The sequence below is a fragment of the Streptomyces sp. CY-1 genome (assembly GCF_047218265.1).
GTDB lineage: Bacteria > Actinomycetota > Actinomycetes > Streptomycetales > Streptomycetaceae > Streptomyces > Streptomyces niphimycinicus.
The window spans coordinates 9,424,292-9,481,962 of sequence record NZ_CP178393.1 but is presented as its reverse complement, the minus strand read 5'-3'; the positions used below and the strand labels follow the sequence as shown (position 1 = coordinate 9,481,962).

General features: G+C 72.3%; 43 protein-coding genes (2 of these 43 running past the window's edge). 24 read left to right on the top strand and 19 right to left on the bottom strand.

Going from position 1 to position 57,671, the window contains the following annotated elements; genetic code table 11:
• Window positions 1-1,379, top strand: the 3' portion of a protein-coding gene (locus ACK1X7_RS40730; protein WP_385146403.1) for an MFS transporter. It extends 94 nt beyond the left edge of the window; only the last 1,379 of its 1,473 coding nucleotides appear in the window; the start codon falls outside the window, past its left edge; it ends in the stop codon at window positions 1,377-1,379.
• Between the two features lie 143 nt (window positions 1,380-1,522).
• On the opposite strand, the gene ACK1X7_RS40725 is transcribed toward ACK1X7_RS40730, so the two are convergent.
• On the bottom strand, window positions 1,523-2,950 hold the full coding sequence (locus tag ACK1X7_RS40725) for a GntP family permease (protein WP_390793404.1): 1,428 nt from the start codon (window positions 2,948-2,950) through the stop codon (window positions 1,523-1,525).
• 207 nt (window positions 2,951-3,157) lie between these two features.
• Window positions 3,158-4,147 (bottom strand): Bug family tripartite tricarboxylate transporter substrate binding protein, encoded by a 990-nt coding sequence (locus ACK1X7_RS40720; RefSeq protein ID WP_385154771.1) that lies wholly within the window; start codon window positions 4,145-4,147, stop codon window positions 3,158-3,160.
• Between the two features lie 98 nt (window positions 4,148-4,245).
• Here ACK1X7_RS40720 and ACK1X7_RS40715 point away from each other — a divergent pair, with 98 nt between their 5' ends.
• From ACK1X7_RS40715 to ACK1X7_RS40695, 5 genes are all read left to right on the top strand, one after another.
• Entirely contained in the window at window positions 4,246-5,955 is a 1,710-nt protein-coding gene (locus ACK1X7_RS40715; protein WP_413116949.1) for a sensor histidine kinase, read from the top strand.
• On the top strand, window positions 5,952-6,644 hold the full coding sequence (locus ACK1X7_RS40710; protein ID WP_361508718.1) for a response regulator: 693 nt from the start codon (window positions 5,952-5,954) through the stop codon (window positions 6,642-6,644). The genes ACK1X7_RS40715 and ACK1X7_RS40710 overlap by 4 nt, the downstream gene beginning before the upstream one ends.
• Window positions 6,645-6,900: 256 nt before the next feature.
• Window positions 6,901-7,950, top strand: a complete 1,050-nt coding sequence (locus tag ACK1X7_RS40705; RefSeq protein WP_390793406.1) for a LacI family DNA-binding transcriptional regulator — start codon at window positions 6,901-6,903, stop codon at window positions 7,948-7,950.
• 161 nt (window positions 7,951-8,111) lie between these two features.
• Window positions 8,112-8,582, top strand: a complete 471-nt coding sequence (locus ACK1X7_RS40700) for an RpiB/LacA/LacB family sugar-phosphate isomerase (protein WP_385154765.1) — start codon at window positions 8,112-8,114, stop codon at window positions 8,580-8,582.
• 35 nt (window positions 8,583-8,617) lie between these two features.
• Window positions 8,618-9,961: an MFS transporter gene (locus tag ACK1X7_RS40695; RefSeq protein WP_413116449.1), complete on the top strand. Its 1,344-nt coding sequence runs from the start codon at window positions 8,618-8,620 to the stop codon at window positions 9,959-9,961.
• Window positions 9,962-9,985: 24 nt separating this feature from the next.
• On the opposite strand, the gene ACK1X7_RS40690 is transcribed toward ACK1X7_RS40695, so the two are convergent.
• The 6 genes from ACK1X7_RS40690 to ACK1X7_RS40665 all read right to left on the bottom strand — a co-directional run bounded on the left by ACK1X7_RS40690 (window position 9,986) and on the right by ACK1X7_RS40665 (window position 27,453).
• A complete protein-coding gene (locus ACK1X7_RS40690) occupies window positions 9,986-10,552 on the bottom strand; it encodes a cupin domain-containing protein (RefSeq protein ID WP_208520379.1) in 567 nt (188 codons plus the stop codon).
• Between the two features lies 1 nt (window position 10,553).
• Window positions 10,554-12,536 (bottom strand): class I adenylate-forming enzyme family protein, encoded by a 1,983-nt coding sequence (locus ACK1X7_RS40685; RefSeq protein WP_413116448.1) that lies wholly within the window; start codon window positions 12,534-12,536, stop codon window positions 10,554-10,556.
• Window positions 12,533-25,099: an amino acid adenylation domain-containing protein gene (locus tag ACK1X7_RS40680; protein WP_413116447.1), complete on the bottom strand. Its 12,567-nt coding sequence runs from the start codon at window positions 25,097-25,099 to the stop codon at window positions 12,533-12,535. Before ACK1X7_RS40680 ends, ACK1X7_RS40685 begins: the two co-directional genes overlap by 4 nt.
• Before the next feature lie 318 nt (window positions 25,100-25,417).
• The gene (locus ACK1X7_RS40675) at window positions 25,418-26,233 is read right to left on the bottom strand and encodes an SAM-dependent methyltransferase (protein WP_385155016.1); all 816 of its coding nucleotides are present in this window, start codon (window positions 26,231-26,233) and stop codon (window positions 25,418-25,420) included.
• A gap of 106 nt (window positions 26,234-26,339) precedes the next feature.
• Window positions 26,340-26,552, bottom strand: a complete 213-nt coding sequence (locus ACK1X7_RS40670) for a DUF397 domain-containing protein (RefSeq protein WP_385152316.1) — start codon at window positions 26,550-26,552, stop codon at window positions 26,340-26,342.
• 25 nt (window positions 26,553-26,577) lie between these two features.
• Window positions 26,578-27,453 carry a helix-turn-helix domain-containing protein gene (locus ACK1X7_RS40665; protein ID WP_361510161.1) on the bottom strand — a complete coding sequence of 292 codons (876 nt, stop codon included), beginning with the start codon at window positions 27,451-27,453 and terminating at the stop codon, window positions 26,578-26,580.
• Between the two features lie 245 nt (window positions 27,454-27,698).
• Here ACK1X7_RS40665 and ACK1X7_RS40660 point away from each other — a divergent pair, with 245 nt between their 5' ends.
• The 5 genes from ACK1X7_RS40660 (at window position 27,699) to ACK1X7_RS40640 (ending at window position 34,716) form a co-directional block, all read left to right on the top strand.
• Window positions 27,699-28,160, top strand: a complete 462-nt coding sequence (locus ACK1X7_RS40660) for an ATP-binding protein (RefSeq protein ID WP_390793410.1) — start codon at window positions 27,699-27,701, stop codon at window positions 28,158-28,160.
• A 3-nt stretch (window positions 28,161-28,163) separates the two neighbouring features.
• A complete protein-coding gene (locus ACK1X7_RS40655; RefSeq protein WP_385152283.1) occupies window positions 28,164-28,610 on the top strand; it encodes a hypothetical protein in 447 nt (148 codons plus the stop codon).
• A gap of 262 nt (window positions 28,611-28,872) precedes the next feature.
• Complete coding sequence (locus tag ACK1X7_RS40650) at window positions 28,873-31,173, top strand: AbfB domain-containing protein (RefSeq protein WP_413116948.1); 2,301 nt, start codon at window positions 28,873-28,875, stop codon at window positions 31,171-31,173.
• A 127-nt stretch (window positions 31,174-31,300) separates the two neighbouring features.
• Entirely contained in the window at window positions 31,301-33,151 is a 1,851-nt protein-coding gene (locus ACK1X7_RS40645) for a glycoside hydrolase family 76 protein (protein WP_385152286.1), read from the top strand.
• 77 nt (window positions 33,152-33,228) lie between these two features.
• On the top strand, window positions 33,229-34,716 hold the full coding sequence (locus ACK1X7_RS40640; protein ID WP_390793411.1) for a glycoside hydrolase family 43 protein: 1,488 nt from the start codon (window positions 33,229-33,231) through the stop codon (window positions 34,714-34,716).
• A gap of 17 nt (window positions 34,717-34,733) precedes the next feature.
• Here the strand turns inward: ACK1X7_RS40640 and ACK1X7_RS40635 are convergent, their stop codons facing one another.
• Window positions 34,734-35,372: a TetR/AcrR family transcriptional regulator gene (locus ACK1X7_RS40635; RefSeq protein WP_382953731.1), complete on the bottom strand. Its 639-nt coding sequence runs from the start codon at window positions 35,370-35,372 to the stop codon at window positions 34,734-34,736.
• Between the two features lie 131 nt (window positions 35,373-35,503).
• On the opposite strand from ACK1X7_RS40635, the gene ACK1X7_RS40630 reads away from it, so the two are divergent.
• Window positions 35,504-36,118 carry an NIPSNAP family protein gene (locus tag ACK1X7_RS40630; protein ID WP_385152292.1) on the top strand — a complete coding sequence of 205 codons (615 nt, stop codon included), beginning with the start codon at window positions 35,504-35,506 and terminating at the stop codon, window positions 36,116-36,118.
• Window positions 36,119-36,259: 141 nt separating this feature from the next.
• Window positions 36,260-36,979, top strand: coding sequence for a LysR substrate-binding domain-containing protein (locus ACK1X7_RS40625; protein WP_390793412.1), 720 nt, complete (start codon window positions 36,260-36,262; stop codon window positions 36,977-36,979).
• On the opposite strand, the gene ACK1X7_RS40620 is transcribed toward ACK1X7_RS40625, so the two are convergent.
• Window positions 36,948-37,829: a LysR family transcriptional regulator gene (locus ACK1X7_RS40620; RefSeq protein WP_390793413.1), complete on the bottom strand. Its 882-nt coding sequence runs from the start codon at window positions 37,827-37,829 to the stop codon at window positions 36,948-36,950. The genes ACK1X7_RS40625 and ACK1X7_RS40620 overlap by 32 nt on opposite strands.
• 96 nt (window positions 37,830-37,925) lie before the next feature.
• On the opposite strand from ACK1X7_RS40620, the gene ACK1X7_RS40615 reads away from it, so the two are divergent.
• From ACK1X7_RS40615 to ssuE, 11 genes are all read left to right on the top strand, one after another.
• Window positions 37,926-38,087: a hypothetical protein gene (locus tag ACK1X7_RS40615; RefSeq protein ID WP_398161301.1), complete on the top strand. Its 162-nt coding sequence runs from the start codon at window positions 37,926-37,928 to the stop codon at window positions 38,085-38,087.
• A gap of 168 nt (window positions 38,088-38,255) precedes the next feature.
• Entirely contained in the window at window positions 38,256-38,990 is a 735-nt protein-coding gene (locus ACK1X7_RS40610) for an alpha/beta hydrolase (protein WP_398161303.1), read from the top strand.
• Window positions 38,987-39,838 carry a sulfurtransferase gene (locus tag ACK1X7_RS40605; protein WP_413116446.1) on the top strand — a complete coding sequence of 284 codons (852 nt, stop codon included), beginning with the start codon at window positions 38,987-38,989 and terminating at the stop codon, window positions 39,836-39,838. Before ACK1X7_RS40610 ends, ACK1X7_RS40605 begins: the two co-directional genes overlap by 4 nt.
• Before the next feature lie 68 nt (window positions 39,839-39,906).
• Entirely contained in the window at window positions 39,907-40,833 is a 927-nt protein-coding gene (locus tag ACK1X7_RS40600; RefSeq protein ID WP_413116445.1) for an ABC transporter permease, read from the top strand.
• Window positions 40,830-41,603 carry an ABC transporter ATP-binding protein gene (locus ACK1X7_RS40595; protein WP_398161309.1) on the top strand — a complete coding sequence of 258 codons (774 nt, stop codon included), beginning with the start codon at window positions 40,830-40,832 and terminating at the stop codon, window positions 41,601-41,603. Before ACK1X7_RS40600 ends, ACK1X7_RS40595 begins: the two co-directional genes overlap by 4 nt.
• Window positions 41,600-42,628 carry an ABC transporter substrate-binding protein gene (locus tag ACK1X7_RS40590; protein WP_398161311.1) on the top strand — a complete coding sequence of 343 codons (1,029 nt, stop codon included), beginning with the start codon at window positions 41,600-41,602 and terminating at the stop codon, window positions 42,626-42,628. Before ACK1X7_RS40595 ends, ACK1X7_RS40590 begins: the two co-directional genes overlap by 4 nt.
• Window positions 42,629-42,636: 8 nt before the next feature.
• Window positions 42,637-43,737: an LLM class flavin-dependent oxidoreductase gene (locus tag ACK1X7_RS40585; RefSeq protein WP_413116444.1), complete on the top strand. Its 1,101-nt coding sequence runs from the start codon at window positions 42,637-42,639 to the stop codon at window positions 43,735-43,737.
• 50 nt (window positions 43,738-43,787) lie between these two features.
• Window positions 43,788-44,828, top strand: a complete 1,041-nt coding sequence (locus ACK1X7_RS40580) for an ABC transporter substrate-binding protein (RefSeq protein ID WP_398161315.1) — start codon at window positions 43,788-43,790, stop codon at window positions 44,826-44,828.
• Window positions 44,825-46,000 carry an acyl-CoA dehydrogenase family protein gene (locus ACK1X7_RS40575; protein WP_398161317.1) on the top strand — a complete coding sequence of 392 codons (1,176 nt, stop codon included), beginning with the start codon at window positions 44,825-44,827 and terminating at the stop codon, window positions 45,998-46,000. The genes ACK1X7_RS40580 and ACK1X7_RS40575 overlap by 4 nt, the downstream gene beginning before the upstream one ends.
• Entirely contained in the window at window positions 45,997-47,448 is a 1,452-nt protein-coding gene (locus ACK1X7_RS40570) for an FAD-binding oxidoreductase (protein ID WP_413116443.1), read from the top strand. Before ACK1X7_RS40575 ends, ACK1X7_RS40570 begins: the two co-directional genes overlap by 4 nt.
• Before the next feature lie 98 nt (window positions 47,449-47,546).
• Window positions 47,547-48,104: an NADPH-dependent FMN reductase gene (ssuE, locus tag ACK1X7_RS40565; protein WP_390793416.1), complete on the top strand. Its 558-nt coding sequence runs from the start codon at window positions 47,547-47,549 to the stop codon at window positions 48,102-48,104.
• A gap of 79 nt (window positions 48,105-48,183) precedes the next feature.
• Here the strand turns inward: ssuE and ACK1X7_RS40560 are convergent, their stop codons facing one another.
• The 9 genes from ACK1X7_RS40560 to ACK1X7_RS40520 all read right to left on the bottom strand — a co-directional run.
• On the bottom strand, window positions 48,184-49,494 hold the full coding sequence (locus ACK1X7_RS40560) for an alpha-glucosidase/alpha-galactosidase (protein ID WP_385152311.1): 1,311 nt from the start codon (window positions 49,492-49,494) through the stop codon (window positions 48,184-48,186).
• Window positions 49,491-50,447: a carbohydrate kinase family protein gene (locus tag ACK1X7_RS40555; protein ID WP_390793417.1), complete on the bottom strand. Its 957-nt coding sequence runs from the start codon at window positions 50,445-50,447 to the stop codon at window positions 49,491-49,493. Before ACK1X7_RS40555 ends, ACK1X7_RS40560 begins: the two co-directional genes overlap by 4 nt.
• Before the next feature lie 46 nt (window positions 50,448-50,493).
• On the bottom strand, window positions 50,494-51,405 hold the full coding sequence (locus ACK1X7_RS40550; protein ID WP_014056478.1) for a carbohydrate ABC transporter permease: 912 nt from the start codon (window positions 51,403-51,405) through the stop codon (window positions 50,494-50,496).
• A complete protein-coding gene (locus ACK1X7_RS40545) occupies window positions 51,402-52,352 on the bottom strand; it encodes a carbohydrate ABC transporter permease (RefSeq protein ID WP_385156857.1) in 951 nt (316 codons plus the stop codon). The genes ACK1X7_RS40550 and ACK1X7_RS40545 overlap by 4 nt, the downstream gene beginning before the upstream one ends.
• Before the next feature lie 10 nt (window positions 52,353-52,362).
• Window positions 52,363-53,691, bottom strand: coding sequence for an ABC transporter substrate-binding protein (locus ACK1X7_RS40540; protein WP_385156866.1), 1,329 nt, complete (start codon window positions 53,689-53,691; stop codon window positions 52,363-52,365).
• Window positions 53,692-53,764: 73 nt separating this feature from the next.
• Window positions 53,765-54,604 (bottom strand): endo alpha-1,4 polygalactosaminidase, encoded by an 840-nt coding sequence (locus tag ACK1X7_RS40535; protein ID WP_398161321.1) that lies wholly within the window; start codon window positions 54,602-54,604, stop codon window positions 53,765-53,767.
• Window positions 54,605-54,910: 306 nt separating this feature from the next.
• Entirely contained in the window at window positions 54,911-55,522 is a 612-nt protein-coding gene (locus ACK1X7_RS40530) for a DUF742 domain-containing protein (protein ID WP_385156863.1), read from the bottom strand.
• A 16-nt stretch (window positions 55,523-55,538) separates the two neighbouring features.
• A complete protein-coding gene (locus tag ACK1X7_RS40525) occupies window positions 55,539-55,988 on the bottom strand; it encodes a roadblock/LC7 domain-containing protein (RefSeq protein WP_361509692.1) in 450 nt (149 codons plus the stop codon).
• A gap of 30 nt (window positions 55,989-56,018) precedes the next feature.
• Window positions 56,019-57,671, bottom strand: the 3' portion of a protein-coding gene (locus tag ACK1X7_RS40520; protein ID WP_390793419.1) for a sensor histidine kinase. The gene runs 1,194 nt beyond the window's last position; the window shows 1,653 of its 2,847 coding nt (coding positions 1,195-2,847); its start codon lies beyond the right edge, outside the window; the stop codon is at window positions 56,019-56,021.

Below are 57,671 nucleotides of genomic sequence, written 5' to 3'. Positions count from 1 at the left end.
GCACCGCTGTGGTGCTGGCCGGTGGCGTACTCGTGGGCGCCATCAACATCTATCTGGCCGCGAGCCTGCTGCCGACGGCGGTGGCGGACATCGGCGGTGAACGCCTCTACGCATGGAACACGACCGTGTTCCTGATCGCCCAAGTGGTCGCGACCATGCTCGTGAGCCGGACGCTCTCCCGGAGCGGCAACGTTGGCTCCTACTTACTCGGCTTCGGTGTCTTCGCCGTGGGTTCGGTGCTCTGCGCGGCGAGTCCGGTGATGCCGGTGCTGCTCGTCGGCCGCGGTGTCCAGGGGCTGGGGGCAGGCTTGCTGACCGGTCTGGGGTTCGCTCTGATCCATTCGGCACTGCCGCGCCATCTGTGGGTACGTGGCAGTGCGTTGATCTCCGCCATGTTCGGTCTGGGCAATTTCTTCGGCCCGGCTCTGGGCGGGCTCTTCGCGCAATTCGGCTCCTGGCGCCTGGCGTTCGTGGTGTTGGCCCTTGTCTCCGTGGTGCTGGCGGCGTTGGTACCAAGGGTTCTCCCGGGCAGTGGCCGTACCGAGGGAGCCGCGGTTCCGGTGGCAACGAGGTCTTTGTTGCTTGTCATCGGGGCCGCAGGCGCGGTGAGCATCGCCGGGATTCTCTCGAATGCGCTGGTCATGGCGGTGTTCCTGGCCCTGGCGCTGGCGCTGGCCTGGGCATTCGTACGGACGGAGAGGCGCGGGAGTGTGCGCGTCCTGCCCCGCCTGACGTACCAGGGCGGCTCCGCACTGCGGTGGGTCTACCTGACCATCGCCCTTCTCGCCTCCGGTGTCGCGGTGGAGACCTTTCTCCCGTTGTTCGGCCAGCGACTGGGCGGCCTTCCGCCGGTCGCCGCCGGATTCTTCGGCGCGGCTCTGTCACTGGGCTGGTCGGTGATCCAGGTGATCAGCTCCTCGGCACGCCGGGAGCAAACGGTCCGACGGCTGCGAGTGGCCGGTCCCGGGCTGCTCTCCGCCGGGCTCGCCACGCTGGCCTTGCTGCAACATCGCGGTCCATCGGTGCCGGCGGTCATCGCCTGGCTGCCCGTACTCCTGATCGCGGGCGCGGGAATCGGCCTGGCCATGCCTCATCTGTCCGTCGCCGCGATGGCCAGCACGACAGACAAACAGGAAGGGGAGAAGGCGGCCGCGGCGATCGCGACCGTATTGACGATGTCCACCGCGTTCGGTGCGGCGCTCGCCGGCTTCCTGGTCAATGTCGGTGGACCATCGTTGGTCTCCTCCGCGCGCTGGCTGCTGTTCGGCTTCGCCGCTCTCACCGCCTTGGGGACGCTCACCGCGTTGCGCGCTGATCACAGCGGCACACGGTCCGCCGAAGGGCGAAGTGCGGATGAGGTCGAGGCCACCAACGGTTGAGACCGCCAACAGGCCGTGAGGCGCCCACGGACGCCGGTCGCTGATTCGTCAGTCCGGTGGCGCGGACGGAGAACTCCTGGGCCCGGTCGCGGTCGATACCGCCGCGACCGGGCCCACCGCGACCGCCCGGCCGCCGCCTCGGCTCAGGCGAAGACCGACAGCAGCAGGGCCATCGCCAGGCCGAGCACGCTGACCAGGGTCTGTACGACCGTCTGGGTCTTGGTGGCCTGGCCGAGGTCCATTCCGAACGACTCCTTCACCAGCCAGAACCCGGCGTGGTTGACATAGTTGAGGCCGAGGGAACCGGCCCCGATCGCGACCACCAGCAGGGATGCCTCCAGGCCCCCGCCGTCACCGATCAGCGGGGCCACGATGCCAGTGGCGGAGACGATGCCGACAGTGGCGGAGCCCGTGGTCAGCGACAGCAGCAGGGCGATCAGCCAGCCCAGCAGGATCACATTGACATGGGCTCCCTCGGCGGCCGAGGCGATGGCATCGCCGATGCCCGAGTCCTGAAGAACCTGCTTGAACGCCCCTCCCCCACCGATGATGAGCAGGATCGCGGCGATGGACTTCAGGCTGTCGGTCAAGGAGGCGCGGGTCTCCTCACCGGAGCGGCCGGAGCCGGCGAACGTCACCGCGAGGGCGAAGACGAAACCGGCGAGCATCGCCACCAGCGGCTCTCCGGCGAATACGAGCGCCGCGCCCAGCCCGCTGGACTCGTCGAGCACCGTCTCGGCGAGCGTACGCAGCAGCATCAGGACGACGGGGACCAGCACCGCCGCCACGGCCAGGCCGGTGGGCACACCGGTCCGGCGGGGCGCGTCCGCGCCCGCCTGCGCACCGGGTCCGGAAGTGGCCGCGGCGGGCTGCCGCTCGGCCCCGGCGAACTGGGCCACCAGTTCGGCGTCCGGGGCGACGTCGGGAAGCCGGGGCGCGATCCAGCGGGCGTAGACGGGACCGGCCAGGATGACGGTGGGCACGGCGCAGACGATGCCGACGCCGAGGGTGAGACCGAGGTCGGCGTGGAGACCGGTCATCGCGGTCAGCGGGCCGGGGTGGGGCGGCAGCATGCCGTGCAGGGTGGACAGCGAGGCGATGGCGGGCACGCCGAGGAGTACGTACGGGCTGCCCTTGGTGCCGCCCTGGGCCTCCATCCTGCGGGCGACGCTGAAGATCAAGGGCAGCAGCACGATCAGGCCCACCTCGAAGAACATGGGCACGCCGATGACGAACGCCGCGGCACCGACCAGCCAGGGCAGCCTGCGCGGCTCGGCGCGGGCGACGAGGGCGCGGGCGATGGCGTCGGTCGCGCCCGAGTCGGAGAGCAGACGGCCGAGCATGGCGCCGAGGGCGAGGGTGACGCCCACGTCACCGAGGGTGCCGCCGGCGCCCTCCTCGATGGATCCGGCGAGTTTCGAGGCGGGTTCCCCGGCCGCGATCCCCGTGCCCACGCTGACCAGGATCAGCGCGACGAACGGGTGCACCCGCAGCCGGGAGTTGATGAGGTAGATCAGTGCTGCTATCGCCACCGTGAGGATGAGCAGCAGCCACCAGGTGTGTGCGGTCATGCGGTGCCTTCCGGGACATGTGTGTCATTACGGGACATGCGGGCGGGTTCGTACGGCCACCAGGGCATGGGTGGGTCAGGGGGGTGATCCGGGTCGAGGGCATGGGTGGGTCAGGGGGTGGTGCGGATGGGCATGCGGGGGTGAGGCGGTGGCCGGTGGCGGCCGCCATGGCGGTCACCGGCGGCGGCCGCCCCGGAGGGGTGTCGGTCAGTCCAGTCCCAGGTGTCCGACCAGTTCGGCCACGGCCTTGTCCTGCCGGGCCAGATAGGTGGCGAAGGCGCCACCGGTGGTGAAGGCGTCGGTCCAGCCGTGGCGGGTCAGCTCGGCCTTCCACTGCCGGGAGGTGTGCAGCGCGGTCAGTACCTCGATCCAGCGTTTGCGGTCCGCGGAGCTGATGCCGGGCGGGGCGACGATCCCCCGCCAGTTGTCGAAGACGAGATCGATCCCGGCGGCCCTCAGCGTCGGCACCCCGGGCAGCGCGGCCACGGGCCGGTCGCTGGTGACCGCGAGCACCCTGAGCTGACCTGCGGCGATCTGGTCGAGGAACTCGCCGATGCCACTGGTGGCGAAGTCGACCCGGCCGTCCAGCAGGGCGGGGAGCAGCTCGCCGCCACCCCCGTCGTAGGCGGCGTACCGCACCTGCTTGGGCTGGATGCCGACCGCGCCGGCCAGCGCCATGGGCAGCAGATGGTCCGGGCCGCCCAGTGACGAGCCGCCACCGACCGTGACGCCTCCAGAGTTCTCGCGCCACCCGGTGACCAGGTCGGCGAGGGTGCGGTACGGGGAGTCCTCGCGGACGACCACCGCTTCGGGCTCCTCGATCAGGCGGGCGATCGGGGTGGTGCGCGCCACGGTCACCTTCGCACCCTGCACATGCGCCGCGCCGAGGACACCGAGACCCATCTGGAGGGCGAGCCGTCCGTTGCCCCGTTCGTCCACGGTGCGCTGAAGACCGACGGTGCCACCGGCTCCGGGCAGGTTGAACACCTCCGTGTCCGAGGCGGTCCCGGTCTCCTCCAGCACCCGGGCCACGGTCCGTGCCGTGGTGTCGTACCCGCCTCCGGGGGTGTTGGGCACCAGGATCCGCAGACCGTCGTCCGCGGTGTGCCCGGGGCCCGGCCAGGTGCCACACGCGCCGACGAGCAGGGACAGCACAGCGGCCAGGAGGCCGGACAGGGCGCGGGTGCGGCCTCTCATGGCACCTCCCTTTCGCTTCCCATACGGCGGACGCCATGATTGTGCAGCCTGGTGGGAAATGCGCCCAGGTTGTGTCAGCAGGAGAGATTGAGTTCATTGTGGTCGCCGCGTTCCGTCGTCAAACGCTCGCGGGCGAGATGCTGGTGTTGCAACTCGCCATCGTCGTGGTGGTGCTGATGGCGGTCGCCGCGGTCTCGCTCGCCCAGTCGGAGGCCACCTTCAACCGGGTGGAGGGCCGCCGGGTCGGTGCGCTCGCCGAGCAGCTCGCCGCCCAGCCGCTGGTACGCAGCCGGCTGGTGGGCCCCTCACCTGCGGAGGCGCTGGCCCCGCTGGTGTATTCGTCCCGGGTGCAGTCGCGGGTGACGTCCGTCACGGTGGCCGACGGTGATGGCCGCGTCGTCAGCTCGACGAATCCCACGGTGCTCGGCGACCGGCTGCCGCTGGGCAAGGGGGTCGGCGCGGGGCGCGGCTGGTCGGGCACGCTGGACTGGGACGGCAGCCGGGAGCTGGTGGCCCAGGTGCCGGTCCTGGGTGCGACGGGCGACGATCTGGGGCGGCATCTGGGCACGGTCATGATCGGCGAGGCGTCTCCCACCATGTGGCAGCGGCTGAGCGGCGCGTCCTCGTATCTGCCGGTCTACCTCGGTGTCGCCAGCGCGCTCGGCGTCGTCGGCTCCTGGCTGCTGGCCCGGCGCGTCAAACGGCAGACGCTCGGGCTGGAGCCGCGTGAGATCACCGGGCTGGCCGAGCACCGCGAGGCGATGCTGTACGGCATCGCCGAGGGCGTTGTCGCGCTCGATCCGCAGCACCGGGTGACGCTCGTCAACGACATGGGCAGACGGCTGCTGGATCTGCCCGAGGACTGCGTGGGCCGGAATCTGGCCGAGCTCGGCATCGAGGGACGGCTGCTGGATGTGCTGGCCGGTGCGCGGAAGGAATCGACGGACCCGAAGGACGAGGTCGTCGTCCGGCACGGCCGCGTCCTGGTGATGAACCGGATGACCGTCGTCAAGGACGGACGGCCGCTCGGCTCCGTCACCACCCTGCGGGACCGCACCGAGCTGGCGAGGCTGGAGCGCGAGATCGGCTCCTTCCGGAGCACCTCCGAGCTGCTGCGCGCGCAGACCCACGAGTTCGCCAACCAACTGCACACCATCTCCGGGCTGATCCAGATCGGCGAGCAGGAGGAGGTGGTGCGCTACATCCGGGCGTTGAACCAGCGCCGCCAGTCGATGGACATGTCCATCGGCCGCCGGGTCCGGGACACCGCCGTGGCCGCGCTGCTGATGGCGAAGGCGTCGCAGGCCGCCGAGCGGAAGGTGGCCCTGCGCCTCTCGGACCGCACCGCGCTGGACCGGCTGACGCCCGAGGACGCCGCCGATGTGGCGACCGTGATCGGCAACCTGGTGGACAACGCCATCGACGCCGCCACGTCCGAGCGCGGCGACGGGAAGGTGGCCGGGGCCGGGAAGGTGGCCGTGGCCCGGGACGGCGACGAGCCATGGGTGGAGGACGAGCCATGGGTGGAGGTCGAGCTGCGCCAGGACAACGCCAGTGTGGAGATCGTCGTACGCGACTCCGGCCCCGGTGTCGCCCCCGGACTCGCCCAGGAGGTCTTCGCCCATGGCTTCACCACCAAGGCCGCCCGGGAGGGCGAGCGCGGCATCGGGCTCGCCCTCACCCGGCTCGTCTGCGAGCGCCGAGGTGGCGAGATCGCGGTGACCAACACCCCTCAGGGCGCGATGTTCAGCGCCCGCATGTCCGTCAGCCACCCCGCCGACGCGGTGGCGGAAGGAGCGACCCGATGACCGAGTCGGCCGGCACGATCGATGTGCTCGTCGTGGACGACGACTTCATGGTGGCCCGTGTCCACCGCACCTTCGTGGAGCGGGTGGCGCCGTTCCGCGTCGTCGGCACCGCCCACACCGGCGAGCAGGCGATCGAGGCGGTCGACGCGCTCCGTCCCGACCTGGTCCTGCTCGACCTCTATCTGCCGGACCTCTTCGGCCTGGACGTCATTCCCCGGCTGCGCACCGCCGGGCACGACTGCGACGTCATGGTGATCACCGCGGCCCGGGAGGCCGACGCGGTGCGCGGCGCGGTCCGCCAGGGTGTGGTCGACTACGTCCTCAAGCCCTTCGACTACGAGGATCTGAAGCCTCGCCTCGAACGCTATGCGACCCAGCGCGGACGGCTGCTCACCACGGTCGTCCGCGGCCAGGCTGATGTGGACCGGGTCCTGGCCGGGGCGTTCGCACCCCCGGCGGGCGGGGCCCTTCCGAAGGGCCTGAGCGTGGAGACCGCGCAGCTCGTCGAGCGTGCCCTCCGCGAGGCGGACGGCACCGTCTCCGCCGCCGAGGCGGCCACCGCGATCGGCATCTCCCGGGTCAGCGCCCGCCGTTACCTGGAGTACTTCCACACCACCGGCAACGCCGACGTCTCGCTGCGCTACGGCACCGCCGGCCGCCCGGAGCGCCGCTACAACTGGCGGGCGTAGCAACTCCGGTCCGGTCCGCACCGGTTCGCACCTGACCCTTGGCGGGCGGCCGGGGGGCGGGACAGCCGAACGAGCCTTGTCATGACCCTTGACGCGGGTCGGTGCGTCCACCAAGATCCCACTGGAATCGATTCCATGGAAACGGTTCCAGTGGGATTCATCCCGAGCCACGCCGTCCCTGTCCCTCCCCCGACCTCACCACCAGGGCGGCGACTTCGCCGCACCCGCACGAGCCCGACCCAGTGAAAGGCCGCATGTGGACGCCACCGTCACCCTCAAGGACGTCGCAGCGCGCGCCGGTGTCTCCGTGGGGACCGCGTCGCGGGTGCTCTCCGGCCACTCGGCCACCTCCCCCGCGGCCCGCGAACGGGTGCGGGCGGCCGCCACCGAGCTGGGCTATCGGGTGAACGCCCGGGCGCAGGCGCTGCGTTCGGCGCGCAGCCACGCGGTCGGGCTCCTTGTCTCCGACGTACGCAACCCGTTCTTCGCGGACATCGCCCACGGCGCCGAACAGACCGCGCTCGCCTCCTCGTACGTCACCCTGCTGGCCAACGCCAACGAGGACACCGCACAGCAGGACACCTACCTCGATGTGTTCCTCACCCAGCGGGTGGACGGCATCATCATCGCTCCCCAAGGAGAGGGCCGCGGCGATCTGCGCGCTCTGGAACAGGCGCGGGTGCCGCTGGTCTTCGTGGACCGCACCGTCGACGGGTTCGATGTGCCCAGCGTGACCGCCGACAACGCACAGGGGGTCGAACTCGCCGTCGCCCATCTCGCCGAACAGGGCCACACCCGTATCGGATACATCGGCGGACCGCCGTCCGTGTCCACCGGGCGGGCGCGGCTGAGCGCGTTCCTGGAGTCGATCGCCCGCCACCATCTGGACGACGACCCCGCGCTGATCGCGGCGGGCGACTTCCGCCGGGCGAGCGGTGGCACGGCTGCCGCGAAACTCCTCGCCAACCACCGGCCGCCGACCGCGCTGCTCGCCGCCGACAGCCTGATGGCGGTCGGCGCCGTGACCGAGGTGCGCCGACGGGGCTTGCGGATCGGCGAGGATCTGGCCCTGGTCGCCTTCGACGACATCGAGTGGTTCGGCGAACTCGATCCCCCGCTCACCGTGGTGGCCCACGACGCCCGCGCCTTAGGGGCGACCGCGATGCGGCTTCTGCTCGACGTCATCGACGGCGGCACGGCAGAGTCCGTCGTCCTGCCGATGCGGCTGATCCCCCGCCGGTCATCGTCGGCGCGGCCGACGCACACCGCAGCCGTTCATCACTCCGCCGTCCATCCCTCCGTCTGACGGCCCCGACCCACCCACACACCCACAGCCCGAACACTCACAGCCCGAACACCCACAGCCGAACACCCGCTCCGCGGAGCCGCCCATCGTGCGGCCCCGCCGCCTCGGCGCGGCCTTCGCGGACCACCCTCACCTGCCCGGGGCACGACGAAAGGCTGACCATGCGTATCGCACTCGGCAACGACCACGCGGGGCTGGCGCTCAAGGAACACGTCCGCCAGGTGCTGCGACGTCTGGGACATGAGGTGGCCGACTTCGGCCCGGACACCGAAACCCCCGTCGACTTCCCCGACATCACCTTCGCCACCTGCGACGCCGTACGCCGCGGCGAGGCCGACCGCGCCGTGCTGGTGTGCGGGACGGGCGCCGGTGCGCTGATGGCCGCCAACAAGATCGCGGGCATTCGATGCGGTCTCGGACATGACGTGTACTCCGCTCACCAGGCCGTCGAGCACGACGACGCCAACGCGCTCGCCATGGGTGCGTGGCTGATCGGACCGGCCATGGCCACGGAGGTCCTGGCGGCGTTCCTGACCGCGACGTTCGACGACGACGCCGACACGGTGCGCCGCGTGGCCAAGCTCCGCGATCTGGAACTGCGTTCGGCCCGCGAACTCGCCGACCACATCTGACGTCTCTGGCACACCTCCGAACGAAGGAGACCGGTATGAGCGCTCCTGCTTCGTCCCCGACCCCGCCGCCCACGCGTGGACGCGTCCGCACGGCCCTCGCGTCCGCCGTCGGCACCTGCGTCGAGAACTACGACTTCGTCGCCTACGGCACCGCGTCCGCCCTGTACTTCGGCGACGCGTTCTTCCCCAACTCGGCCCCGGTGGTCGGCACTCTGCTGGCCTTCGTCACCCTCGGCGTCGGCTTTCTGATGCGACCGATCGGCGGGGCCATCGGCGGCTACCTCGGCGACCGCCACGGCCGTAAACCGGTCCTGGTCGCGGCCCTGCTGACGATGGGCATCGCCACCGTCCTGATCGGCATGCTGCCCACCTATGACCAGGTCGGGGTGTTCGCGCCCGTGCTGCTGGTGGTCATCCGCTGTATTCAGGGGCTGGCGTTCGGCGCCGAGTGGGGCAGCGCCGTGATGATGACGTACGAACACGCGCCGCGCACCCGCCGCGGCCTGTACTCGGCGATACCGCAGGCCGGCAACCCGCTGGGGATCGCGCTGGCCAACATCGCCTTTCTGCTCTCCTCCACCCTCGACTCCGACTGGGCCTGGCGGCTGCCCTTCCTGGCCAGCGCCCTGCTGATCGTGGCCGGAGTGGTCATCCGGATGAAGCTCACCGAGTCCCCGGAGTTCGAGGCCGCCCGGGCGAAGGGCGCCACCGTCCGCAACCCGCTGCTCAGCGTGGTGCGCGAGGACTGGCGCAACATCCTGCGCATCATCGCCCTGCGCGTCGTGGAGTCCTGTGCCTACTACCTGACCGCCACCTACCTCCTGTCCTACATCACCGACCGCGATTCCGGCGACCGTGGCGTGGCACTCGCCGGTGTGGTCACCGCCAGTCTGCTCGCCACCGCCACCACCGTGCTCTCCGGGGCGCTCACGGACCGCGTGGGCCGCCGCACGGTCTACCTGGTGGCCTGTGTGCTGGCCGCACTCTTCGGCTTCCCGATGTTCCTGATGGCCAACTCCGGGGCCCCGGTGCTCATCGTGCTGATCTTCCTGATCGGCATCGGGGTGATCCACGCGGCACTGACGGGCACTCAGGCGGCCTGGTTCGCCGAGTTGTTCAACACCGCCACCCGCACCTCCGGGGCCTCACTGGGCTACCAGACGGCGGCGTCGGTGGCCGGTTTCGCGCCGTTCCTCGCCGTCCTGCTCGCGGAGTCCTTCGGCTGGGCGGGCCCGGCCGGGCTGTATGTGTGCATCGCGCTGGTGGGACTCGCCGGTGTGCTGTCCACCCGCGAGACCTGGGGCCCCGGGCAGCGCACGGCCGCCCCGGCCGATCAGCCGCGACGGGCGGCCGATCGGGCGGGGCAACCTTCGCGCTGAGGGGTCGCCCGCACGGGCAGCGCTCTAGCGGTCCTGACCGGGCATGCCCGCACATGTCCGGCAGGGACAGTGGGGGCAGCCCGTGGTGTGCAGGTAGCGGGGCGGACCGGCCGTACGGCGGCAGATCAGGCAGGTCAGTTCGCCGTCGTCGGCGACCACTTCCTCGTACGCCACCGGGGTCATCCGGTCGTCCGCGCCGATCCGCTTGTGCGGCGAGCCGACGGCGAGGATCAGATGGTCGGTGATCGCACCGACGGCGTGCGGGATGTCGCCTTCGATCAGGAAGGTCTGTCCGGCGTGGGTTTCGTGGATGCGGCCGTCGTAGGTGATGGTCCCGATACCGGCCACCACGGTCAGGACGTGGTGGCCGGGGTGGGTGTGCGGGACGAACCCGGCGCCCGCGGGCAGCCGGATCAGGTCGGCGCCGATGTCCCCGTTGGTCACCAGCTCGCGCCCGCTGGCCGACGCCGTGCCGTGGACCGGCACGGGCAGCGGAGCATGCTCCACATGCAGTCCGGTGTGCTGGTGGCGCACGGTCCTGGTGGCCCAGGTCGCGATCTTCAGCGCGGGCTCGGTGTCCTGTTCCGGCATGTCACTCCCTCGGTTGTGAATCCCAAACGACGCCGCCCAGGTCATGGCGGCCGGCGCGCAGAACGGAAAAGCCCACGGTGGCCGGGCGGCCGGGACGCGGCCGCCGAACCCACGTCCAGCGGTCGGCACGGGCCGTCCCGTGGTCGTCAGCGAGACAGCGCCACAGGTAGTCGACCGCCCATGGCATGCCGTCGACCGTTGCGGGGGCATGCGGCAGCAGTCGCAGGGTGCCGTCCCCGGACTCCCACCATGCGCCGAACTCCACCGGCCCGGGCGCGGCGGATACGCCGCCCTCGGTGACGGATTCGTCCGCCGACTCCGCTATCCGGGCGGCCAGTTCGGTGTATTCCGAGAGCGGCCACCGGGACCGCAGATACGCACGCCACCGCGCCTTCTCCACCTCCGGCAGGGGCGTGTCGATCCCGTTCTCGCGCACATGTGCGCGCAGGAAGTCGAACGCGGCGAAGGCCGGCTCGTCTCCGGTGGGGGCCGGTTCGTCGGAGGCGTACGGCGCGATCGCGCGCAGTGCGCGGTGCGGGTCACGGTCCAGGTCCCGCGAGGACGTGTCCTCCTTCGGGCCGGTGGCGAGCAGGGTCCGGGCGGTGGCGGCGGCGTAGCGCAGCAGTCGTTCGTAGCGGGCGGCGGAGACCCGCCGTACGGCCAGGGTGCCGCCCATCGCGGTGCGCTGCGGCTTGCCGGTGGCGGTGGCCAGGAAGCCGCCCCAGCGGACCGCGGCGGGGCGTACGGCGGCCTGCTCGCAGACGGTCCGCACCGCGTCGAGGGTGGTGCCGGGCAGCTCGTCGGTGACGAGGCCGACCTCATGGCCGAGAGTGGTCTCGGCCACCGGGACGGCGGCGAACCGGCCGCGCAGCCCCGCGTCGTGCCACATCCGCTCCACGTCCAGCGGATAGTGCTTCTCGCCACCACGGTCGATGCGTTCCTTGGCGCGCCCCCTGAGCACGAGCAGCCCGTCGCGGAACTCTCCGAGGTCGCCGGTGCGCAACCAGCCGTCGGGGGTGAGTGTCTGTGCGGTGCCGCCCGGGTCACGCCAGTAGCCGTCCATCATGTCCGGTGTTCTGATCCACACCTCGCCGCAGGCGAGCCGTACCTCCGTGCCGGGCAGCGGGAGTCCGACCGGCGGGAAGCGGTCGAGGTACTGCGCCGGGAAGTCCTCCTCGGTCGACACGGGCATGGTGAAGCTGAAGTTGACCGCTTCGGTGAGCCCGTATCCCTGGCGGAGCCGTGGCCCGTAGCGCCGGTGGAATCGCCGGGCGAGGTCGCCGGTGAGCGGGGCGGCCGCGGTGATCAGGTAGTCCAGGCCGTCCGGCCAGGCGGGGCCCGCCTCCACCAGCTCGGTGAGCAGGGCGGGAACGATCGAGGCGGTGCGGGCGCCGCCCGCCGCCAGCTCGCGCAGATAGCCCTCCGGGTCGAAGGCGGTGTGCAGGACCAGTGGGGTGTGCGTGATGTGTGTGCCGATGAGCGACATGACGAGCGCGTTGCAGTGGTACAGCGGCAGGCAGGTGCCGTGCGGACGGCCTGGCGCGAAGCGGTGCAGCCGCGCCGTCTTGGTGGCGTTGCCGAGGACGGCGCGGCGGCTGAGCATCACGCCCTTGGGGGTGCCGGTGGACCCGGAGGTGAACATGATGAACGCCAGGCCCGCTCCCCCGGGATCGGCCGGGGCGCCGGGGAGGGTCCGCGAGCGGAGCGGCTGTGCTCGGTCGCGGGGTGCGTCGATGACGGCCGAGGCGTCCACGCGCCGTACGGTGTCGGCCAGTTCCGCATCGGAGCTGCGCGGGTGGCGCGGTACGGCCACGAGCCCCAGGTCGAAGCAGGTGAGGAGGGCCCCGGCCAGCGGCTCGCCATGCGGGAGCCGGATGACGACGCGGGCGCCGGCCGGCAGCTCCTCCAGGCCGCGCAGCGGCGCCCGGAAACGCCGTGCCAGTTCCGTCGTGTCCAGCGGGGCTCGGTGCGCCACGGATGTCATGGGTTCTCCGTCCCTCGGGCGGTGCGCTCGTATCGCCGCGCCCTCTCGGCCGGGCGCGGCTCCTCGACGGGTCGGGGCCCCTCGACTCGGCGTGGCCCTTCCACTCGGCGTGCCCCTTCCATTCGGTGCAGTTCGTCGGCGAGGATCCGGCCGAAGTCGCCGATGTGCTGGGGCTGCATGATCCGTTCGTGGTCGTGGTCGACCTCGTGGACGGTGAGCGTGCCGGTGACCAGCGGACGCCACGCCGCTCGCAGCGACGGGCGGTTTCCGGCACCCGCCACGTGGACGGCATCGCCGTCCAGCACCGGTGGCCGGTAGCCCCGCAGGAGCCGGGCGTTGTTCTTGGAGACGGCGACGACGCGGGCGATGTCCTCCTCGGTGAGAGTGGCGAGCACACTGCCCTCGGCCCGGAGCGCGGCGGTGACCGTGGCGAAGTCCGCTGCTCCGGGCGGGAATCGCCGCTCGTCGTATCCGGCCGCGGTCAGCAGGATGCGGTGGATCCGCTCCTCGTCGATGCGTTCCCCGGGCCCGCCGCCGGGTGCTTCGCCGGGTGCTCCGCCGGGGTGCGGCGGCAGGGTGTCGACGACGCAGACCAGCCCTGGCTCGACGCCCAGCTTCCGCAGCCGTACCGCCATCGCGTGGGCGACGAGACCGCCGAAGGACCAGCCGATCAGGTGGTACGGGCCGTGCGGGCGCACCGACCGCAGTTCGTCGACGTAGACCTCGGCCATCTCCTCGATGCTGGAGGGCAGTTGGCCGATGCCGCCGGGGCCCTCGCCCCGGAAGGCGTGAAGCGGATGCGCGCGGTCGACGTGGTGCAGCAGCCCGGCGTACAGCCAGCCGAGGCCGCTCAGGGGGTGCACACAGAACACCGGCGCCGCTTCGCCGCCGGTGCGGTACGCGATGAGGTGGCCGTGGGCCGCGGGCGTGCCGTCGTCGAGACGTGCGGCGAGGGCGGCCGGGGTGGTCGCTTCGAACAGGTCGCGGATGGTGGGCCGCAGGCCGAGCACCTCGTGGATCCGGGAGGTGAGCCGGGTGGCACTCAGCGAGTGCCCGCCCAGTTCGAAGAAGCTGTCCGTGGCCCCGATCCGGGGCAGGCCGAGCACCTCGGCGAACAGCCGGCACAGTGCCTCCTCCCGCAGCGTGCCCGGCGCCCGGCCACCGGTGCCGCGGCCCCATTCGGGCTCGGGCAGCGCGCGCCGGTCCACCTTGCCGTTCCGGGTGAGCGGAAGGCGGTCGAGGGGGTGGAGCCGGGCGGGCAGCATGTAGCCGGGCAGCCGCGCGGCCAGGTGGTGGCGTACGGAGTCGAGGTCGAGGTCGGCTCCGGCGAGGTCGGCCCCGGCGGGATCGGCCCCGGCGCGGCCGGCATCGGCGAGGCCGCCCGTTCCGGCGGATTGGGGCACGATGTAGCCGACCAGCCGCCGGTCGTCGGGGCCCAGGTCGCGCACCGCCGCGGCGGCGGCCCGCACATGGGGGTGCGCGGTCAACGCGGCCTCGATCTCGCCGAGTTCGATGCGGTGCCCGCGCAGTTTGATCTGGTCGTCGTCGCGGCCGTGGAAGCGCAAGGTGCCGTCGGCCCGCCAGGAGGCCAGGTCGCCGGTGCGGTACATACGGGTGCCGGGCGGGCCGAAGGGGTCGGCGACGAAGCACCCCGCGGTGAGCGAAGGACGGTGCAGATAGCCGTGGGCGACGCCCGCCCCGGCCAGGTACAGCTCACCGATGGCACCGGGCGGCACGGGCCGCAGCCGGTGGTTGAGAACGTACGCGCGAGTGTTGGCGACGGGGCGGCCCAAGGGGACACCGGGCTCCTGGGGGCCGGTGACGGGGTGGCAGGCGGACCAGACGGTGGTCTCGGTGGGGCCGTAGCAGGCGAGCAGACGGCAGCCGAGGCCGGTGAGGGTCTCGGCGAGCGGGCCGGGGACGGGCTCGCCGCCGATCACCGCACGCATGCCGTGCAGCGCGGCGGGCCGCCGGGCCGCCAGCGTCTGCCAGCGCGAGGGAGTGGCCTGCATGACCGTGACGCGGTGCCGGGCCAGAAGGGCGAGCAGGGCGTCCGGGTCGCGGAGCGTCGCGGCGTCGGCGACCACCGTGGCGGCCCCGGTGACAGGGCCGAGGAACAGCTCGGGCACCGACATGTCGAAGCCGGCCGGAGCGGCCGCCAGAACGCGGTCGTCGGTGCGGACACCGAGTCGTTCGCGCATCGTGGCCAGCAGGTTGATCAGCGCCGGGCGCGGGACGACGACGGCTTTGGGGTGGCCGGTGGAGCCGGAGGTGTGGATCGCGTAGGCGGCGTCGGCGGGCAGCCGGGCAGGGCCGGATGGCGTGACCGGCCCGGCGGTGAGGACCCAGGGCTCGCCGGTGGGTTTCGGGTCGCGAGTGGGCTTTCGGTCGCCGGTGGTTGCCGCGTCGCGGGTGGCCTTTCGGTCGCCGGTGGTGCCCGGGTCGCGGGTGGTGGCCGGGTCGCGGGTGGGCTTCGGGTCGCCGGTGGTGGCCAGGTTACGAGTCGTGGCCGGGTCGCCGGTGGTGGCCGGGTCGCCGGTGGGTTTCGGGTTGCGGGTGGTCGCCGGGGCGCCGGTGGTGGCCGCGGCGCCGTCGGCCGCGGGGGCGGTGCCCGCGGCCTCGGTGTCCGGGGGGCCGACGTCCACGGCGCCCATGCCCGCACCGCCGGTGGCCGGGGCCTCGGCGTCCGCGGAGCCGGTGCCGGTGGCCGCGACGCCGGTGCCCGCGGCCCCCATGTCCGGCGCGCGCAGCACGAGGGCGGGGCGGGCGTCGGCGAGCAGGGCGTCGATCCGTTCGGGCGGCAGGTCGGGGTCGAAGGGCAGATAGGCGGCGCCGGAGGCCAGCACGGCCAGGCACGCGGTGATCAGGCCGGTGCCGCGCGGCAGCCCGACGGCGACCAACCGGCCGGGGCCCGCGCCACGGTCCTGAAGCGTCCGGGCGAGGTCCGCGACCCGTTCGGAGAGCTGCCGGAAGTCCAGGGTCTCCGTGGCCCCGATCACGGCGGGCGCGTTCGGGGTACGGCGGGCCTGTGCCGCGAACAGCTCGACCATGCCCGCCGCCCCGGCCGCCTCGTGCACGGTGTCGTTCCCGGTGATGTCGTTCCAGGCGGTGTCGTTCCAGGCCGTGTCGTTCCACGCGGTGACGGTCCGTCGCTCCTCGTCCTCCGTGAGCAGGGGCAGGTCCGCGACGGCCCGGCCGGGGTCGGCCACGGCGGCGCGGAGCAGTCGGGCCAGCCGCTGGTTCAGCGCGTCCGCCGTTCCCCGGGTGAACAGGTCGGCGTTGTACTCCAGCACCCCGGTCACGCCCGCGGGCGCGCCGGTCCCGTCGTACTCCTGCCGCAGGCTCCACAGCAGGTCCAGGCGGGCCCGGTCGCCGTGCACCGGTATCTGCCGCGCGGTGATCCCCGGCAGGTCGAGGTCGGCGCTCCCGGTGTCCTGGAAGGCCAGCATCACCTGGAAGACGGGGTGGTGTGCGGTGGACCGCGGCGGATTGAGGAGCTTGACCAGTTGCTCGAACGGCAGCTCCTGGTGATCGAAGGCGTCCAGATCGGCCGCGCGCACCCGGCGCAGCAACGTGGCGAAGGAGGGGGTCCCCGACAGGTCGGTGCGCAGCACCAGCGTGTTGACGAAGCAGCCGATGGTGTCGTGCAGCGCCGCGTCGTGGCGGCCCCCGACCGCCGTGCCGATCGGGATGTCCTCGCCCGCGCCGAGCCCGGACAGCAGGGCGGCGAGCGCGGCGTGCAGCACCATGAACATGCTCGCCTCGTGTTCGCGGGCGAGGGCGGTGAGCCCACGGTGCAGTTGGGCGTCCAGGGTCAACTCGACAGTGCCGCCGCGGTGCGAGGTGGTCGGCGGGCGCGGGTGGTCGGTGGGCAGGGGAAGCACCTGTGGGATGCCGCTCAGCGCACGCGTCCAGTACGCGGCGGCGGCGTCGGTGGGCAACTCCCGCTGCCAGAGGGCGAAGTCCGTGTACTGCGCGGGCAGCGGCTCCCACCGGGGGGCGGTGCCGGTGGCCCTGGCCCGGTAGGCGGCCGACAGGTCGCGGGTGAGCAGGGTCAGCGACCAGCCGTCGGCGGCGATGTGGTGGGGCAGCAGGAGCAGGGCGTGCCGGTCGGGGCCCAGCACGTACAGCGTTGCCCGCAGGGGCGGTTCCGCGGCCAGGTCGAAGGGGCGGGCGGCGTCGGCGGTGAGCCGCTCGACGAGGCGCGCCGCATCGGCGCCGTACCCGTCCGCCTCGTCCAACGACACGGTCGCGAAGGGCGGCTCGACGGGGGTGGTGGGGCACTGCCAGGGCTCGCCGTCGTGGACCTCCACCACGGTGCGCAGGATCTCGTGGCGCGTCAGGACGTCCATGAGCGCGGCGCGCAGCGCACCGGTGTCCAGCGGGCCGTCGAGCGTGAAGGCGAAGGGCATGTGGTAGGTCGGACCGGCCTCCTCGAAGTGGTAGAGGAACCACAGGCGGCGCTGGGCGAACGAGAGCGGGACACGGTCCGGCCGCAGCCCGGGGCGCAGCGGCGGGCGCACCGCCGGACGTCCGGCCGACGCCCGGCGGGGCTCGCGCTGCGCGATGACGCGCGGGGCGAGCGCTGCCACGGTGGGCGCGTCGAACAGCGTGCGGATGGCGAGGTCGATGCCGAGGCCCGCGCGGATCTTGTTGATGAGCTGGGTGGCGAGCAGCGAGTGGCCGCCGAGGTCGAAGAAGCCGTCGTCCACGCCGATTTCGGGCAGGCCGAGCGTTTCGGCGAAGGCGCGGCACAGGAACCGCTCCAGCTCGGTGGCGGGCGCGCGTCCGGCCCCGGTCCGCAGCCCCTCGGTGGGTGCGGGCAGGGCGCGCCGGTCGAGCTTGCCGTTGCGGGTCAGCGGCAGCCGGGCGATCGGCACCACGAAGCCGGGCACCATATATCCGGGCAGGTGGCCGGCGGCGTGGCGGCGCAGGGCGGCGGGGTCGAGGCGGGTGTCCGCCGTCGCGGGGACGGCGTAGGCCACGAGCCGTACGCCACCCGCGCCGTTGCCCCCGCCGTCGTCCTGAGCGTTCTGGGCGTCCTGGGCGTTCTGGGCGTTCTGGGCGATGACCGCGGCCTGGACGACGTCGGGGTGGCGCTCCAGGACGGCCTCGATCTCGCCCGGTTCGATCCGGAAACCGCGCACCTTCACCTGCTGGTCGGTGCGGCCCAGGTACTCCAGGGTGCCGTCCCGCCACCGGCGCGCCAGGTCTCCCGAGCGGTACATCCGGGCGCCGGGCGGGCCGAAGGGGTCGGCCACGAAACGCGTCGCGGTCAGCGCCGGCCGTCCCAGGTAGCCGCGGGTCACACCGGGGCCGGAGAGGTAGATCTCGCCGGGGCAGCCGGGCGGCACGGGCCGTAGCGCATGGTCGAGCAGGTGCAGTCGCAGGTCGGCGAGCGGCTCGCCGATGGCGCTGCGGGTGTCGGCCGGGTCGGTCAGTTCGGCGTATGTGGAGTGCACGGTGGTCTCGGTGATGCCGTACATGTTCACCAGCCGGGGGCGGCCGTGCTCGGCTGGGCCATCGGGATACCAGTGGCGGATCCGGCGTGGGTCCAGTGCCTCTCCGGCGAAGACCACGACGCGCAGCGCATGCCGGGGCGGGCCGTCGGCCTCCCGCGCCATGTCGGCTGCCGCCTGGGCGAGTTGGTAGAAGGCCGACGGTGTCTGGCACAGGGCGGTGACCCGTTCGCGGGCGAGCAGCCGCCACATTTCGCGCGGCGAACGGCTGACCGTGTGCGGCACGATGACGAGCCGCCCGCCACGGCCGAGGGCCGCCCACAGCTCCCATACGGACACATCGAAGGCGTACGAGTGGAACAGGGCGTGCACATCGTCCGGCCCGAAGCCGAATCGCTCATCGGTGGTTTCCAGCAGCCGTACGACGTTGTCGTGCGTGACCACGACGCCCTTGGGCGTGCCGGTCGAGCCGGAGGTGTGGATGACATAGGCGGTGGTGTGCGGGTCGGTGCACCGGCCGGGGTCCCCGGCCGGGCCCGTGGCGAGGGCGGCGGCCGTCTCCGGATCGTCCAGCAGCAACCGGTCCTGGCCGGGCGGCAGTACGGCGGCGGATTCGGCCGTCGTCACGGCCAGGGGCGGGCGGGCTTCGCCCAGTACGTGTCGCACGCGCTCGGGCGGGGTGGCCGGGTCCAGCGGCAGATAGCCCGCGCCGGACTTGAGCACGGCGAGGACGGCGGTCACCAGATCGGCGCCGCGTGGCAGGGCGAGGGCGACGAGCCGGTCCGGGCCCGCGCCACGGGCCACCAGCACCCGCGCGAGGCGGTTGGCCCGTTCGTTCACCTGCCGGTAGGTGAGGGTGCGGTCGCCGTCGGTCAGCGCGGGGGCGTCGGGACGTATCGCGGCCCGCGCCTCGAACAGCCCGGGCAGGGTCGGGCCCGCTGCCCGCCCGGTGGCCGGGGCCCGCCCGGTGGCCGGGGCCCGCTCGGTGGCCGGGGCCCGCTCGGTGGCCGGGGCCCGGCATGACCGCTCGTCCGGCAGCAGCAGGCCGATGTCGGCGAGCCGGGCGCCGGGCGCGGCGGCGATACGGCGGAGCAGCGCACCCAGCCGGTCGAGCAGGCGCCGGGCGGCGTCCGCGTCGAGGACTCCGGTGTGGTGGTCGAGCCGCAGGCCCAGCCGCGTTCCGTCGCCGGGCAGGACGATGAGCGACAGCGGGTAGTGCGTACCGTCCAGCACCCGCAGCCAGGTGATCTCGATGCCGGGCGCGACATCCCGCAGGACATCGGCGTCCAGGGGGTAGTTCTCGAACACGATAAGGCTGTCGAAGAGTGCGCCGGGTCCGGCCAGCCGCTGGAGCCGGGTGAGATCGGCGTGCTGGTGCTCGAGGACGGCGAGCTGCTGATCCCGCAGCGCGCGCAGCGTCTCCTCGACGGTTCGGGAAGGATCGAGGCGGACCCGGACCGGGATGGTGTTGATCAGCAGGCCGACGATGTTCTCCACACCGGGCAGCTCGGGCGGGCGGCCGGAGACCGTGGCACCGAAGACGACGTCGTCACGGCCGGTGTGGGCACCCAGCAGCATGGCCCAGCCGAGGCGTACGAGCGTGTTGACGGTCAGCCCGTGCGCCCGGGCCGCCCGCCGCAGCTCGTCCGTCACCGCGGTGTCCAGCTCGGCCTCGGCCCGGGCGTGGCCGGCGCCGCCCCGGCCCCGCTCCCCGCCGACCAGGGTGGGGCCGTCCAGCCCGGACAGAACGCCGCGCCAGGCGGCCTCGTCGGCCTCGGCGTCGCGCGTGGCGAGCCAGTCCAGGTAGGCGCGGTACGGCGTGGCGGCCGGGAGTGTTCCGCCCGCGTAGAGGGTGAAGAGCTCCCGGACCGCTATCGGCCAGGACCAGCCGTCCAGCAGGATGTGATGGGCCGTCAGCACGAAGACGTGCCGCCGCTCGGCGGCCCGCAGGAGAGTGGCGCGCAGCGCGGGCGGGTCGGCGAGATCGAACCGCAGACGCCGGTCCCGCTCGAGGTAGGCGGCCTCCTCCGCGGGAGAGGCCACCCGCTCCTCCCGCCACGGAACGTCGATCCGGTCCGGCACCACCTGCACGGGCCTGCCGACGGCGTCCGGCCGGAACCCGGCCGCCAGGTTCGGATGCCGGTGCAGCAGCCCACGCAGGGCCTCACGCAGCGCCGTGGCGTCGAGTTCGCCGGTCAACTCGAAGACGAACTGGACGAGATAGGGGTCCGCGCCGCCGCTTTCGCCCCCCTCGTCGCGATCGTACGCGTCCCTCTCGTCGCGGTCGTAGAGGGAGTGGAACAGCAGCCCTTGGGCGAGCGGCGCCAGCGGCAACGCCTCGCCCGCACGGTCTGCCGCGGATGCCACGGGTCGCTCGCCCACCCCGATCGGCCCGGCCGGAGTGGGTGCGGCGGGTCGCTCGTCCGCGGCGGCGGCCAGCGCCGCGAGGTGATCGAACCAGCTCCCCGCCAGGTCGGCCATGCGCGCGTCGTCCAGCAGGCGACCGGCCCAGGACCACATGGCGGTGAGCCGCGGGCCTTCGGGGTGGTCGACGATGACGGAGTCGAGTTCGACGGCGTGCGCCAGCGGCAGCTCCGGCGACGCGCTGGACGCGAGGACGCTCCCGTCCGGGCTCCAGTCCCGCTCGCCGTCCGCCTCGAACCGGCCGAGGTAGTTGTAGGCGATCGGGGGTGGTGCCGGTGCGGCCAGCCGGGTGGCGGTTTCCGGGTTGAGATGGCGCAGCAGGCCGTAGCCGAGGCCATGGGCCGGTACGTCGCGCAGTGCCGCGCGGACCCGGGCCACGGCAACGTCCCAGGGCGTGTCCCGGTCCCCCGCGTCGAGCAGCAACGGGTGAATGGTGGTGAACCAGCCGACCGTACGGGACAGTTCGAGACCGGCGGCGAACTCCTCCCGGCCGTGGCCTTCCAGGTCCAGGCCGACGGCCGTCTCACCCGTGCCCCGCCAGTCGGCGACGGCCCGGACGAACGCGGTCAGCAGCAGTTCGTTCAGCGAGGCGCCGAACGCGGCGGTGGCGCGCTCCGCCAGGGCCGCGGTCGGCGCGGCCGGAAGGGTGCGGGTGTGGTGGCGTCGCGTGGCCTCGGTGTCCCGCGCCGGGTCCGGCAGCGGCTCGGCCCGCAGGTGGCTCACCGCGTTGGCGACCTGGGTCCAGTACGGGAGTTCGGCCAGGACCGACGCGCCCCGGGCATGCGCCGCCAGCGCCCGGCTCCACCTCCCGAACGCCGTGCCGACCGCCTGCGGTGCCGGGGTCCGGCCGGTGGCCAGCGCACGCCAGCCGTGGCGCAGGTCGTCGAGCATGATCCGCCACGACACCCCGTCGACGGCGAGGTGATGCACGGTGAGTACGAGAGTGCCGGGCCGATCGGCCCCGGCGTCGAACCACTCCGCGTGCACGACGCGCCCCTCCACGGGGTCCAGCCGCTCGCCGGCCCGCGCGGCGTGCTCCCGTACGGCGGCCTCCAGCGCCTGCCGGTCCCAACCGGCCGCGTCATGCCGGACCAGTGCGATCCGGCCACGGGGTTCGGTCCGCAGCTCCCAGGAGGAGTCCCGCGCCATCAGCCGGAGGCGCAGCATGTCGTGCCGGTCGAGCAGCGCTTCGAGGAGGGTGAGCAGCCTGGGCACATCGAGCCCGGCGGGGGTGCGCAGCGCCATCGACTGCGCGAACCCGGTGATGGGGCCGCCACGTTCACGCAGCCAGTGCATCACCGGTGTCGGCTCGACCGTCGGGTCCGCGCCGCCCTCGCTCGGGACGGTGGGCGGCAGCGGCCGGTCGGTCATCGCCGCGGCCAGTTCGGCGACCGTGGGGTGGCGGAAGACGTCCTGGGAGGTGAGCGGGAGCCCGGCCCGCCTGGCCCGGCTGACCAGGTGGATCGCCAGGATGCTGTCGCCGCCCAGTGCGAAGAAACCCTTGTCCGGCGGAATGTCCGGCTCGCCCAGCACCTCGCGGAACAGCGCGGCGAGCGTCTCCTCGGCGGGCGTCCGGGGCCCGCCCGCGGCCGCGCGGTCGGGCCGTGGGGTGGGCGGGGCGGGCAGGGCGGCGCGGTCGAGCTTGCCGTTGCGGGTGAGCGGCAGCCGTGCGACCGGGACGATCACCGAGGGCACCATGAACGCGGGCAGGTGGTCGGCGGCGTGGCGCTTCAGCGCGTCGACGTCCACGCCCGCATCCACGCCCGCGTCAACGTCCACATCCACGTCCGGGGGCACGGTTCGGGGTTGTGCGGTTCCCGACCGCGTGGTTTCCGACCGCGTGGTTCCCGACCGTGTGGTTTCCCCCTGCCCGGTGACGACGTACGACACCAGCCTGCGCTCGCCCGGCCGGTCCTCGCGGAGCACGGTGGCGGCGCGCGTCACAGCGGGGTGGCGGCACAACGCGTCGTCGATCTCGCCGGGTTCGACGCGATAGCCGCGCAGTTTGACCTGGCTGTCGGCACGGCCGACGAATTCCAGGGTGCCGTCCGGGTTCCAGCGGGCAAGGTCTCCGGTGCGGTACATACGGGCGCCGGGAGGGCCGAACGGGCAGGCCACGAAGCGCTCCGCGGTGCGGGCCGGGGCACCGAGGTAACCACGCGCCAGCCTGGCCCCGGAGAGGTGGACCTCGCCGGTGACGCCGGGCGGGACGGGGCGCAGCGCGTCGTCGAGGAGGTGCACCGCGGTGCCGTCGAGCGCGGTGCCCACCGGCACCGACGTGGCCTCGGCCGGTAGGTGGTCCACCGGGTGCCGGGTGGCGAAGACGGTGGTCTCGGTGGGTCCGTAGCCGTTGATGACGGCGGGGGCGGGGCGTGTGGCGCGGACGCGCCGTACGGCCTCGGGGGCGACCACATCGCCGCCGGTCCACACCTGGCGGACACCGGCGAGGCAGCCGGGGTCCTCCTCGGCGACCGCCGCGAACAGGCCCGCCGTCAGCCACAGGCCGGTGACGCGGTGCGCGGCGATGACCTCACGCAGGACACCGATGTCCATCCGGCCCGGTGGCGCGATGACGATCTCGCCACCGGTGAGCAGCGGCACCCACAGTTCCAGGGTGAGCGCGTCGAAGGCGTGCGGGGAGTGCAGCAGCACCCGCTCCGCGCCGTCCTCGGTCCACCAGCGGTCGGCGGCGAGCCGTACGAGGTTGTCATGGGTGATCGCGACGCCCTTCGGGGCGCCGGTCGAGCCCGAGGTGAACATCACGCAGGCGAGGTGCTCCGGGTGCACGGCCGCCGGGCGGTGATCCTGGGGCACGGCCCCCACACCGTGCTCCGGGGGCACAACCTCCGGGCGGCGATACGAGGCCACGCCCTCCGGGCCGGGCTCCGGGGCGGGTCGCTCATCGCCGAGGACGAAGGTGCGGTGCCCCCGGGCGCGGAACCACAGGGCGATGTCGTCGTCCCGGGTGGTGGCGTCGGTGATCAGGAACCGCGCCCCCGCGTCGGCGGCGATCGCGGTCAGGCGGGCCCGTCCGTCCTCGCGGTGCAGCGGCAGATACGCGGCCCCCGCCTTGACGACGCCCAGCACCGCGACCACGAGATCGGGCGAACGCTCGACGAGCAGGCCCACCGGTGTCTCGGCGGTGATGCCCGCCGCGGTCAGCAGGGCCGCGAGGGTGTCCGCCCGGGCGTCGAGTTCCCGGTAGGTGAGCCGCTCGCCGGTCGCGGCGGACCGCACGGCGAACGCCCCGGGGGCGCGGGCCACATGGGCCTGGAACCACGCGAGGGCCGTCCGCGCCGGGCCGGTGGTCCGCTGCCGCGGCCCGGTGCCCGCCGTCCGGAGCCGGTCGCGTTCGGCGGCCGAGGTGACGGCATAGCGCGCCACCCGGGTCCGGCCCGGGCGGGCGGCGGCCTGGCGCAGCACCCGCAGGAACCTTTCCCCTGCCTCGCGCAGCAGCTCCGGGGAGTGGTTGGCCGGGTTGGCGTCGGCGTCGATGGTGAGCGGTCCGTCGCCGCGGTCGTACGCCACCAGGGACAGGTCCTCCGAGGGCGGCGCCTGGACGTTGTGCACGGTGGCGGTGGCGGATCCGAATCGCAGGCCGTAGGCGAAGCGCTGGATGTTCAGCACCGGCCCGAAGAAGCGGCGGCCGTCCTCGGGGTAGCCCAGATCGCGGCGCAGCCGCTCACCCCGGTAGCGCTGGTGCCGCTGGACCAGGGCGATCTCCTCGTCGGCCCGGGCCGCCAGGTCCGCGAAGGTGGCCGCGGGGTCGACCGGCAGGCGCAGGGGCAGCACGTTAGCCGTCATGCCGGGCACGCGACGGCTCTGCTCGCCGACCCGTCCGGTGACCGGCAGGCTGAGCACGACATCACGGCTGCCGGTCATCGCGTGGGCGAAGACGGCGGCCGCGGCGACCACGAGCCGCGACCAGCGCTGCCCCATCTCCCCTGCGGCCGACCGCAGTTGCGCGAACTCCGCTTCGGACAGGACGCTGGTCCGCCGCAGCGAGCCCGCGGGCACCGGGGCCGGGCGCGCGGCCAGGCTCAGGAACTCCGGACGCCCTTCCATCCGGCCGAGCCACCACCGCCGGTCGGCTTCCCGCCGTGGCGAGGCGTGGTAGGCGCGGTCCTCCTCGAGGGCGGCGCGCAGCGGGCTCCACCCGTTCCCGGGTATCGGGCCGCCGCACAGGAGGCTGTCGTAGAGCTCGGCGACGCGCCGCGAGAGGAGGGTCATGCCGAAGCCGTCGAGGGCGATGTGGTGCACCCGGTGGAACAGCAGATGCCGCTGGTCGCCGATCCGCAGGACGGCGCCGTCGAACAGCTCGCCCTCGGCCAGGTCGACGGGCCGGGACAGCTCCTCGCGCATCCAGGCCAGGGCCGTCGCGTGCGGGTCGGTCTCCTGCCGCAGGTCGCGCACGGGTAAGGAGGTGGAGCGCGGGCTCGTCACGCGCTGGACCGGCCGGCCGTCCGGCGCCTCGATGAAGCGGACGTGCAGCGCTTCGGTCTCGCGCACGGCCTGCCGTACGGCGGCCACGAGGACGTCGGTGTCGAGCGCTCCGGTGATGTCGGTGTACTCACCCCACAGATAGGGCGAGGACAGGTCGGGCCGGGACCGCTCGGCCAGCCATACGCCCGACTGGGCCTCGGAAACGGGGAGTTCGGTGCCGGGTTCGTCCAGGGCCATCGTGTTTCCCGCCCGGTCGCCGTGCGACGACCTCAACGTAGCAGTGGCTTCACAGGGCGATCGCGTCGGTCGTCGGATGGTTCGGGAACGGTTGTCGGTCGGCGGTTCTCCGATCTTGTCCGGTCGCCGAGACTAACAGCCGAGTAAAGGCATTACAAAGGGATGGCAATGTGGCAGGGGTGCGGTTCAGGCCAAGTCGGCGTCGGGATACGTCCGCCCGGGCCCGGACACGGCGAAGGGCCCGCCGGCACGGGCCGCGATGACGCGGCGGCCCGTACCGGCGGGCCCGTGGAGGACGGACGCCGGAGGAAAAGAGCCTCAGGGCTTGCGGGCCACCGCCCCGTACATGGCGATGTCCTCGTCCTTGATGGTTTCGGTGGAGGTGCCGTCCGGGCGCCACTTGTGGACCTGGGTGAGGCCGGGCTCCACCAGGTCGAGGCCGTCGAAGAACCGCTGGGCCTCGGCCTCGGTGCGCAGCCGCATGGGCATGTCGCGGGCCGCGTACTCGCGGGCGACCCGGGCCACCTCGTCCGGCGCGAAGTCGGCGGTGCCGATGGACATCGCCAGATAGCTTCCGGAGGGCAGCGGCTCGAGGAGGCGGTTGACGATGCCGTACGCGTCGTCCTTGTCCAGGACGAAATGCACGATGGCGATGACCGTCAGGGCCACCGGGCGGCCGAGGTCGAGGGTTTCGCGAAGCTCGGGGGCCCGAAGGATGGAGGCGGGCTCGCACATGTCCGCCTCGACATAGGCGGTCCTGCCCTCGGGCGTGCTGGCGAGCAGCCCCTGGGAGAGGGTGAGGACGATGGGGTCGTTGTCCACGTAGACGACCCGGGAGTCCGGGGCGACCGCCTGGGCGATCTCATGGAGGTTGGGCGAGGTCGGGATGCCCGTCCCGATGTCGAGGAACTGCCGGATCCCCGCCTCTTCGGCCAGATAGCGCACGGCCCGGTTCATGAAGTCGCGGTTGGCCCGCATATGGATCGGGAGGGCGGGCCACTCCCGGGACATGGCGATGCCCGCTTCCTTGTCGGCCGGATAGTAGTCCTTACCGCCGAGGATGTAGTCGTAGATACGTGCCGAATGCGCGCTCTCGGTGTCGATGCGGTCGGCCGACCATCCGTTGTCGCTCAAGGCGTCCCCTCCCAGTGGATCGTCAAGTTCGCTGTCGATATGGCCCCCTGTCCGTGCGGGGCCGGGCCGGCCCCGCACGGACAGGGAAGGTTGCGATGCCGTGGCGCTAGTAGAGGAAGTCGGCGTCGCCCGCCTTCACACCTGCCAGAAACCGGGTCATCTCGTAGGTGGTGAAAACCAGCGCGGGGCCGTCGGGGTCGGTCGACTGACGCAGCGCCACCCGCCCGTCGTGCAGCTTCTTGGCTTCGACGCAGGCGCCCCCGGCGTCGTCGCTCCACGGCTTGGACCAGCCCCTGGTGCCGAGATCATGGGAGGGCATGCCGCTGCGTATGTGGTGGTGCACTTCAGAGCTCCTTGCGAATGGCGCCGAGGACGGCCTCGGTTTTCCTGGCGGGCACCGACTGGGCGCCCATCCGGTCCAGGACCTCGCGATACACCACCACGTCTTCCTCTTTGTCCAGATACACCGCGCCGACCAGGCCGCTGAGGTAGACGATGTCGGGCAACTCCGCGGCCCTGAACCGGAAAACATGGAACGCACCGGCCCGCATGGCCGGATGCGGACCGCTTCCGAACGGCATGATCTGCACGGTCACCTGCGGGAGCGCGCTGATCTCGATCAGGTGGTCGATCTGGGCACGCATCACGGCCGGGCCGCCGACCGGCCACCTCAGCACGGTCTCGTCCATCACGACCCACAGCCGGGGAGGGGACTCCCGGGACAGCAGTTCCTGGCGCTGCATCCGCAGGGCGACCCTGCGCTCGGTGGCCTCCGACGGAGCGTGCGGATTACCGGCGCTGAGCAGCGCACGCGCGTAGTCCTCGGTCTGTAGCAGCCCGTGGACGAACTGCGCCTCGTAGGCGCGGATCTGAAGCGCCGCCTGCTCCAGGTTCAGATACGCGGCGAACCAGTCCGGCATCACATCGCGGTAAGTGTGCCACCAGCCGCGCTTGTTGGCCTCGCGGACCGACTTCAAGAAGGTGTCGATCTCATGCCGGTCGGTGACGCCGTACGTCTGGAGCAGCTTCTCCACATCCGCGAGCCGGAGCCGGGCCACCTTGGCGGCTTCCATCCTGCGGATCGTCGAGTGGCTGACCCCGATCGCCGCGCCCGCCGCGTCGTATGTCAGGCCGGCGCGGGTCCGCAGCTCCTCCAACTGCCTGCCGAGGATCATGCGGAGGACAGAGGGTGCACCGCCCCATGCGGATTCCGCGGCCAACGCTCTACCTCCCCACACCGGGCATTACGGATGCAGTCTGTCACGGTCGCCGGACCGGGCAAGCGGAACCTCCGATGGCAACTTGCAATTTCCAAGTTACCGCTTGCAACTCGTTCGTTGCACCTGTCACAGTGGTCGCACCGTCCGATCACGGTGGGAACGCTTGCGTGGGTACGTCCGTAGGCACTGCGCAGTGCGGGAACGGCACGGTCCATGACGCGCAGGCAGACGAAAGGCGGCCGCTCGTGGCTCCCCTCGCCCTTCCCCTGACTCCCCTTCGGACGTCCCGGGAGCGGGACACGCATCCGGCGGTCGCCTTACGGCTGCCGGCCATCGCCTCCTCGGTGTGCACGGTGCGCACGGCCGTGCGCGAGCGGCTGCGCGCCTGGGGCATGAGCGCCCAGGTGTGCGAGGACGCGCTCCTCGTGGTCTCCGAACTGGTCACCAACGCGATCACCCATACGCTCAGCGATCATGTGGAGTGCAGGCTGAGCATCGGCGCGGACCATCTGCGCCTCGAGGTCGAGGAAGAGATCCGGGCCCACACCCTCCCCGCGCCCCGCACCCCCGACCCCGATGAGCACGGGGGACGCGGGCTGCTGCTGGTCGGCGCGGTGAGCAGCGCCTGGGGCGTCAGGGATGCCCAGCGCGGGCCGGGGCGGATCATCTGGGCCGAGCTGCCGGCGCGCACGGAAGAGTGTCACTGACCGATGGACCGACAGTTTGTAGCCCCTGAGGCCCCGTCACTCGGCGCGCCGAACCGCTGGCGAGGCCACGGCGGACGGCTGCGTCTGCCGGACGGACTGCCCGCCAGGCTGGGATATGACGCGGTGGGGATGCCCGCGGACGTCGGCCGGAGCGTGATGAAGTGCCTGCCCCGCATCGGCTGTGTCTTCGCCGACGACCACCGGTGGTGGTGGATCGTGCCGTCCGGATCGCATATCGACGTGGCCTGGCCGACGTTCACCAGCTATGCGGTGGGTGCCCAGATGACCGATCTGAGCGCCCGCTCCCGGCTTCCCCGCCTGATCCATCACCCCCAGGACGACTCGCCGTACACACCGCCGATTCCGCTGTACTTCATGACCTGCCATATCGCCGGTATCCGGCCCCACTGGTCGCCGGGGGACGCCGCCGGGCCGTCCCAGGCGGTGTGAGCCGGACCGTACCGCCTCCCGCACGCTGACGCTCCGCACGAGGCCCAGCAAGGCCGACAACGTTGTCCCAGCTATGGACAAACCCCGGCCGTGAATGCTCTGGTATTCGTGCAGCAAGTGTTCCCTGTGGAAGAGTTCCGCCGCCCACCGGGCGGCGGCGCCAACCGGACCATGGAGCAGCAGCGTGCTGAAACACTTGTTCCTCCGCTTCCCCGCCCTTCTCCGTCCAAGACGGACCTGGCGACGGCGCGTTGCCGCCACCGTGGTCCCCGCGCTGGCCGCCACCGCCCTGCTCGTCTCCGGTGCCGGCCCCTCCCACGCCGCCGCGGCCTGGGACCCCGAACCCGCCCCGATGACCAGCCCGTTGACGAACCGGACGAACCAGGTCCCGGTCGACCATCCCCTGCCGGAATATCCGCGCCCGCAGCTCACCCGGCCCGACTGGGCCGATCTCAACGGCATCTGGGACTTCGCGGTCACCTCCCGCGACGCCGGGCAGCCGGCCACATTCGGCGAGCAGATCCGGGTGCCGTTCGTGCCCGAGTCCGCGCTCTCCGGCGTCCAGCGCAAGATCACCCAGAATGACAAGCTCTGGTACAAGCGCACCTTCACCGTGCCGTCCGGCTGGAACGGCCGCCACATCCAGCTCAACTTCGGCGCCTCCGACTGGGAAACCACGGTCTGGGTCAACGGCCGCCAGGCCGGCGCCGCCCACCGCGGCGGATACGACGCCTTCTCGTACGACATCACGCCCCTGCTGAACGGCGGCACCAACACCATCGTCATCTCCGTGTACGACCCGACGGAGACCGGCGGCCAGGCCATCGGCAAACAGCGCGTCCAGGACGTCACCCCGCACCCCGGCAAGAGCATCGTCTACACCGCCTCGTCCGGGATCTGGCAGACCGTCTGGCTGGAGCCCACCGCCACCGCCCACATCACCCGCCTGGACATGGTCCCGCGCCTGGAGGACAACACCCTGCGGGTCACGGTGCGCGGCGCCGGAGGCGCGGACGGTACGAGCGTCAAGGTCACCGTCTCCAGCGGCGGCACGACCGTCGGCAGCGCCACCGGCACGGTGGGCACCGAACTCTCCGTACCGGTGCCGGGCGCCCACCTGTGGACGCCGGAGGATCCGTTCCTCTACGACGTCACGGCCGAGCTGACCGGCACCGCGGCCGACAAGGTCGGCTCCTACACCGGCGTGCGCTCCATCGCGGTGAAGGACGTGGGCGGGGTCCGGCGGCCGGTCCTCAACGGCAAGTTCGTCTTCCAGACCGGCACCCTGGACCAGGGCTACTGGCCGGACGGCATCTACACCGCGCCCACCGACGAGGCCCTCAAATACGACCTGCAAAAACACAAGGACCTGGGCTTCAACATGGTCCGCAAGCACATCAAGGTCGAGCCGCAGCGCTGGTTCTACTGGGCCGACCGGCTCGGGCTGCTGGTGTGGCAGGACATGCCCTCGATGGACAGCGGCAAGACCCCGGACACCGCCGCCCGCACCCAGTGGGAGAGCGAATACCGCGCCATCATCGACCAGCACCGCAGCTCGCCCTCGCTCATCCAGTGGGTGGACCAGAACGAGGGCTGGGGCCAGTACGACCAGGCCCGCATCGCCGACATGGTCAAGGCGTACGACCCCTCCCGCCTCGTCGACAACATGAGCGGCGTCAACTGCTGCGCCGCCAAGGACGGCGGCAACGGCGACGTCATCGACAACCACAACTACGTCGGGCCCGGCAACACCCCGACCGAACCGGTACGCGCCTCGGTGCTCGGCGAGTACGGCGGCCTCGGCTACCGGGTGCCCGGCCATGAGTGGTACCCGGGCGGCGGATTCAGCTACGAGGACCAGCCCACCACGACCGCGCTCAACAACCGGCTCATCGGCCTGCTCGACGGGATACGGGAGAACACCATGCCCGCGGGCGGTCTCTCCGCCTCCGTCTACACCCAGATCACCGACGTCGAGAACGAAGCCAACGGGCTCATGTCCTACGACCGCCAGGTGGTCAAGGTCGACCAGGCCCGGGTCCGGGCCGCCAACCAGGCCCTCATCGCGGCCTCCCGGTCACTGGGCGCGACGGTGAAACTGCCGGTCGGACAGAACGTGTCGATCCGGGTCACCACACCCGGCTACACCGACCGCTACATCCGCCACTACGACGGCCTCGGCTTCACCGAAGTGGTCAACACCGCCAGCGCCGACCTGCTGAAACGGGACGCCACCTGGACGGTCAGGCCGGGTCTCGCGAACAAGCTCTGCTACTCCTTCGAGTCCCGCAACTACCCGGGCGAATACCTGCGCCACCGCGAATTCCGCGTCCGGCGCGAGGCACCCGACGGCTCCACCGTGTCCAAGGAGGACGCGACCTGGTGCCCGGTCCAGGGCAGCGGAGGCGTCCGGATGTCGGCCGCGGGCTTCCCCGGACAGTATCTGCGGCATATCAACGCCGAGCTGTGGCTGGCCCAGTCGGGCGGTTCCCACACCTGGGACAACCCGGCCGGCTTCACCGAGGACACCACCTGGGCCATCGAGCCACCCTGGGCTCCCTGACCGACCGCCGCGGGCCCGCAACGACGGGCCGCGCACCTCCGGCGGCCGCCCCATCGCACGGGCGGCCGCCACTTCTCTCCTCCCCCACGCTCATGCGCACGGCCCCCTACGGAAAGGCGGGTACGTCATGTCAGCGCGGCTCCACCGTGTCCTTCGCGGACTCCTGACCCTGGCCATCGCCCTGGCCGGTCTGGTCCTCCTCCCCACGCCGTCCCGTGCCGCGACCCCGGTCTGCGCACTGGCATGCGACACCCTCGACCCCTCGAAGGCGCAGCGCGACACCTTCCCCGTACCGCAGGTGAACCTGGGCGGCCGGATCCTGAAGCTGCATGTATCCGACCCCGACAGCATGGCCTGGGCCAGCATCGACAACGGCGTCAGCGGCGACTCGGTCTGGCTCGACCGCTCCTGGGACCGGGGCGCCACCTGGGAGGGCCTGCTCGGCAAGGCGAGCATCCCCGGCACCTGGACCGGCACCCGCACCCTGATGTACAACCTCACCGACCCGGTGGCACACCGCCGCGGCTGGATCCGGGCCTGCGGTGACGCCGCCGGTGTCACCTGCACCAACTGGGCCTACCCCACGGTGTGCGACGGCACGTCCTGCGACGGCGCCGACCCCGCCACCGCGGCGGGCGACGACCGCCCGGTGCCATCCGCCACCCTCTTCGGGCGCACCATCAGCCTCCATGTCGACCAGCGCAACGGGATGGCATGGGGCGTCATCGAAAGCGGCGGCGCGGGCGACGAGATCTGGCTCGACCGCTCCTGGGACAGCGGCGCCACCTGGCCCGAGGGCTCCTCGCTCGGCCGTACGAGCGTGTCCTCGGGCAAGACCTCGACACGCACGGCCATGTTCGCCACCCGGGATCCGCGCGGGCTGATGTTCGGCGGCGCGGTCCGGGCATGCGGCCGGGAGTCCACCCACCAGGAAGGAAGCTGCACGGCCTGGGTGCGGCCCGCGCCGAGCCGGGCACGCGCCGCGGCCGACGCGCTGATGGCGTCGTACCAGACGTACGAGGGCTGGTGGCGCAGCAGTTGGTGGAACTCGGCCGTCGCGGTCACCTCGCTCATCGACTTCGCCCAGCGCACCGGGCGGCACGACTACGACTGGGTCATCGCCCGCACCTTCGAGCAGAACCGCGGCACCTTCCCGGCCGGAGTGCGCAGCTCCGACGCGGTGGAGGGCCATTTCATCAGCCGCGCCATCGACGACGCCGCATGGTGGGGGGTGGCCTGGCTGGCCGCCTACGACCACACCCATGAGCGGCGCTATCTGGACGAGGCGGTCACCATCGCCACTTACGTCCACCAGTACTGGGACACCGGAAGCTGCGGCGGCGGTGTGTGGTGGGACCGGGAGCGCACCTACAAGAACGCGGTGACCAACGGGCTGTATCTGTGGCTCACCACAGCACTGCACCAGCGGATCTCCGGCGACACCGTATGGGGCGACCGGGCGGCCACGGCCGCCACCTGGTACCGGGGCAGCGGGCTGATCAACGGTGCGGGCCTGGTCAACGACGGGCTGACCGGCGACTGCCGCAACAACGGCCAGACCGTGTGGAGTTACAACCAGGGCCTGGCCATCGGCGCCTTCACCGAGCTGTGGCGGTCCACCGGCAACGGCCAGTACCTGGACACCGCCCGCCGCCTGGCCGATGCCGCGATCACCTCGACGGCGCTGACCCGCGACGGCGTGCTCACCGAGTCCTGCGACACCGGCACCGGCGCCTGCGACGACAACCAGAAGCAGTTCAAGGGCATCTTCATGCGCCACCTCGCCGACCTCGCGGACGCCACCGGATCCGCCACCTACCGGGCGTACATCACCAAGCAGGCCGACTCGATCTGGACCACCGACCGCGACCCCCTCAACCGGCTCGGCCAGCGCTGGGCGGGCACCACCCCGAACCAGGTGGACTGGCGCACCCAGGCCGGCGCACTCGGCGCGCTGACGGCCGCGGACGGCCTGTGACCCGCCACCCCGACACGGGGACGGCCACCCGGTCCGGACCCCACCCGTCGTACGCACATCGCCCCAAGGAGGCGCCCATGCACCCCCGCACCACCCGCCGCCACGCGGCACTGCTCACCGCGCTCCTGGCCATCCTGTGGGGCCTGCTCGCCGCCCCACCCGCCGCCACCGCGGCCCCGTCCCCCGCCAAGGGGACACCACACGCCGCCACCTCGAGACCGCACACCGCCGCCGCGGGCACCTTCCGCAACCCCCTCAACACCGGCCCCGACCCGTATATGACCGTCTGGAACGGCAACTACTACCTCACCACCACGCAGGGCGACAGCATCCGGATGTGGCGCTCCTCCTCGCTGGGCACCCTGCTCGAGGCCGACCCCATCACCGTATGGACGGACACCGATCCCTCCCGCAACCAGCACATCTGGGCACCGGAGTTCTACCGCTTCGGCGACCGCTGGTACCTCTACTACACCGCCGACGACGGCGTCGACGACCACCACCGGCTCTATGTGCTGGAGTCGGACCGCGACGACCCGGCCGGCCCCTACCACTTCAAGTCCCGTCTCACGCCGCCCAACCACGCGTCCGACTTCGCCATCGACCCCGGCATCCTCCAGCACAACGGACGCCTCTACCTCGCCTACTCCGGCATCAACCAGTACCAGCACAACGGCATCAACATCGCCCCCATGTCCAACCCCTACACCGTCTCCGGCAACGCCGTCGCCCTGAACGCGGCCGGTGGCTGCCCCGAGGTGCGCGAAGGCGCCGAGTTCCTCTACCGCAACGGCCGCACCTGGATGACGTACTCCACCTGCGACACGGGCAAGCCGGACTACCAGGTCTGGATGATGTCCCTGCCGTCCACGGCCGACCCGCTCGTGCCCGGCAACTGGACCCAGCACACCGGTGCCCGGTTCTCCCGCGCCGACGACCACGGCGTCTACGGCCCCGGCCACCACGCCTTCTTCCGCTCCCCCGACGGCACGCAGGACTGGATCGTCTACCACGCCAAGACCACATCGGTGAACACCTACACCGACCGCACCACACGCGCCCAGAAGATCACCTGGAACGCCGACGGCAGCCCCAACCTGGGCCGTCCGCTCGCCACCGGCGCCACCCAGGACCTGCCGTCCGGCGACCCCGGAGCGGGCACCTACTGGATCAATGACGACGGCCGGTCCAGCGGCGACGGAAGCGCCACGTTCACCGGCACCTGGAACTCGGGGACCGGCTGCGCCACCCAGTGCTTCTGGGGCGACGACCACTGGAGCGACCAGGCCGGCAACACCGCCACCTTCTCCTTCACCGGCACCCGGATCGCCCTGCTCTCGGTCCGCGACACCGGCAACGGCATCGCGGCCATCAGCGTCGACGGCGGCGCCGAGCAGCGCCGGGACTTCTACGGCGCGATCCGAACCGGCGAGACCCTCCAATACCTCAGCCCCCGGCTCCCCTACGGCCGGCACACCCTGCGCATCCGCGTGACCGGCGAGCACAACGCCCAGTCGGGTGCCTCATTCGTGAGCGTGGACCGTGCGGAGGTGTACACCCGCTAGCACCGGCCACTCCGCGGCTATGGCGTGTCCGCCGCGTCGGCCGCCGGGACGAGCAGACCGTGCAGGGCGTACTCCACCAGCTTGCGCACCTCCTCGGGGGCCAGCGATCCATGCCCGGCCATCAGGCGGAACGCCGGCGCGCCCAGCAGCACGTCCGTGGCCGTAGCGGCGTCCACGCCCCGCCTGGTCAGCCCCGCCTCGGCGGCCCGGTCCCAGTACGGCTCCAGGGCCGCCCTGCGGGGCGCCAGGAAGAACTCATGGAAGTACGGCGCCGCCTGCGGCTCGGTCGCGCAGGCGGCCAGCAACTGCCCGAAGACGCCACCTTCCGGACTGGTGTAGTAGGTCAGCAGGTCGGTCGCGAAGGTGACCAGATCCTCGACGGGGCGGCCGGTGTCCGGGACCACCACCGCCTCGGCCGCGTCGCGGCCGAACGCCTCCGCCATGATCGCCGCCTTGCAGGGCCAGTGCTTGTAGATGGTCGCCGTGCTCACCCCCGACCGCCCGGCGATCCGGTCGATGGTGACCCCGGCCGTGCCCACCTCGCGCATGAGCGCGCTGGTGGCGGTCAGCACCGCGTCATGCGCCCGGATGCTGCGCGGGCGCCGGGGACGGTCCTGAGTGCGGCGCGCACCGGGTACATCGGCGGTGGTGTCCACGGCTGGCCTTCCTCTGCGCTTGCCCCTGAAGTGAAGTGATGTTTCACTTTAGTTCGTGGTGCCCGGCGACGCAATCCCGGCCGCCGGAAACCCCCGCGAACCGCGACAAAGGAACGGTCAGGACATCGACCATGCTCTATGAACTCGCCACCCTCTCGCTCAAGCTGCGCACGGTCCCGAAGGCACTGTCCGCGCTGGAGACCTACACCACGAGCGACGCCACCGGCGGCCGGCTGCTCGGCTGCTGGGAGCCCGAACACGGCGTCATCGTCGGGCAGTTGCTGCTGCTGCGCGGCTTCGAGAACGCCGAGGAACTCACCGAGGAGCGCACTCGCGTACTCACCAGCGCCGACCCGTTCGGCATCGGTGAGCACCTGACCGGCTTCCAGGTGGAGAGCTACGTCCCGTTCCCCTTCCTGCCACCGGTCGAGCCGGGCCACTACGGCTCGGTGTACGAGTTCCGCACCTACCACCTCAAGGTCGGCGGCCTGGTGCCCACGATGGCGGGCTGGGAGGCCGCGGTGCCGGAGCGCACCCGGCTCCACCCGCTGACGACGGCCATGTACGGCCTGGACGGCCTCCCCCGTATCACCCACATCTGGCCCTTCCCCGACCTCAACGCCCGGCTGGAGATCCGCCGCGAGTCCTACGAACGCGGCATCTGGCCCCCCGAGAACGGCCCGGAGAACATCGCCCACGCCACCTCCACGATCGCCCTGCCGACCCCCATCTCCCCGCTGGCCTGAACCCGTGGCCCGACCCCGTGGGCAGTCGCCGGGGGCAGCCGCCGGAGCCGGACGGACATGACGCCCGGCGCAATCCGTCCGGGGCATCCCTTGCCGTGGCGCAGATGGATCTCAACTGCCCGCCTGAACCGGCACTTCACCGTGCGAGGTCATGACGCGCCGCTGGCGGCCCTCGCCGCCCCGCTGATCGCCAGGATCGGCGCCACGGCCCCGAACATCCACCTGAGCCTGCTCGCCGAGTCGTCGGCCGACCAGCCCGACCTCACCCGGGGCCAGGTCGACCTGGAGATCGGCGCGAACGAGCCGGGGCGCCCGGAGATCTCCTCCGAGGTGGTGGGCCCCGACCGGATGGTCCTGGCCCTGCGGCGGGAGCATCCGCTCGCCAAGGGCAGGATCGACATCGACAAGCTCCTCCGCACGGCCCTCGTGACCGCCTCGCGCCGGGGCCGACTGCACGACGCCGTCGACGACGCGCTCGCCGAACGCGGCCTGCGGAGACGGGTGATCGCGTCCCTGCCGACAAGCACCGTGGCGCTGGACGTGGTCTCCCGCTCGGACGCCGTCGCCGTCGTCGCCGAGCGGGTCTGCCGCCCCGCCTCGGCGCGGCTCGGCCTGGTCGCCCGGCGGCTCCCGCTCGAGCTGCCGCCGCCCCAGGTGGTCGTCACCCGGCATCACCGGCACGACAGCGATCCCGCACACGCGTGGCCGCGTGGCGAGGTGCGGGACGTGCTCCGCGAGGCGACCGGCGGCACCTCGGAGGGCCGACCGGCCACCGGGCCCGGCCACCCACGCGGATCCGCGTGGCCGAGCCCGGGCGCTCCGCGCCGGCTCACACCGCGGTGCCCGCCTCGCGATAGGTGAGCAGAGCGCGCACCGCCTCGATGGTGGCCCCGGCCAGAGAGGGGTCGCAGCCACTGCGGGCCAGGGCGCTGATGCGCACCGGGGGGACGGCGGGGAGGTCGTGGCGGGGAGTGAGGCCGTCGGGGTACGGGCTGCCGGGGATGGCCAGCAGGGCGGCGCCGAGTCCGGCGCGGGCCGCGTCCAGGACTCCGGCGAGGTATCCGGCCTCGGCGACCACGGTGGCGGATGTGTGGTGAGAGGCCAGTGCGGTCAGGGCGCGGCGGCGGATCACACACGGGTCGCTGATGGCGACCAGGGGCAGCGGGGCGGGGGCGGCGGGTGGGTTCCAGCCCGGGGCGGCGTACCAGCGCAGGGGGAGTTCGCCCACTGGGGCGCCCGGGGCGGAGGCGGCCTCGGTGACGTAGACGGCCAGGTCGAGTTCGCCGCGCTCGACGGCGTCCGTCAGCCGTGTCGAGCGGTCGATGCGCACGCGGACCTCGGCACCGGGCCGGGTGTCGCGTACGGCTTCGGTCAGGACGGGCAGGATCTGGTCGGCGCCATGTTCGGTGGCGCCGATGACGACGGGCGCCACGTCGGCCGTGTCCTCCCCCAGGAGTCGGCGGACGGCGGCGTCGTGTGCGCCGGTGATCAGCCGGGCTTCTTCCAGCAGCCGGCTGCCGTGGGTGGTGAACCGGGTCTTCCTGCCGTCGCGTTCGACGATGGAGCGTCCGAGGGCCTTCTCCAGCCGCCGAATGTGCTGGCTGACGGCGGACTGGCTGAGGGCGAGCGCGCCGGCGGCGCGGTGGAAGCCTCCGTAGTCGGCGACGGCGATGAGGCTGCGCAACGCCACGATGTCCAGTACCGGTCGCATGTGCGCAGGCTAGCACCAATCGATCAGAATTCGTGATCGATTTTGATGGCAAATCATCGTTGGACGGCCAACTCCGGTCTCCTGCACCCTGAGGACATGTCGCGTACAGCGCTCGTGGCGGCCCTCGCGCCGCGCACCCACCGCACCGGATCCGGGCCGTCGGCCGCCGGACCGGCGGGGTGCCGCGCCGCCGGAGCCCGGCTGACGCGGCGGCGCGTGGTCGACTTCGGCCGCACCGGCGCCATGCGCTGTCGCTGACTCCCGGCTTCCCGGCCGTTCGCCGGGTCTTCGCCCGTTCCCCGTTCTCCGCGCATCGCCTCGCCAGGCCCCTTCGCGCCCTCGCCTCCTCCTGTTCCGTCCCGCCTCCGGCTCGGCCGCTCCGCCTCGCCTGTGCGGGCGGCGTCACTGTCGACGAATCGAGTTGCCATGCCCTCTGCTCAACCTGTCCACTCCTGGGACGAACCAGAAGGAATCGCCCCGCGCGGCACGCTCGTGCTCTTCCCCGGACGGGGTGAACACGGCGGGGTGTACGAGCGGTTCGGCCGCCGGATCGCCGCCGACGGCTACCGCGTCCGCGCCCTGGAGGACGCCTCGGCCGACCCCGAGGCCGTCACCGAGGCGGCCACCAAGCTGCTGCGCGACGAGACGCTTCCGGGCCCCGTCGTCCTGGTCGGCTCCGACACCGGGGCGTCCCACGCGGCCCGCCTCGCCGGGCTCGGCACCCCCGGTCCTGACGCGCTGATCCTCGCCGGGCTGCCGACCGCGGCACGCCCCACGGCGACCGGGGCCGCGGACTGGGAGGACGAACTGGACCGGCGCACCGCCTGCCCCACCCACCGGGGCAGGCTGACCGCCGACTCCGCGTTCCGGCGCGGCGCCCTGGAGGACCCGTCGGCTCTGGAGTCGCCCGCGCTGGAGGGGATCTCCGTTCCCGTGCTCGGGCTGCACGGTGCCGAGGACACCGTCAGTCCCCTCGATGAGGTCCGCCGCGTCTACCGCGGCCTGCCGGGCGCGGAGCTGGTGAGCCTGGCCGGCACCCGGCACGACGTCCTCAACGACGTGACCCATCGCACCGCCGCCGCCACGGTGGTCCTCTTCCTGGAGCGGCTGCGGTCGGATCCCGGACTGCCGCTCATCGCCGTCCCGGAGGACCCCGCATGACCGCGCCCGTCCTCACCACGCCGACCGAGCTGTACTCCCGGCTGTTGCACGATGATCCGGCGCCCGTCGTCCTGGACGTACGGTGGCGGCTCGGCGATTCGCACGGCCATGAGCACTACCTCGCCGGGCACATCCCCGGGGCGGTCCATGTCGACCTGGACGCCGAACTCTCCGCTCCGCCCGCCCCGGAGAGCGGCCGCCATCCGCTGCCGGATCCCGGTGCGTTGCAGCGGGCCGCACGCCGCTGGGGACTTGACCAAGGCCGACCGGTGGTGGTGTACGACGACAACGGCAACACCGCGGCCGCTCGCGCCTGGTGGCTGCTGCGATGGGCCGGGGTCGAGCGGGTCTCGCTGCTGGACGGGGCGCTGGCCGCGTGGCGCGCGGCCGGACTGCCGGTCGAGTCGGGCGAGCCCGCCCGGCCGGCGGCGGGGGACGTCGTGCTCACCGCCGGGCGGCTGCCCGTACTGGACGCCGACGCGGCGGCCGAGGTGGCGCGTACCGGCGTACTGCTGGACGCGCGAGCGGCCGAGCGGTACCGGGGCGAGACCGAGCCGGTCGATCCGCGCGCCGGGCACATTCCCGGCGCCCGGTCCGCCCCGACCGGCGAGAACTTGGCGCCGGACGGCACATTCCGCTCCGTCGAGGAGCTCGCCCGCCGCTTCGCCGCGCTGGGCGCCGACGGCACGACGGAGGTCGGTGTCTACTGCGGCTCGGGGGTCACGGCCGCCCACACCGTCGCGGCCCTGGCCCGCGTCGGCATCACCGCCGCGCTCTACCCCGGCTCCTGGTCCGCCTGGTCCGCCGATGCCTCACGCCCCGCGGCCGCGGGTGCGCTGCCGGGCTGATCCGCCGCCCCGCTGATCCGCCGTCCCGCACCCGTCCTTCGCACACTCCCCGACCGAGAGGCCGCATCATGCCCTCCCCGCACTCCCCCGTGTCCGGCACCTCACCGCCGCCGCGCACCTCCGCACCACCACCGGTCCGCCGCGCGGTGAAGACGCCGCCCGCCGAACCCGCCGCGACACCGGCATCCCGCCCCGCCACCCCGCGCACCCGGCGGCGGTCCCCCCTCCGGGTGCCGCGCGGGGTGCGGCGGGCCTCCGGGCCCGTCGGGCTGCTGCTGCTCTGGTTCCTCGCCGCCGCCACGGGCGTGCTCCCCGAGTCCGTACTGGCCTCCCCCGTCGACGTCGTGCGGCGCGGGGCGGATCTCATCGGCACCGGTGAGCTGCCGCGGGCCATCGCCGCCTCCGGTCGGCGCGCGGCCCTCGGTTTCCTCATCGGCGCGGCCGTGGCGCTCGCCCTGTCGCTCACCGCGGGGCTGTTCCGGCTGGGCGAGGACGTCATCGACGCGTCCATGGGGATGTTCCGGGCAATCCCCTGGGTGGGCCTGATCCCGCTGTTCATCGTCTGGTTCGGCATCGACGAGACACCGAAGATCGCACTGGTGGCGCTCGGTGTCACCTATCCGCTGTACTTCAACATCTACGGCGGCATCCGCTCCGCCGACGCACAGCTCATCGAGGCCGGGCGGATGGTGGGCCTGGGCCGTATCGGGCTGATCCGGTACGTGATCCTGCCGGCCGCCCTGCCCGGTGCGCTGGTGGGGCTGCGGTACGCGCTGTCCACCGCGTGGCTGGCCCTGGTCTTCGCCGAGCAGGTCAACGCGGACGCCGGAATCGGCTATCTGATGAGCAACGCCCAGCAGTACTTCCAGACCGACGTGATCGTTCTGTGCCTCGCCGTGTACGCGGTGCTGGGGCTGCTGTGCGACTTCGCGGTACGGCTGCTGTCCCGGCGGCTGCTGGACTGGCGGGCCTCGTTCGACGGGGAGGGAGCATGAGCGCGGTGCACGACAACACCGGCGGTGTCGCGGTGAACGGCCCGAACAGTGTGGAGGTCCGCGGACTCACCCGCGCCTTCGGCGACCGGACGGTGATCGGAGGGCTCGACCTCACCATCCGCGGGGGCGAGTTCGTGGCCCTGCTCGGCCAGAGCGGCTGCGGAAAGTCGACGCTGCTGAGGATCCTCGCCGGGCTGGACAGCGAGAACGAAGGCGAGGTGAACGTACCGCAGCGGCGCTCGGTGGCCTTCCAGTCGCCGCGGCTGATGCCATGGCTACGGGTGTGGCACAACGTCGTGCTCGGTCTGCCGGGCGGGGACCGCGCGCTCGCCGAGCGCTATCTGGCCGAGGTCGGCATCGAGGAGTACGCGGGCGTCTGGCCCCGCACGCTCTCCGGCGGTCAGGCCCAGCGCGTGTCCCTGGCCCGCGCGCTGGTGCACGAGCCCGAACTGCTGCTGCTGGACGAGCCGTTCGGCGCGCTCGACGCGCTCACCCGGGTCCGGGCACAGCGGCTGGTGGCCGATCTGTGGCAGCGGCACGGCTGCTCGGTGCTGCTGGTCACGCATGACGTGGAGGAGGCGCTGCTGCTGGCCGACCGGGTGCTGGTGATGGACGGCGGGCGGATCGCCTACGAGGCGGAGGTGGGCCTCGCCCGCCCGCGTGACCTCGGCTCCCCCGACTTCGTGGCACTGCGCGGCGAACTCCTGCGGCGACTGGGCGTCGAGGACGCCTCGGCGACTTCGCACCACCGGGAAGAGGTGACGGCATGAACCACTGGAACCGCATGAACCGCCCGAACACCGGACACCACAGGGCCACGGCCGCGGTGCGCACGCTCGGCGCCGTGCTGTCGCTCACCGCCCTCCTCGCCACCAGCGCCTGTGCGGGCGACAGCGAGGCGGCGTCCGAGACCGATCCGTCGAAAGTGACACTGACCCTCGGCGACCAGGCCAAGAACCTGAAGACGCTCTTCGACGCCTCCGGCGCCCTGAAGGGAACGCCGTACAAGGTGAAATGGGCCGAGTTCGAGGGCGCCGCACCGCTGTTCCAGGCCGTACAGGCCGGGGCCGCCGACACCTCGTACGCCGCCGATCTGCCCACGCTCCAGGCACTCTCCGGCGGGGTCCGGGTCAAGGCCGTCGGAGCGCTGCACAACGACGGCACCCACACCGGAATCGTGGTCCGGAACAACTCACCGGTGAAGAGCGTCAAGGACCTCAAGGGGAAGAAGGTCGTGGTCTCCTCGGCCAAGGGGTCCATCGCCGAATATCTGCTGGCGCACGCGCTGGAGCAGGCGGGGCTGAGCTACTCGGACGTCCATGTGCAGTATCTGCTGCCCACCGATGCCCAGGCCGCCTTCACCTCCGGCAAGGTCGAGGTCTGGGCCACGTTCGGCGTGTACAAGACGGTGGCCGAGCAGCACGGGGGCCGCCTCCTGGTCAACGGGGCGAACGGGCGGGTGAGCGGCTACGGCTTCATCGGGGCCTCCGAGAAGGCCCTCCAGGTCCCGGCGAAGAAGAAGGCCATCACCGACTATCTGCGCCGTCTCGGCAAGGCGCTGGCCTGGTCCCGTGCGCACCCCGCCGCATACGCCAAGGCCATCCAGCACAACAACGGAGCCTCGGCCACGGTTGCCAAGGCCCTGGTCCATCAGGCAAACAGCGAGCTGCTCCCGGTGCATGAGCCGGTGATCCGGTCCGTGCAGAAGGTCGGCGACACCATGCACGACATCGGTGTGCTCACCCCCAAGCCGGTCCTCGCCGACCACGTCGACACCAGCCTCGTCAAGGAGTGACCGCAGCCATGCCCGTCGAGTTCATCAGCGCCGTCCACCCCAACCCCGCCACCGAGGGCGACCCCACCGCGGGGTCCGGAATCGATGTGGACCACGCCCGCCGTTACGCCCGCGCACTGGACGACTCCGGCTTCGACTACACCCTGGTCACCTACCACTCGGCCGCCCCGGACGCGCTCCAGCTCGCCCAGTTCGTCGCCCATCACACCGAGCGCATCAAACCGGTCCTCGCCCACCGCCCCGGGGTGGTCTTCCCCACCCACGCGGCCCGCGCACTGGCCACGCTGGACCAGATCAGCGCCGGACGGCTGGTGGTGCACATCATCTCCGGCGGCAACGACGAGGAGCAGCGCCGCGAGGGCGACTATCTGAGCAAGAGCGAGCGGTACGACCGCTCGGACGAGTACATCCGGATCCTGCGCAGCGTCTGGGAGGCCGACGGTCCGATCTCCCATGAGGGCCCGTACTACCGCTTCGAGGGCTTCCGCTCCGATGTCACCCCGTACCACGGCACCATCCCCATCTCGGTGGGCGGCTCGTCACAGGAGGCGTACCGGGTGGGCGGGCAGCAGGGCGACATCTTCGGGCTGTGGGGCGAACCGCTGAAGGAGACCGCCGAGCAGATCGCCTCGGTGAACGCGTACGCGGACGCCGCGGGCCGGCCCCGGCCGCGCATCTGGGTGTCCTTCCGGCCGATCATCGCCCCCACCGACGAGCTGGCCTGGGAGAAGGCCCACCGCACCCTGGGCGCGGTCAAGGCCAACCACGCCGAGCGGGCCAAGCGCCGGCACTACCCGGCGGTCGGCCAGGGCACCCCGTCCAATGTCGGATCGCAGCGGCTGCTGGCCGTCGCCGAGCGCGGCGAGGTGCACGACCGCTGCCTGTGGACCGCGCCCGCCGCGGCAACCAACGCCGCCGGTGCCTCAACGGCGCTGGTCGGCTCCCCGGAGACGGTCGCCAAGGCACTGCTCGACTACGTCGACATCGGCTGCGAGCTGCTGTCCATCCGCGGCTACGACCCGCTCAACGACGCCATCGACTACGGGCGTCATGTACTGCCGCTGGTCCGTCAGGAGCTGGCGCACCGCGCCGCCACCTCGGCCGCCTGACGCCCGGCCGCCGTCTCCTCCCCGTTCCCCTCATGAAAGGCATCACCCGCATGTCCAGGCCACCGGCCCGCTCCCGTTTCCGGCGCGCCCGCGCCCGTACCGCTCTCACCATCGTCGTGGCGGTGGCCGTCGGCGCCCTGAGCGCCTGTGGCGGCTCCGCGGGAGCGGACGGGGGCGGGAAGGGGTCCTCGGCCACCCTCCGGGTCGGCGCGACCGGCTGGAAGGAGGAGGAGGCGCTGCTGAAGTTCGCGCATCTGGACGATACTCCGTACCAGGTGAAGTGGAGCCTGTTCCAGGGCGGCGACAGGCAGTTGGAGGCGATGCGCGCCGGTGCGCTGGACGTGGCGAGCTCCAGCGAGATCCCGCCGGTGTTCGCCGCGGCCGACGGGAAGCCGAACTTCAAGGTCGTCGCCGTGCGGCGCGGCAACACCCTCAACCAGGAGGTCGTCGCGCCCAAGGGATCGAAGATCACCTCGATCGCGGAGCTCAAGGGCAAGAAGGTCGGCTACGTCAAGAACACCACCGCCCACTACTTCCTCTACGAACTGCTGAAGCGGGCCGGGCTCGGCTGGGACGACATCAGGGCCGCCCCGCTGGATCCCGACAAGGGGATCGCCGCGCTGAACGGCGGTTCCATCGACGCGTTCGCCGGATACGGCAACGCGGTCATCACCGCCCATCAGCGGGGCGCCCGCACCATCGGTTCCGGCAAGGACATCCTCTCCGGCAACTTCGTGTGGACCGCCTCCGACGACACCCTCGACAGCGCGGCCGAGCGCGGGGCGCTGGCGGATCTGCTGGCCCGTATCGACAAGGCATACGCCTATGTGCGCGACGGACGCCAGAAGGAGTATGCGAAGGTCATCGCCGCCGCCACCCACCAGCCGGTGGATCAGGCGCTGGAGGAGTTCACGGCGGGCGAGGCCCAGCGCAGGACCGGGATACGGCCGGTGAGCGCCGAGGCCACCGCCTCCGAGCAGAAGGTCGCCGACGCCTTCGGTGCGCTCGGGGCGGTGAAGCGGGAGCTGACGGTGAGCGGTTTCTGGACCGACCGGCTGAGCGCGCCGCTTCGGAAGGCACTCGCCTCATGACCACTGACCTGTCCCTGCCGGTCCCGGATCTTTCCTCGCTGGCCTCCGTGACGCGGCAGCTCGCCACGACCGCCGCCGCCCATGACCGCGACGGCACGTTTCCGGCCGAGGGGATCCGCACCGCGCACGAGGCCGGGCTGCTCACCGCCACCGTCGGCGAGCGGTACGGCGGCCCCGCACTCGCGGTGGCGGCCACCGCGCGCATCCTGCACGCGCTCGGGGAAGGCGATCCGTCGGTGGCACTGATCACCGCGATGAGCCTTTCGATCCACCGTCGTCAGGCTGTGCGGGCGCACTGGCCGCAGGAGCTGTACGGACAGGTGCTGGCCGAGGCCGCTGCGCGGCCGGTGCTGCTCAACCACATCCGGGTCGAGCCCGCACTCGGCTCGCCCGCGCGGGGCGGGCTGCCCGCGACGGTCGCCCGGCGCACGGCGGACGGCTGGTCGCTCAGCGGCCACAAGCGCTTCGCGACCGGTGTGGAGGGGCTGGACTGGCTGCTGGTTTGGGCCACCACGGACGAGCCCACGCCACGGGTCGGCACGTTCGTGGTCCCCGGCACCGCGCCCGGGATCGAGATCACCCACCGCTGGGACCATCTGGGGCTGCGCGCCAGCGGAAGCCATGACATCGCGCTGCGCGACGTCGAGATCCCCGCGGGGAACGTCATCGACCTGGCCGAGCACGGCACCGCGGCGGAGCAGGACAACCGCGCGGGCGCCGCCCTTCATCTGCCGCTCGCCGCCCTCTACCTGGGCGTGGCACGCGCCGCCCAGCGGTACTTCCACCGCTTCGCCCATGAGCGGGTCCCCGCCAACCTCGGCCACCCGGTGGCCCGTACCGAGCGCTTCCGGCGCGCGGCCGGTGAGATCGCGCTGCGGCTGGACGCGGCCGAGCAACTGGTGTTCGGGGGCGCGGAGCGCGTGGACGCGGCCGACGCCTCGTACACCCCCGAACACGCCCTGGGCGCCCGCGTCCTGGCGGACCGGCACGCCACCGAGGCGGTCACCCTGGCGGTACGGCTGCTGGGCAATCCTGGGCTGTCCCACGACAACCCCCTGGAGCGCCACTTCAGGGACGTCCAGTGCGCCCCGGTCCACGCCCCGCAGGAGGACACGGCGCTGCTCGCCGTCGGCGCGGCGGCGCTCGGCGCGCCTAGCGAGAGGAAGACATGACCATCCCGCTGTCCCGCCCCGGTACGGCCGAACGCACGGGCACCGATGGCACGGGCGCCGGTGATACGCCTGCCGGTGATGCGGATGCCACCGCGCTGTTGACGGCGCTGCGCCGCGCACTGCCCGACGGTGCGCTCAGCACCGGCCCCGACGCCACCGGCCCGTATGCCACCGACCGTTCCGGCAGCCATCCTGGCGGCGTCCCGCTCGCGGTCGTACACGCCACGCGCGCCGAGCACGTCCAGACGGCTCTGCGGCACGCACACGCCCTGCGGGTGCCGGTCGTGCCACGCGGGGCGGGGACCGGACTGTCCGGCGGGGCGAGCGCGGGCACCGGCAGTGTCGTCCTCGATCTGTCGCGCATGAACCGGATCCTGGAGCTGCGCCCCGAGGAGCAGATCGCCGTTGTCGAACCGGGTGTCATCACCGCCGGACTGGACCGGGCGGCGGGAGAGTTCGGACTGCGGTACGCGCCCGACCCGGCGAGCGCCGCGATCTCGACCGTCGGCGGGAACATCGCGACCAACGCGGGCGGGCTGCGCTGCGCCAAGTACGGGGTGACCAGGGACGCGGTGCTGGGCCTCGATGCGGTGCTGGCGGACGGGACGCTCATCCGGACCGGTCGGCGCACGGTCAAGGGCGTCACCGGCTACGACCTCACGGGCCTGCTCACCGGTTCCGAGGGCACCCTGGGTGTCATCACCGCCGCGACCGTGCGGCTGCGCCCGATGCCGGAGGAGACGGTCACGGTCGCCGCGTACTTCGCCACGTTCGCCGAGGGCGCCGAGGCCGTCTCCGCACTCACCCCCGCCCGTGTGGAGCCGGCCATGGCCGAGCTGCTCGACGGCCCCGTGCTGGGGGCGGTGGACGACGCCCAGGGTACGGATCTGCGCTCACGCGGCGGCGCGCTGCTGCTCCTCCAGTGCGACGGGCGGGGCGCGGCCGCCGAGGCCGACGCGGCCGTACGGGAGCTGGGCGGACGGGCCGCCTCGGTCGAGGTCACCGGGGATCCGGCCGAGGCGGACCGGCTGCTCGCGGCGCGCCGGCTGGCCCTGCCCTCGCTGGAGCGGCTGGGCCGCCCGCTGATCGAGGACATCGCCGTGCCCAGGAGTCAACTGGCCGCCGCCGTAAGGGCGGTCGACGCCGCTGCCGACCGCCACGGGGTGCGGATCTTCACCTTCGCCCATGCCGCGGACGGCAATCTCCACCCCATTCTGGTCCTCGACCCGTCCCTCCCCGCCGTCCCGGACGCCGCCTGGCAGGCCGCGGGCGACATCTTCACCGCCGCGCTCCGCCTCGGCGGCACGCTCACCGGCGAACACGGCGTGGGCACCCTCAAGCGGCGCTGGCTCGGCGACGAGCTCGGCCCGGACCAGCACGCACTCCAGCGCCGGCTCAAGACCGCCTTCGATCCACACGGCATCCTCAACCCGGGCAAGGCGCTGTGAAGTCCGCCGGGACCGGAACCGGGGCCGCCGTGGCGGCCGGCCGTACCGACCCGTGTGTCCACTCCTTCCGCACGACGATCACGAGGTGAACCCCCGCCATGTCCACCATCCTCTCCATCTCGGGCAGCCCCTCCCCCACCTCCCGCACCGCTCGGCTCCTGCGCGGCCTGGACTCCCGGCTCACCGCGCAGGGGCACCAGGTGGTCCCGCTGGACGTCCGCACGCTTCCGGCCGAGGCCCTGCTGCACGCGGACTTCGGGCATCCGGAGATCGTCCGCGCCACGGAACTCGTCGCCCGCGCCGACGGCATCGTCATCGGCACCCCGGTCTACAAGGCCGCGTACTCGGGGCTGCTGAAGTCGTTGCTCGATCTGCTGCCGCAGTACGCGCTGGAGAGCAAGACCGTACTGCCGCTGGCGACCGGCGGCAGCACCGCCCATGTGCTGGCCATCGACTACGGGCTGCGGCCCGTGCTCGCCTCCATGGGCCCCTCGCACATCACCCCGGGGTGGTTCGTGCTGGACAAGCACATCGAGGTACGGGAGGACGGGCGGGTCGTGGTGGACCCCGCCACGCGGGAAGCGCTCGAACGGCTCGTCGACCAGTTCTCGGCGGCCCTGAGCGGCCCGGAATCCGCCGGCGCGGTCGCCGCTTGACCGCGGGCCGTCAGCCGCCGGTCGGTCCGGGCACCCGGTGCGTGTGCACCGTCCTTTCCGCCGGTGGCGGCCAGGGCTTTCAGCTCCCGAGGGTGGCGCGCAGCCCGGGCTGGAGCCGTTCGGCGTGTGCGCGCACCATGTCGTCGCACAGCTCCCAGATCTGCTCGACCCGCAGGGCCGCGGCGGTCGCCGGGTCGGTCATGGCCGCGTGCCGGATATGGCGCGGCTCGTCGTCCAGGGCGGCCCGCACCACGAGGTCGTTCATGCTGAGGTAGGTGCGGTTGAGCGCGGCGAGCTGCGGGGGCAGCGCACCGGCGCGGGTCGGCTGGACACCTGACCGGTCGACCAGGCACGGCACTTCGACCACGCCGTGGGCCGGAAGGTTCTCGATGAGGCCGTGGTTGGGCACATTGCCGTAGACGGTCCTGGGGGTGCCGGTCACCATCGAGTGGATGATCTGCGGGGCGTACTCCATGGTCCCCTCGACGTCGATGCAGGCACCGGCCGCCAGGTCGTCGCGGGTCCGCTCGTAGGCGGCGACGTTCTCGTCCACGATGCCGAGATAGGCGCCGATGGGCAGCCGCAGCCGCTCGATCTCGCTGTCGTGGTGCAGATACCAGGGCACATACTCGGCGGAGTGCTCGCTGGTCTCGGTCGGGTAGTGGCCGAGCCGCCGGTACATGTCGACGCGGACCCGGCGCCGCAGTTGCCCGTTCTCGGCGATCAGCTCGTCCAGCCGGGGGTACAGGTCGGTGCCGTCGTGCTCGAAACGGAGCACCCACGCCTGGTGGTTGACCCCGGCGGCGCGGTAGGTGATCTCGTCGAAGGGGACCTTCAGCAGGGCGCACAGGTCGTGCATGGTCCAGTACACCGAGTGGCACAGGCCGACCACCCGGGTCAGGCCGGTCGCCGCGGTGAGGTACTGCACGTTCATGGCCATCGGGTTGGTGTAGTTGAGCAGCCACGCCTCGGGGCATACGGCGGCGATGTCCTCGCCGAGCGCCTTGAGGAACGGGAAGGTGCGCAGGGCGCGGAAGATGCCGCCGACGCCGAGGGTGTCGCCGATGGTCTGCCGCACTCCGTGGCGGGCGGGGATCTCGAAGTCGGTGCGGGTGGCCTCCCCCATGCCGATCTGGACGAGGTTGATGACGAAGTCGGCGCCGTCGAGTGCTTCGCGCCGGTCGGCGTGTGCGGTGATGTGCGCGTCGGCGCCGCGCCGTTCGGCGATGTACCGGGCGGCGGCCTCGGCGGTGGCCAGGCGTTCCGTATCGATGTCGTGCAGGGCGATCCGCGCGGCCTTCAGCTCCGGGAAGGCGAAGAGGTCCGCCAGCAGGCCCTGGGTGAAGACGACGCTTCCGGCGCCGATCAGCACGATTTTGGGGTTGGTCATGACGGGCTGTCTCCGTTGACGGTGAGGTGGGTGAGGGCTTCTTCCCAGGTGGGCTGGGCGGTGGTGCCGCCTGCGGCACGGGTCGACAGCGCACCGCAGGCGGCGGCGAGGTCGAGCGCCTCGGCGATGGGCCGGCCCGCGAGCCGTCCGGCGAGGAAGCCCGCGTTGAAACTGTCGCCCGCGCCGACGGCGTCCTGGGGTGTCACGCGGATACCGGCCGTGGTGAGCAGGGTCCGGCCGTCGTGGCACAGGGCGCCGTCCGCCCCGTTCTTGACGGCCACCAGCGAGACCTGGTGTGCGAGGAGTTCGGCGGCGGCCGCGACGGACGTGCCGTCGGTGCCGGCCAGCCGGTGCGCCTCGGCGGCGTTGGGCAGCAGGATGTCGGTCCGGGCGAGGACGGGCGCCAGCGCCGCGCGGTCCCAGCGGCCCGAGGGGTCGTCGTTGGTGTCGAGCGAGGTGGTGGCACCCGCCGCGCGGGCGGTGTCGAAGAGGTCCGGCAGATCGGCGGCGAGCCCCGGCATCAGGAAGTAGGACGCGGCGTGGACGTGCCGGGCCGAGGTCAGCAGAGGCTCGGGCACATCGCGGCCCGAGGTCGCGGCGAGGGTGCCCGGCGCGGTGAGGATGGCCCGGTCGTCGTCGCGGGTCACGATGACGGTGAGCGGTGTCGGCAGGCTCGGGTCCAGGTGCAGCCCGCTGATGTCGACGCCTTGTGCCGCGAGTTGGTCGCGCATGTAGTGTCCGGCGCCGTCGTCCCCGATACGTCCGGCGAAGGCCACGCGCAGCCCCAGCCGGGCGGCGCCGCACGCGGTGATCGCGGCGGATCCGCCGAGGGTGAGCGCACCGCTGTCGATGAGCTGTTCGCGCTGGCCGAAGGCGAGCGGGGTGGTGAGCGGTCCGACGATGACGTCCGGGTTGGCGTCCCCGATGACGAGCAGGTCGAAGGTGGGCGGCATACGGCTTCCTGACGAGTGGTGAGGGAAGGGCGGTGCGGGGCCGTGGTCAGCCCTTGAGACCGGTGGAGGTGATGGACCTGACGAAGGTCTTCTGGGCCGCGAGGAAGGCGAGCAGCACCGGCAGCACGGTGATGACGTTTCCCGCCATCACGGCCGACCACTGGGTGTGGTGCTGTCCCCGGAAGGTGGTCAGGCCCAGTTGGAGGGTGTAGTTGGCGTCGTGGTTGAGGGCGATGAGCGGCCACGACAGATCGTTCCAGGTGGTGAGGAAGGTGAGGACGGCCACGGTGCTCAGCGCGGGGCGGGACAGCGGGACCACGATCTGGAACAGCACCCGCAGCCGCGAACACCCGTCGATCCAGGCGGCCTCCTCCAGTTCCCTGGGCAGCGAGAGGAAGAACTGCCGCAGCAGGAACACCGCGAACGGCGTCACCAGCGACGGCACGATGAGCGCCCCGAGGGTGTCGACGAGCCCCAGTTTCCGCATGACCAGGAAGGTCGGGATCATCGTGAGCTGGAACGGGATGGCCATGGTCGCCAGCATCAGGACCAGCAGCACCCGGGAGCCGCCGAACCGCATCCGGGCGAAGGCGTATCCGCCCAGCGTCCCGAGCAGCAGGTTCGAGAAGACCGCGACGGCCGAGACGATGAGGGAGTTGGCGAACCAGCGCGGGAACATCGCGTTGCCGAGGACGAAGCGGTAGCCGCCCAGGTGGATCCCGGAGGGCCAGAGCGCCGGTGGGAACCGGTTGATCTCCGCGTCGCTCATCACGGAGCTGAGCCCCAGCCAGATCAGCGGTACGGCGAAGAGCAGCGCCAGGGGCGCGAGCAGCAGATGCCATGGGCTGAACGGCAGCCGGAACCGGCGGCGTGGCCGGGCCACGGGCTCCCCGGTGGTCCGGCCGACCGGCCGGAGCCGGTCGGTGGCGCTCCCGGGGAGGTGGGACAGGTCCGTCATGACGTGGCTCCCTTGAGGCGGCGGTCGTCGCGGCGCCGGACCAGCCGCAGCCCGGTGGCGACCACGAGCAGGGCGACGCCGAGGACGTAGGCCGCCGCGGCCCCGTATCCGGCGGTGAAGTTCCGGAACGCCTGCTCCCAGACGAAGTAGACGATCACGGTGGTCGATCCGAGCGGACCGCCCTTCGTCGTCACATACACCAGGTCGAAGACCTGGAGGGCGCTGATCGTCTGCCAGAGCAGCAGGAACACACTGACCGGCGCGATGGTGGGCAGGGTGACATGGCGCAGCACATGGCGGCGTTCCGCGCCGTCCAGGGTGGCGGCCTCGATGAGTTCCCGGGGTACGTCCTGGAGGGCGGCGAGGTAGATCACGACGCAGAAGCCGGTGCCGCTCCACAGCGAGATGGCCACCAGGACCAGCAGGGCCTGGGCCGGATCGGACAGAAACCCCTGCGGGGAGAGCCCGAGGCGGTGCAGCAGCGCGTTGGCCGCGCCGAACTCCGGGTCGAGGATGAAGGAGAACAGGACGCCCTGGGCGGCGGCCGAGACCACGAACGGCACGAAGAGCAGGGTGCGGTACAGGCCGGAGAACCGGATGCGGCGGTTGAGGACCAGCGCGAGAGCCAGCCCCAGGCCGATGCTCAGCGGCACATACAGCGCGGTGTACACCAGTGTGTTGCGTACGGCCTGGGCGAACTGCGGATCGTCGGCGAGCTGACGGTAGTTGTCCCAGCCCACCCAGACGCTCGGCGTGAGGAGGTCGCTGTACTGGAACGACAGCAGCAGCGACCACAGGACGGGGACGACGCTCAGGCCGAGGATGATCAGGACGGAGGGGAGGACGAACGCCCAGGCGGTCGCGGCCTCCCGGCGGCCTCTGCGGCGTGCGGACCCGGCCGGTGTCCGCGATGCCGGACGGGTGATGGGGGTGGGCAGACGGGACATGTGGTACTCCTCAACGCACCTTGGCCATGGCGGCGTTGGCCTCGTCCGCGCACCGCCGCAGCGCCTTGGCCGGTGTGCTCTTCCCGAGCAGGACGGCGGTGATGGCCTCGCCGAACGGCATGGAGATCTTGGGGTAGGCCCGGTCCACGGGCCGTACCCGCGCGGTCTCCAGCACCTCGGTGAACACCTGGAGACCGGGGACCTCGGCCGCGTGCCTCCGCCACTTCGGACGGCGCTCGGCGGGCCGGCTCTGCGGCAGGCTGCCCGCCTCGGAGTCCCACAGATATGCCTGGTCGGGCTCCATGAGCCAGCCGATGAACGTACGGGCGGCGGTCAGCCGCGCGGAGCCGTTGTCGAACACGCTCCAGGTGTCGGGGCCGGAGATCGTCACCGACCGGCCGTGGAAGCCGGGCAGCGGGACGACGTGATAGTCGAGCTTCGCCTGGCGGATGTCGGGCAGTTGCCAGGGGCCGGTCGCGACCATGCCCAGCCGGCCGGTGGAGAACGCCTGGTACATCTGCTCGCCACCGGGCTTGGGGTCGACGTAGACGCTTTTGTCCCGGGCCAGTTCGGCGAGCACATCGAGGGAGCGGACACCGGGTTCACCGGTGAATCCGATCTCCCGCTTGCCCTTGGCGATGACCTCTCCGCCCAGGTCCCAGATCATGGGCCACAGCCGCCACACCGTGTCCTCGTCGCCCGCGCCGGGCCAGCCGGTGCCGAACGTGCCCTTGCCGCGGTCGGTCAGCTTCCGGGCCAGCTCGGTGAAGTCCTGCCAGGTCCAGCCCGGTGCGGGCAGCTCCAGCCGGGCCTCGCGGAAGAGCTTCTTGTTGCACACCACGGCGAGCGAGTCCAGCACCGCGGGCACCGCACGGACCACGCCGTCGACCATGACGCCCTCCCGGGCGGCCGGCCAGTACTGGTTCCAGGGCACCGGCTGGGATTCCACGACCGACGTCATGTCCGCGAGCTGGGGACTTCTGGCCACACTCGCCAGGTCGGAGCCGAAGATATAGGCGACGTCGGGCGGCGACTGGGCGACGAGACCGGCCATCACCTTCTGGAGCATGTCGTCCGCCAGCACCCCGCCGCCGATATCGACCCGGATGGCGGGGTGGCTTCGGTGGAAGTTGGCCACGAGCCGCTTGAACGCCTTCAGCGAGGGGCCGTTCTGCCCGTGCCACACCTCGATGTGCACGGTTCCGTCGGAGTCCACGCCCAGGCCCGTCCCGCATCCCGCCACCGCCGTACCCGCTGCCGCGGTGAGGGCCAGCGCGCCACCGCCGCGCAGGATGCCACGGCGCGAGGGCCCGCGGCGGCCACTGCGGTCCGCGTCCATAACTGCCTCCAGATGTTCGGTGAGTGTGTGGCCGCCGCGGTCCGCGGCGGCCGCACACCGTCCCCTGCCGGGACTACGGGCAGGTCTTGCGGACGTAGCCGTTCTCGCCCTTGGGCAGGACATAGCGGTCGCGCTGGACGACGCTGACCCGGTCGCCGTACTTACAGGCGTTCTTCATCCCGGCGTTCGTGTACTCGATGAAGATGGCGTTGTTCCCGAACGCCGCGAGGTAGTCGGCGCACTCGTTGTACTCGGGGTTGCCGCATTCCTCGGCGATGGCGAAGTCGAGGCCGTTGGCCGCGTGGTTCCTGGCCAGCTCCACGGTGTTCTTCTGACCGACCGCGAGGCCCTTGCCGTGGCCGTAGGCGGACAGCATCCGGATGTAGGTCTGGGCGTGCTCCTCGGTGATCCGGCCCTCGACGACATCACGGGTGAAGGTGTCGAAGTTGTCCAGCTCCAGCGCGTCGAAGCCCTTGGCGGCGCATTCGTCGATCTGGGCGTCGATCTTCTCCGCGATGCCCTCCCGCTTCTTCTCGGTGGTGATGTCGAGGATCGCCTCGTCCCAGTCCGGGTCGATGATGACGGCACCGTCGTCGTTCTTGAGCAGCAGGTCGGAGGGCCAGTCCGCGGGGCCGCCGGGCTGGCCGGTCTTCTGCGTCTGGAAGGCGTTGACGTAACAGATGTTGTACAGGCCGGGTGCCGGGGAGGCGCTGTGGTCGCGGCTGACGACCCCCACCCCGGACGGCGGGGTGTAGGCGCCGCCGATCTGGTAGTCGAAGCCCGCGTGGACCGGCGGAAGGGCGGCCGTGGCGGCCGAGGCGGGGGCGGGGGCGAGAACGCCGGCCGCGGCGGCCGCGGCGCATGCCACGGCGGCGCCCACAGTGGTACGGATGCGCGAACGGTTCAGGCTCATCGCTGAGAGCTCCATGATCCGTGGGCACGGCCCCGCCTCGGTCGCAGACAGCGACCTGGCGACTCGGGCCGGACTCACGGCGGGGGCCGCATACCGGCTGGGCGTACCTCTGTCGCCGAGTATTCGACATCGGCGTGCCAGGGAGTAAACCGATCAGACCGAGCCACGTCAAGAGCGTGAAACTGCTCAGTGTCGGCTCGGAACACGCACAAGCGATCAGAACGGAGGGGCTACGCAGTGGACATTAGGCACAGATGCGGGCATGTCGACGCGCGGGAACCCGTCGGTCCCCGCGCGCCGAACACACTAGATCCGCCGGAGTCCCACCAGCACTCTCTCCATCAGGGCACGGTCCGGCGCGGCGCCCTCCTCGGAGGCCGTCCGGTGAACGACGATCAGCCCGCGTTCGGCCATGTCGCCGAGCAGCACCTTGGCCACCCCCAGGGGCACCAGGAGCATGGCCGCCACCTCGGCCACCGACCTCGGCTCCTGGCACAGCGCGATCACCGGGCGGTGGTCCGCTTGCAGGACGTCGGTCGAGCGGTGACCCAGCTCGGTGGTGGTCACCAGGGTCTCGACCTCGAAGTGATGGTGGGACCTGGTCCGGCCGCCCGTCCATGAGTAGGCGCGCACGAGCGCGGCCGGGCCCTGGCTCTCGTCGTGCTCGGGCTCCCAGGCGGCCGGCGCCCCGGGCTCCGGCGACGCCCTCGGGAAGGGTTCCCCGGGCTCCTCGGGCCGGCCGTCCCCGCCCTCACGGCGGGACGGGGCCTCCGGCGTCCCCTCGGAACGAGCCGCCTTCCGCCCGCGTCGCCCCTTGCCGAAGCTGAAGGCGTTGAGCACGTCGGCGAAGGTCTGCTCGTCCTCCGCCCCCTGTTCTCTCCCAGGTCCCTGCCCGGAAGGGCCTTCACCGGTGCTCATCATCTCCCCGTCCGGCCTATTGGGCTGATGTCCGCTTCACGCCGCGCAGGTTCAGCTCCTGCAACTCAGCGCGGAGCTCCGGGGTCAGCATCTCGCCGACCTGGTCGACCAGTACGGTCATCTCGTAGGCCACCTGACCGATCTCGCAGTCCGGCGCCGCCAGCACCACGAGACACGAGCCGTCCTCGATCGACATCAGGAGCATGTTCCCGAGCTCCATCTGGATGACCGAGGACCGCACATCACCGGTCATCAGGCACTGGGCCGCGCCCTGGATCAGGCTGATGGCCCCGGCGGCAATGGTGGCGACCTGCTCGGCCCGTTCGGCCACCAGCCCGTCCGACGCGGTGAGCAACAGTCCGTCGGCCGAGACCACCACGGCGTGCGCCACGTTGGGCACACGCTCGGTGAAGTTGGTGACCAGCCATCCGAACTGGCTCACCTCCCGTAGCTGGGGTGAGGTCATTGGTTCTTCCTGTCCATCTTCGCTGAGACCTTATGTCTCGTCGCGTCCGTCGGGCTGACCCCGGCGGATGCCCGACTGGTAATTGCTGAGGAACGAATGGGTGCGGCCGGCGTTCCGCCGCGCGGATTCCTCGTCACCGGCCGCACGCGGCTTGAGGCGCTCCTCGGTGGCGCGCGGCTTGGCCCGGTCGGTACCCGGGTCCTGGCGCGGCACCCGCCGGGGCAGCCCGGCCTGGGTGACTCCGCCCGCGTCGGCGGCGCCCGGCCGCTCGTGGACGATCTGGCCGGGGTCGTCGGTGGCATCCGGCCGGCTCTCACCGGGGGACGCGGGCGCGGCGGGGACTGGCCGCCGGGGCAGCTCGGAGGCCGGGCGGTCCGCCGGCTTACGGCTCTCGGCCGTCTCCTCGGCCGGGGGGCCCGCCGGGGCCGCCTTGGCCTCGGTGGAGGCGAACCACGACGAGGAGGCGTCGTCCCGAGCGGCCGGACGTGAACGCCGCGGTGGCAGCGGGGGCTGTCCGGGCGGCTGTACGGCACGGCGGTCCGCGGGGGCGTGCCCCTTGCCGTTGCCGTTCCCGAGAGCGGCGGCCTTCCCCGGGGCGCCCTCGCCGACCGGGGCGGGCGGGCCGGCCTTGGCGGGGGGTATCCGGCGCGGCAGTCCGCCGGGCTGCGAGGCATCCACGAACGCCCGCGAGCCGCTGGGGCGGGTCGGCAGGGTGCGGCCCGTGTCGCCGGAGCCGACCGAGGAATCCCCACCGGCGCGCAGCGAGCGGGCGCCGTCGGTCGCGCGGCGCGGCAGCGGCGCCGACGGGGCCGCGCCGGTCTCCCGGCGGGTGCCCACCGGCTCGGCCGTCCCGTTGGAGGTGCGCCGGACGGGCAGGGAGCTCTCCCGGCCCGCGAGGGCGGGTTTGTCCGCGAGCATCAGCCTGGCCGGGACCAGCACCCCCGCGCGCAGCCCACCGCCGGTGTCGCGCTCCGAGATCAGCTCCACGGTGACGCCGTGGCGACGGGCCAGGCGGCCGACGACGGTCAAGCCCATCTGCCGGGACGTAGGTACCTCCACGGATACGTCCCCCGCTACGCGCCGATGAGCCTTGGCCAATTCGGCCCCGCTCATCCCGAATCCCTCGTCGCGGACCTCGATCAGTGCGGAACCGTCCAGGCGCAGTGTATTGCTGACGACCACTTGGGTCTCCGGCGGGGAGAACGCGGTGGCGTTGTCCAGCAGCTCAGCGATCATTCGCGCCAGGTCACCGGCAGCGTACCCGATCACTTCGGCGGCGGGAACGGGCTCCACCACCACCCGCCGGTAGTGCTCGATCTCGGAGACCGAGGCCCTCAGCACATTGTCGAGCGGCACGCGCTGCTCGGAGGGGCGGACCGGGGTGCTGCCGCACAGAACCATCAGGTTCTCGTTGTTGCGCCGCATCCGGGTCGCCAGGTGGTCCAGCTTGAAGAAGCTGGCCAACTGGTCCGGGTCCTCTTCGTGCAGTTCGAGCTGTTCCATCAGGCGCAGCAGCCGGTCCACCAGGCTCTGGCTGCGCCGGGAGAGGTTGACCAGGGTGTCCCGCAGGTCGCCGCGGAGCGCGGCCTGCTCGGCGGCCAGCCGCACGGCCTGGCCGTGCACCGCGTCGAAGGCCCGCGCGAGCTGCCCGAACTCCTCTGTGGTGTGGACGGGCACGGCGCT

What these genes read in the sequence shown, in the direction of transcription:
- ACK1X7_RS40615 (WP_398161301.1), top strand. Translation starts at nt 37,926, where the DNA reads ATGTCGCGTACAGCGCTCGTGGCGGCCCTCGCGCCGCGCACCCACCGC.
- ACK1X7_RS40645 (WP_385152286.1), top strand. Translation starts at nt 31,301, where the DNA reads ATGTCAGCGCGGCTCCACCGTGTCCTTCGCGGACTCCTGACCCTGGCC.
- ACK1X7_RS40725 (WP_390793404.1), bottom strand. Translation starts at nt 2,950, where the DNA reads ATGACCGCACACACCTGGTGGCTGCTGCTCATCCTCACGGTGGCGATA.
- ACK1X7_RS40580 (WP_398161315.1), top strand. Translation starts at nt 43,788, where the DNA reads ATGTCCAGGCCACCGGCCCGCTCCCGTTTCCGGCGCGCCCGCGCCCGT.
- ACK1X7_RS40570 (WP_413116443.1), top strand. Translation starts at nt 45,997, where the DNA reads ATGACCATCCCGCTGTCCCGCCCCGGTACGGCCGAACGCACGGGCACC.
- ACK1X7_RS40590 (WP_398161311.1), top strand. Translation starts at nt 41,600, where the DNA reads ATGAACCACTGGAACCGCATGAACCGCCCGAACACCGGACACCACAGG.
- ACK1X7_RS40610 (WP_398161303.1), top strand. Translation starts at nt 38,256, where the DNA reads ATGCCCTCTGCTCAACCTGTCCACTCCTGGGACGAACCAGAAGGAATC.
- ACK1X7_RS40620 (WP_390793413.1), bottom strand. Translation starts at nt 37,829, where the DNA reads ATGCGACCGGTACTGGACATCGTGGCGTTGCGCAGCCTCATCGCCGTC.
- ACK1X7_RS40555 (WP_390793417.1), bottom strand. Translation starts at nt 50,447, where the DNA reads ATGCCGCCCACCTTCGACCTGCTCGTCATCGGGGACGCCAACCCGGAC.
- ACK1X7_RS40540 (WP_385156866.1), bottom strand. Translation starts at nt 53,691, where the DNA reads ATGGACGCGGACCGCAGTGGCCGCCGCGGGCCCTCGCGCCGTGGCATC.
- ACK1X7_RS40545 (WP_385156857.1), bottom strand. Translation starts at nt 52,352, where the DNA reads ATGTCCCGTCTGCCCACCCCCATCACCCGTCCGGCATCGCGGACACCG.
- ACK1X7_RS40605 (WP_413116446.1), top strand. Translation starts at nt 38,987, where the DNA reads ATGACCGCGCCCGTCCTCACCACGCCGACCGAGCTGTACTCCCGGCTG.
- ACK1X7_RS40630 (WP_385152292.1), top strand. Translation starts at nt 35,504, where the DNA reads ATGCTCTATGAACTCGCCACCCTCTCGCTCAAGCTGCGCACGGTCCCG.
- ACK1X7_RS40655 (WP_385152283.1), top strand. Translation starts at nt 28,164, where the DNA reads ATGGACCGACAGTTTGTAGCCCCTGAGGCCCCGTCACTCGGCGCGCCG.
- ACK1X7_RS40595 (WP_398161309.1), top strand. Translation starts at nt 40,830, where the DNA reads ATGAGCGCGGTGCACGACAACACCGGCGGTGTCGCGGTGAACGGCCCG.
- ACK1X7_RS40535 (WP_398161321.1), bottom strand. Translation starts at nt 54,604, where the DNA reads ATGAGCCTGAACCGTTCGCGCATCCGTACCACTGTGGGCGCCGCCGTG.
- ACK1X7_RS40685 (WP_413116448.1), bottom strand. Translation starts at nt 12,536, where the DNA reads ATGACATCCGTGGCGCACCGAGCCCCGCTGGACACGACGGAACTGGCA.
- ACK1X7_RS40720 (WP_385154771.1), bottom strand. Translation starts at nt 4,147, where the DNA reads ATGAGAGGCCGCACCCGCGCCCTGTCCGGCCTCCTGGCCGCTGTGCTG.
- ACK1X7_RS40600 (WP_413116445.1), top strand. Translation starts at nt 39,907, where the DNA reads ATGCCCTCCCCGCACTCCCCCGTGTCCGGCACCTCACCGCCGCCGCGC.
- ACK1X7_RS40560 (WP_385152311.1), bottom strand. Translation starts at nt 49,494, where the DNA reads ATGACCAACCCCAAAATCGTGCTGATCGGCGCCGGAAGCGTCGTCTTC.
- ACK1X7_RS40640 (WP_390793411.1), top strand. Translation starts at nt 33,229, where the DNA reads ATGCACCCCCGCACCACCCGCCGCCACGCGGCACTGCTCACCGCGCTC.
- ssuE (WP_390793416.1), top strand. Translation starts at nt 47,547, where the DNA reads ATGTCCACCATCCTCTCCATCTCGGGCAGCCCCTCCCCCACCTCCCGC.
- ACK1X7_RS40525 (WP_361509692.1), bottom strand. Translation starts at nt 55,988, where the DNA reads ATGACCTCACCCCAGCTACGGGAGGTGAGCCAGTTCGGATGGCTGGTC.
- ACK1X7_RS40710 (WP_361508718.1), top strand. Translation starts at nt 5,952, where the DNA reads ATGACCGAGTCGGCCGGCACGATCGATGTGCTCGTCGTGGACGACGAC.
- ACK1X7_RS40550 (WP_014056478.1), bottom strand. Translation starts at nt 51,405, where the DNA reads ATGACGGACCTGTCCCACCTCCCCGGGAGCGCCACCGACCGGCTCCGG.
- ACK1X7_RS40700 (WP_385154765.1), top strand. Translation starts at nt 8,112, where the DNA reads ATGCGTATCGCACTCGGCAACGACCACGCGGGGCTGGCGCTCAAGGAA.
- ACK1X7_RS40670 (WP_385152316.1), bottom strand. Translation starts at nt 26,552, where the DNA reads ATGCCCTCCCATGATCTCGGCACCAGGGGCTGGTCCAAGCCGTGGAGC.
- ACK1X7_RS40575 (WP_398161317.1), top strand. Translation starts at nt 44,825, where the DNA reads ATGACCACTGACCTGTCCCTGCCGGTCCCGGATCTTTCCTCGCTGGCC.
- ACK1X7_RS40680 (WP_413116447.1), bottom strand. Translation starts at nt 25,099, where the DNA reads ATGGCCCTGGACGAACCCGGCACCGAACTCCCCGTTTCCGAGGCCCAG.
- ACK1X7_RS40695 (WP_413116449.1), top strand. Translation starts at nt 8,618, where the DNA reads ATGAGCGCTCCTGCTTCGTCCCCGACCCCGCCGCCCACGCGTGGACGC.
- ACK1X7_RS40530 (WP_385156863.1), bottom strand. Translation starts at nt 55,522, where the DNA reads ATGAGCACCGGTGAAGGCCCTTCCGGGCAGGGACCTGGGAGAGAACAG.
- ACK1X7_RS40585 (WP_413116444.1), top strand. Translation starts at nt 42,637, where the DNA reads ATGCCCGTCGAGTTCATCAGCGCCGTCCACCCCAACCCCGCCACCGAG.
- ACK1X7_RS40690 (WP_208520379.1), bottom strand. Translation starts at nt 10,552, where the DNA reads ATGCCGGAACAGGACACCGAGCCCGCGCTGAAGATCGCGACCTGGGCC.